We start from the raw sequence: 47,082 nt of genomic DNA on the forward strand, positions 1-47,082 counted from the left end.
AAGAGAGCGGGCAAAATAAAATAAGCAAGGAGGGATCAAGATGGGGAAAGATCGTCAAGAAAAGAAGTTGAAACAGTCGCGTCGCGTCGAATCTGATCGCGATCCAGCGAAAAATTTTAAAGGAAGCACAAAAACAGAAAAATAACGATCTACACAACAAAAGGTGCCCCGCTTTTTTCGGGACACCTTTTTTCATGGGCGCTGGCTGTAACGCGTCGTGTCGATGCCGCGTTCGTGCAACCAATGATGCGTTTTTCCTGTAATGACGACAGGAACTTTTTGTAAGTCAAAAATCGTTCGAGTACCTAGTGCGGTCATAATAACCGTTAAATCTTCGTGCAACTGATTGATGTCTGCCATAAGCGCGTCCACTCCTTTTTCAATCAAGAGACGCAACATATAGCCCGCCATGCCTACCGCAGAAGCACCAAGAGCAATACATTTGGCCACATCGAGTGCATGTTGTACTCCTCCGCTTCCGATAATGCTTATACGCTGGACTTCGGACGCCACTTCCGCAATCGATGCTGTTGTTGTTATTCCCCATTCGTTAAAGTAATCAAGTTGGTTTTCACGTCGCTTATTCTCAATTTGCGCAAAATTTGTGCCCCCAAAGCCTCCGACATCAACAGCACATACACCTACACTTTCCAACTTCCGTGCCGTCTCTTTGCTCATTCCAAATCCGACTTCTTTTACGATCACAGGCACATCAACAGCAGAGACAATTTGTTCAATGCGTGAAAGCGCCCCGCAAAAATTGCGATCTCCTTCAGGCATCACTAACTCTTGAACGACATTTAAATGAATTTGAAGCGCATTCGCCTCGATCATATCGATTGCACGTTTCGCCTCGTCAACCGTTGCCTCGCTACCTAAATTGGCGAATACAATACCATGCTTATTGACTTGACGAATAATGGTAAACGACTGTTGCTCTCGCTCATCTTTTAAAGCGGCCATCTGCGAACCAACGGCCATGGCTAAGCCATATTCATTTGCGACATAAGCAAGCTGTTCATTAATTTTTGTCGTCTCCGCACCTCCACCGCCCGTCATCGCATTAATAAAAATCGGCGAACGTAAAGAAAGTTCGCCGATTTTTGTTTGCAAATCGATATGAGCAGTGGATATATTCGGCAAGCTATTGTGCACAAATGTCACATCTTCAAATCCGTGCAAGCGACGTTGTCCTGTTGCGAGCGCGTATTCAATATGTTGTAATTTTCGTTTTGCACGTTCCACTGCGATCACCATGTTATTTTAATTTTTTTAACTGCTCTCCAATCACTTCGCCAATTTGAAATCCTGTCGTTTCTGTTGAAGTTGTATATTCACGATAGTCTTCTTGTACGTCATCTTCTAGCAACTCACGAATGCTTAACGACAAACGTTTCTCTTGTTCGTTTACGGCAAGCACTTTTACTTTTACGACGTCGCCTTCTTTCAACACTTCATGCGGCGTACCAATATGTTTCGTTGCAATGTGAGAAATATGAACAAGACCTTCGACGCCTGGGAACACTTCGACAAACGCTCCAAATGGAGCTAAACGTTTGACTGTGCCTTCGAGTACGTCACCTTCTTTTATTTTTTGTTCAATGCCGTCCCAAGGCGCTGGAAGCGCAGCTTTCATTGATAAAGAAACGCGTCCGCTTTCTTCATCAATTGCAAGCACTTTCACTTTTACAATATCGCCTTCTTTTACGACGTCTGACGGATGATCTACACGTGTATGAGCAAGTTGAGAAATATGTACAAGACCATCAATGTCGCCAATATTGACGAACACACCGAAGTTGGCCATGCGTACTACCGTTCCTTCAAGCACTTGACCGACTTGAAGCGACTGTAATGCAGCTTTCTTTTTGGACGACTCCTCTTCTTCTACAACTGCGCGATGTGATAAGACAACGCGATTTTTTTCGCGGTCAAGCTCAACGACTTTTACCGTTAATGTACGTCCTTTGTAGTCTGTAAAATCTTCAACAAAATCTTTTTCAACAAGGGACGCTGGAATAAATGCACGGACACCAACATCCGCCACAAGCCCACCTTTTACAATATCTTTCACTACTACATCAAACGTGTCACCGTTTGCGAGTTTTCTCTCTAACTCTTCCCACGCTTTTTCTGCATCTGCAGCTTTTTTCGATAAAATAAGCGCTTCATCTTCTACTTTTTTTACTTTTGCGATGACCGTATCCCCAATTGATAGTACATCGCTCGCTTTCTCGATATGAAGGCTTGATAGCTCACTAATTGGGATAATACCAACTAGCTTGCTTCCTTCGACATCGACAAGCACTTGCTTGTCTTCTACTTTTGTTACTTGACCTTTCACTGTGTCACCTACTTCATAGACACGCACATCGACTTGATTCATCTCTTCCATAGTGAATACCTCCTTACACTCCACACCTGCTCAACGACAGAAATATATGTTCAATGGGCGAACATCAGTATGCTCGTCCATTCGACACGAAGAAAAAACTTCCTTTTTTACTAATCTGTATTAAAACAGTCGTTTTGTCAAGTCATAACTATTGATGTTCATTTAAAAGTTGTTGAATATGCTCCATAATAACTGCCGTTACTTCATCGGCGCTCGCTCTTCTTTCCCGCCATGACGTAAAATCAATGGGCGCACCGTATACGACCTTTAACTTTTTCCCAACACGATAAGGACCGATAATAGCGCATGGTACAACAACCGCTTCGCTACGCAACGCAAAAAAACCTGCTCCTGCTAACCCTTTTTTTAATTTCCCGTCTTTGCTTCGTGTTCCCTCAGGAAATAATCCAAGTACTTTTTTCTCCTTCAGTAAAGCTAAGCCTGTTCTAAGCGCTTCACGATCCCCCATTCCACGACGAACAGGAAACGCATGAAGGCGTGAAACGAGTTGTTTTACAACCGGTGTGCGAAACAGTTCCTCTTTTGCCATAAAATGAACAGGGCGCGGACATGTAATACCGACGATCGGTGGATCTAGGTTGCTAATGTGATTGGCGCAAATAATGACAGCACCTTCTTTTGGAATATGTTCCACTCCGCTTACTTCAATTCGGTAAAGCGGAGTCAGCACTTGTTTCACAATTGTACGGGCAAACGTGTAAAAACTCACTACCCTTCCACCCTTTCTCGAACAATGCGCATAATGCGATCAACCACTTCATCGATCGATAACGATGTCGTATCAATTTCAATCGCGTCTTCTGCTTTTTTTAGCGGAGCAACTGCACGCTCAGAATCGATTTGATCACGCCGAGCAATTTCTTCTTTCAGCTGCTCGAAGTCAGACGGAATGCCTCTTAAGACGTTTTCTTCATGCCGACGTTTCGCGCGTTCTTCAACAGAGGCAAGTAAAAAAATTTTCACTTCAGCATGTGGCAACACGTGCGTACCGATATCGCGGCCGTCCATGACGACACCGCCATGTTGCCCTAACTCCCGCTGGCGTTTTACCATTTCTTCGCGGACAGATGGGTGTTTGGCCACATACGATACGTTGTTTGTGACGTCATTTGTCCGAATGGCTTCGGTTACATTTTCACCATTTGCAAATACGAGTTGTCCACTCGGTGACGGCTTTAATTCAATATATGTATCATGAAGTACATTCATTAATTGTTTTTCGTTATGAACATCTACACCGCGCTGAAGCGCGCAATATGTTAAGGCGCGATACATCGCTCCTGTATCAATATAGACATAAGATAAAGCTTCTGCTAATCGTTTCGCGACCGTGCTTTTTCCAGCAGCCGCCGGTCCGTCAATCGCGATCGAAATTTTCTTTTCCATAATGCCTCCTGTAAAACATTTTGTTTTCAATATAAAAAGCAGGAACGCTCCTGCCTTTTATATTGTACCATACCACTTATCTTTGGTCGAATGTTTCAATCGTTTTTGTTTCAGAATTTTTTATGACACCTTCGTAATGAACGACTTTTACAATATAAGGAGCCAGCGATGAATGAGAAACAATAAATTGAGCAAGGAGTAAAAAAATAAATTGAATGATCGCTAATTTCCATAACATACGTTCAACGCGCTTCACTTCTTTCCCTCCGCACCATTTTATTCTTATTATGGGAGAAGGAGTGCGCGTTTATGCGTCAAGTTGCTCCTTTTTTCTTAGTTCAAGTTGTTTTTCAAAACTGTAACGAATTAATGTGAGACGATCAACATCGTTCACTTCCAAAAACTGCAAGGATGCTTTTACGACGTTTTCCTCAAATATACGCACAACACGGGCAGGAAAATGTAAATAATGATAATCTCCTGAACGCATATGTAGCACAAGCCAAATTTCAATGGTCATCCCATGTTTTATCCCTGTTTCGTGATGGGGTAATACAATTGCTGCCCCACCTGCACTTATGTCGCTTGTGACGGTCGTAAATGGGACAAACTCATCTTGTAACGGATGAATCGCTACATCAACAATCGCATCGACACGCACGAACTGACGACGTTGAATACGAAGAAGTTGATTGTCTCCAGGATATGATAAAATGAGCAACGGAATGTTTCGTTTTGTGCGACCTAGCACTTCCGCTTCAAACGCATACACTGCTTCATCTTCTCCGACAAAACTGACCTTTAGCTGCGTTCCGTCTAACAAAAATGCTGTACGATTTGTGCTCATATCAATTGGATAATCAATGTAAATTTTCCCGTCTTCTATTTCAGCCACTTTACACTTATACTTTTCCATATGTTCGCTATATTTTAGTTCAAGCGTTAACGGCACCCCAATTTTAATCAATGTGTAAATCCCCCTCACTAAAACATTTCCGTTATATGAAAAATACACCTCATAGCATTTTCAATTTGACAATAACATGATACCATCAAAATGAAAAGAAAAGAATTGGGAACGAGGAAGAAATTATGTGGGCTATTATTTCTGCGGGGATTGCCCCCGGATTAGCGTTGCTCAGTTATTTTTATTTGAAGGACGAATACGAAACCGAACCGTTATCACTTGTTTTACGCATGTTTTTATACGGTGCATTTTTAGTTTTTCCACTTATGTTTATTCAACACGTTTTAAAAGTTGAGCATATGTTGCCCAACCATTTTGTTGAAGCGTTTTTATCAACGGGTTTATTGGAAGAATTTTTTAAATGGTTTGTGTTTTACTATGCCATTTATGACCATCGGGAATTTAATGAACCGTATGATGGCATTGTGTATGGAGTAAGTGTATCGCTCGGGTTTGCTACGCTTGAAAACATTTTATATTTATTTGCCAACGGCGTTGAATTTGCAGTAACCCGCGCGCTTTTACCTGTATCGAGCCATGCGCTATTCGGCGTCATTATGGGTTTTTATTTAGGAAGAGCAAAATTTAGTTTGCCGAAGAAAGAAAAAAATTATATATGGTTGTCTTTCCTTCTCCCATTTTTATTTCACGGCATATACGACTACATTTTATTGACACAAGAACGCTGGATCTATTACATGCTTCCATTTATGATTTTTTTATGGTGGCTCGCTTTACGAAAAGTAAAACTTGCAAGAGGAATGTCGATAGAGATCCCTCAATCATCAAGCCAGGCGTAACGCTTGGCTTTTTATTATGTTTTATTATGTATAAAAACGTCATTGTGACAAAAAATATCGTCAAAAGGTATTGTTTACACATCAAGGGAGGAGTCACAATGCGCAAATGGTTCATTTGTTTGTTTTTAATCTTTTCGTTCAGTTATACATCGCAAGTGCACGCGTTTTCTAAACAAGTTATCCAGCGCGGAGCTGTCGGTGACGATGTCATCGAACTACAAGCGAGATTGCAATATCTCGGCTTTTATCGAGGGAAAATTGATGGAGTATTTGGTTGGCGGACGTATTGGGCGTTACGAAACTTTCAATACAAATTTAAATTGCCCGTAGATGGTTTAGCCGGAGAAACGACAAAGAAAAAATTAGTGCGAGCTTCAAAATATTACAAATCATTTGTTCATAACAATTTGCGAAAAGGAAATACATTTACTCATTACGGTGGCGTTCCGCTAAGCAAACAAGTAAAAGTACGGCAAACGAAAGCCAAAAATCAAACAACTGCGAAAAAAACGACAAATACACGTAGCAACTCTAAACAAACAGCCGTAAAACGTGTCAAAGCAGCTGCGGTAAATGTGCCAAACGGGTTTTCTCAAAATGATATACAATTGATGGCCAATGCTGTACACGGAGAAGCACGCGGTGAACCATATATCGGCCAAGTGGCTGTTGCAGCAGTCATTTTAAATCGTATCAATAGCCCTTCGTTTCCGAATACAGTCGCCGGTGTCATTTTTGAACCGGGGGCGTTTACAGCTGTTGCAGACGGGCAAATTTGGCTCACCCCAAACGAAACGTCTCGCAAGGCGGTACTTGATGCGTTAAACGGCTGGGATCCGTCAAGCGGAGCGTTATATTATTTTAATCCAAATACGGCGACAAACGGTTGGATTTGGAGTAGGCCACAAATTAAACGAATTGGAAAACATATTTTTTGTAAATAGGAGGGGAGCCTTTTGCTACGAATTTTACTCATTGGAGCACTATCGATCGGCGTTGTAGGGACAGCCTATTGGGGATATCGGGAGCATCAACAAAAAAATGCTATTTTGATTCATGCTGAAAACAATTATCAACGTGCCTTTCATGATTTAACGTATCAAATCGACTTACTTCACGATCAAATTGGGACAACGCTTGCAATGAACTCCCGTCAATCGCTGTCGCCAGCGCTTGCAGAAGTGTGGCGCCTTGCTTCTGAAGCACACGCAACCGTTGGACAGCTCCCACTTTCTCTTTTGCCGTTCAATAAAACAGAAGAATTTTTATCGAATATTGGTTCATTCAGCTATCGTGCAGCCATTCGCGATTTAGATAAACAGCCGTTAAACGCAGAGGAATATAAAACATTGCAACAACTATACAAAAAATCTGCTGATATTCAACAAGAGTTACGAAACGTCCAGCATCTTGTATTAGAAAACAACTTGCGCTGGATGGATGTCGAGTTGGCACTTGCGACAAACAATCGTCCAAACGACAACACCATTATAGACGGATTTAAAACGGTAGAGAAAAATGTTCAATCTTATAATGAAACTGATTTCGGTCCTTCGTTCACAAGCGTAGAAAAAAGAGAAAAAGGATTTGAACATATTTCTGGAAAAAAGATTACGGAAGAAGAAGCAAAACAAATCGCAAAAACGTTTCTCGGTTTAAAAGGGAATGAAAAAATTGAAGTCGTTCATAGCGGAAAAGGTGCAAGTGATGCATTTTATAGTGTGACGATTAAAAATCCGAAAACGAAGAGTGAAACGTATATGGATATTACCGAAAGAGGAGGATATCCAATTTGGGTCATTGAAAATCGTCCTGTTAATAAACAAAACATTAGTTTAAACGAAGCGACGATGCGCGGGCTTCAGTTTTTAAAGCAACATAAATTTAACAACTTTGAATTGTACGAAAGCACTCAATACGATCACGTTGCTATGCTCACGTTCGTCACAGCAAAGGATGGCGTTCGTATTTACCCTGAATCGATTAAAATGAAAATCGCACTAGACGATGGAAACATTATCGGCTTTTCCGCTCGCGATTACTTATCGTCAAAACGTGAACGAACGATTCCAAAACCAGCAATTTCAATTGAGCAAGCGCGCAAAAAAATGAATCCGAATGTTACCATTATGGAAGAAAGAAAGGCGATTATTATGAACAACATGAATGAAGAAGTGCTTTGCTATGAATTTTTAGGAACGCTCGGAGATGACACATATCGCATTTTTATTAATGCGCAAAATGGAATTGAAGAAAAGGTAGAAAAACTTCAAAATCCTGAACCGATATACGGTGAAATATAAGGGGCTGACAATTAGCCCCTTTTTTCTGTTGTTTCAATAATCGCCTCTTTCATGATAGCGATCATCGCCTCTAGTTGCTCAAACGTACTAGCTAACGGTGGCATAAAAACGATCACATCGCCGAGCGGGCGTGTTAACATCCCTTTTTCTCTCATCGTTAATGTCGTTCTATACCCCATCCGTTCCGTCCACGGATACGGTTCGTGTGTACGGCGATCACGCACAAGTTCGATGCCACACATGAGCCCAAGCTGACGTACATCACCGACATGATTAAGTTCATTAAACGATGCAAGCTGTTCAGCGACAAATGTGGCTTTTTGTTCTATTTGTTCTATCAGTCGCTCACGTTCAAAAATTTGTATATTTGCTAAAGCAGCGGCACAACCGAGCTGGTTTCCTGTGTAAGAATGTCCATGGAAAAACGTTTTAAACTCTGCATAGTCGCCATAAAATGCTTCATAAATCGCTTCGGTCGTCAATGTAGCAGCAATCGGCAAATAACCGCCCGTAATGCCTTTTGCCACCGTCATGATGTCAGGTTGCACATCTTCATGCTCGATCGCAAATCGTTTTCCTGTTCGGCCAAAACCGGTAGCTACTTCATCGACAATGAATAAAATGTTATATTGCCGACATAATTGTTCCACCCCTTTTAAATATCCTTTTGGCATGACATGCATACCACCTGCCCCTTGAATCATTCCTTCAACAATCATGGCGGCAATTTCTTCATGATGTTCAGCAAATAACGCTTCTAATGCACCTAACGCCTCATCGCGCACAACGTTCGGATCGTTGCTTGGGTGGCGATAGACGAGCGGAAACGGTGCTTTATAGCTCGTAAACATAAGCGGTTCATATACGGTATGAAAAAGATCAATCGCTCCGACGCTAATGGCGCCGACTGTATCTCCGTGGTACCCATTTGTTAATGTGACAAATTTTTGTTTTTTATGTTCTCCGATGTTTCGCCAATATTGAAAGGCAATTTTGAGCGCAATTTCTACAGCTTCTGCTCCACTGTCTGAATAAAATACGCGCGTTAAATGACTTGGCGTCCATTCGATTAGCTTTTCGGCTAATGCAATGGCAGGAATATTCGCTGCCCCTAACAGCGTTGAATGAGCAATACGTTCAAGCTGAGCACGAATAGCATCATCAATTTCTTTTTTTCGATGTCCATGAACGTTTAACCAAAGAGATGAATATCCGTCATAATATGTTTTTCCGTTTACATCCGTCAAAAAAATGCCTTCCCCGCTTTCGATAACGAGCGGATGTTGTTCATAATCTTTCATTTGTGTAAACGGCAACCATAAATATGTTTTACTTTTTTCAATCCACTCGTTCATTGCCACCATTCCTTTCTCCATACAATTTGTTGATGTGAAAAGTTTGTCATATGCGGAATTTCGCCGATCACCGGAACATGTGTCATCGCTTCAATCATTCGTATGTTTTCTTGTTCAATTTCATTTTTTGGTGTAGAAAAGCCGTTCATAATAATGCCAGCTATTTGTAAACCAAATGCTTTCGCATATTCCACTGTCAGCACCGTATGATTGATCGTTCCAACGCTTGCTCGCGCGACGATGATCAACGGAAAATGTAGCAGTTGAGCTAAATGAGCAATGAGAAACGACTTATCAACGAGTGGAACCGCAATTCCTCCTGCTCCTTCAACAAGCACGAAATCATAAGTTTGTTGCAGTTGATGGACGTGTGCCACAATGTGATCGGGCTCGATTGTCACTCCGTCGATTTTTGCAGCAAGATGCGGCGAACAAGGAGTTTGTAGTAAGTATGTACATCCATCTTCATCAGTCACATCAATCACTTTTCGGTACACGTCGACATCAGGCGCGATCCATTTCCCGTCTTGCCATTGCGCTCCACTCTGCACAGGCTTATAAGCTATCACACGTATACGCTTGTCAACAAGCGTGCGCAACATACAAGCAGTGACAAATGTTTTTCCTACGTCTGTATCTGTCCCTGTAATAAAAAAACCTTTCATTATGCTCCTCTCCCTCTTATTTGTTAACCTATATTTTATTACAGTTAACAATATAAAACAATAAAAAAAGCGCCCGAATTTTATTCGGACACTTTCTTCTCTCTTTTAGCAATGCATGCAGCAATCAAGTCACCGTGAAAACGACCGTTTTCAATAAAAATTTCATTTGCGTTATTTCCAGCCGCAATGACGCCTGCAATAAAAATACCTTCCACATTTGTTTCCATCGTTTCTAGATCGTATGCTGGTCGCCCTGTTTCAGCGTCAATATAAACGCCCATTTTCTTTAAAAAATCATGGTCAGGATGATATCCTGTCATCGCAAACACGAAATCGTTTTTTATTTTCTTTTCTTCGCCATTTACTGTATAAATGACGGCGTCTTCTGTAATTTCTTTCACATGTGCATTGAATTCCATCGTGATGACCCCTTGGCGCACAAGGGAGTCAAATTCAGGCAAAATCCACGGTTTGATGCTCGAAGAATATTGTGAGCCGCGATATAATACGGTGACGCGCGCCCCTGCTTTCACGAGTTCTAATGCTGCATCGACGCTTGAGTTTTTTCCACCAATGACGACGCAATCTGTATTGTAATAAGGATGGGCTTCTTTAAAATAATGCGTCACTTTCGGCAAATGTTCGCCAGGCACGTTCATATAATTGGGGTTGTCGTAATATCCCGTCGCAATAATGACGTATGTTGCTTCATACGTACCTTTGCTCGTTTCAACAATAAACGAGCCATTCGCTTGCTTCGTTACGCGTTCGACTTTTTCAAATGCATGAACGCGAATGTTTTTTCGAGTGACAACTTCTCGGTAATAAGCGAGCGCTTGATTGCGCTTCGGCTTTCGGTTTTCAGTAATAAACGGTACCCCGCCAATTTCTAAACGGTCACTCGAACTGAAAAATGTTTGATGTGTCGGATAATGATATAGTGAATTGACGATGTTCCCTTTTTCAATGACAAGCGGTGAAAAGTTTGCGTTTTGTAAGGCAATCGCAGCTGCTAACCCACACGGTCCTCCACCGACAATAATAATTTGTTCTTTTTTCACTTGACGCTCACTCCAATTAAAAAATCTCCTATCATACAATGATAGGAGATTTTTTGTATTCATGCAAATATTAAATCCAACCACGGAAACGGCATGCTTCCGCCATTTTACGCACACCGACCATATATGCAGCTAAGCGCATATCGACGCGACGCGTTCGTGAAGTTTCATATACGTTATTAAACGCTTTCACCATCACTTTTTCTAGCTTTTCTTCCACTTCTTCTTCCGTCCAGTAATATCCTTGATTGTTTTGTACCCACTCGAAGTAAGAAACTGTTACCCCACCAGCGCTCGCTAGGACGTCAGGAACGATTAAAATGCCGCGCTCCGTTAAAATTTCTGTCGCTTCTAACGTCGTCGGACCGTTTGCCGCTTCGACGACGATTTTCGCTTTAATGTTGTGGGCATTTTCTTCTGTAATTTGGTTCTCGATCGCAGCTGGCACTAAAATGTCGCACTCTAGTTCAAGCAATTCTTTGTTTGTAATTGTATTTTTAAACAACTTTGTTACCGTACCAAAGCTGTCGCGACGATCTAATAAGTAATCAATGTCAAGACCGTTCGGATCGTACAAACCGCCGTATGCATCAGAAATGCCGATCACTTTCGCTCCCGCATCGTGCATAAATTTTGCTAAATAGCTTCCTGCGTTACCGAATCCTTGCACAACAACACGCGCGCCTTTTAAGTCGATGCCGCGCTTTTTCGCCGCTTCACGAATGCAAATGGTAACCCCTTTCGCTGTTGCCGTTTCACGACCGTGTGAACCACCGAGTACAAGCGGTTTTCCTGTAATGAATCCCGGCGAGTTAAATTCGTCAATTCGGCTATATTCATCCATCATCCACGCCATAATTTGTGAATTTGTAAACACATCAGGCGCAGGAATATCTTTCGTTGGACCGACGATTTGGCTAATGGCGCGAACGTAACCGCGACTTAATCGCTCTAATTCACGGAATGACATGGTACGCGGATCGCATACAATTCCACCTTTTCCACCGCCATACGGTAAATCAACAATCCCACATTTTAAACTCATCCAAATGGAAAGTGCTTTCACTTCTCGTTCTGTCACGTTCGGGTGAAAGCGAATACCCCCTTTAGTTGGACCGACCGCATCGTTATGCTGTGCACGGTAGCCAGTAAACACTTTTACTGAGCCATCATCCATGCGCACCGGAATTTTCACCGTTAACATGCGCAACGGCTCTTTTAATAGCTCATACACCTCTTCAGGATATCCGAGCTTTTCGAGCGCTCTATGTATGACGATTTGTGTTGCTCGTAGGACATCATGTTTTTCTTCGTTGGTATGCTTTTCGGCTACCATTTGTAAACCTCCCATGACCTTTTGTAAAATATTGTCCGCCTTTCATGTCATAGTATACACCTTCTATGCGCATATGCAAAGAAGTTTTTATTGATTTTTTGTAATCGTTTTCAAAAAAAACGATCATTCACATCACGATACGAAAGCGATATAATGAACGTACGATAGAAAGGGGCGAAAAAGATGAAAAAGCGAATTTTATTTTGTTTTGCACATCCTGATGATGAGACGTTTACGGTTGGAGGATTGCTTGCCACATTAGCGAAGCGTGAGGATGTCGAAACGATCGTATATAGCGCAACGCTTGGCGATGCCGGAAAGTGTGGAAATCCGCCAGTTTGTACGAAAGAAGAGCTCCCACACGTACGTAAAAAGGAATTGGAACAAGCAGCGGCTATTTTAGGTGTTGATCATGTCATTACTGGTACATATCCTGATGGAAAATTACCCGAATATGAAGAACAGCTCGTCGATTCCATTCGTCATATTATTGAACAATATAAGCCGACCGTTGTCGTGACGTTCCCACCGCATGGTATTTCGGGACATCGAGACCATCAAGCGATTCAACGAGCCACGTATCAAGCAGTAACGTTGATGGATCATATTGTAGAGCAGTTGTATTATGTAACTGTCGTTGGTCGCCCGGATCGTTACGGTGACCCAATTGAAAACATCGATATCGTCTTCACATTCACAGATGAAGAAGCAAAAAAAGTGCGCAAAGCTTTACTTGCCCATCGTACACAACATTTATCCGTTGAACGTGTGTTTCCAGCTGTCCATCATGACTCATTTCATAAATTTCAAAATAAGGAATACTTTATACGTGCATGGGCAAAAGAAGATGAACCACCTTATCCATTTTAAGAAAATAACCTTCGCGTATGGGCGAAGGTTATTTTTTCACAAAGTATTTATATAGTTGGGCAATCGCTTCGTTGGCGATCAATTTTTTGCCGTACTCTTCGACACGATAAATCGTTAATGTGGAGGGGCTTCCGTATTCAGCTAAAATAGCAACAAAGTCATCTGTTGGAATGACAGATTCTGCAAAATGTAAATAAAAGCGTCCTTCATAACTGTAAAGCGAGCCGCCATGACAACCGAGCGAATAAAGACGCGTCGCTAATTGAATGACATCTTCAAACGTTTGAAATTCGAAAAATATATCATCGCTTTCATCTAGCGTGACTTGCATTTCAATATAATCGTCGCTAAACTCGTCTTCCTCATCTGCCATCTCACCTTCGCTCGTTACGATCACGACCATGCCCTGTGCTGGTAAAGAGTACACTTCAACAGCGACCGACCCATTAATTTCAAAGCCGAGCTCCTCACTTGCTTCCTCAATCATATCGCGAAATAGTTCATGCACTTTAAACGTATCTTTCCATAAATCTTCTTTCGTTAACCCGCGCTCAACTAGATCGTCAAATGTGAGGAATATTTTAATTTTATTGTAGTTTAAGCGTTCAAGCCGCATAAACATCCCTCCTTACCTACACAGACTTTACTGTTAGCATATGACGAACGTGTAAAAATGTTCGTCATATTACTAATGAGTTTACATCGTTTTCTCCCTTTTAGACAAGTATTTTTCATTCGATTTTAACCACTCGTCCCATTGCTCTTTTGATTGTCCGAGAAAATAATCGCCGTACTTGCCTTTTACTTGTTCATCAACTTTATCGAACGCCCGTCCCCCAATTCCAATACGAATATGTGGATATGTTTGTTTCAATTGATCGACGAGTTTTAGCGTCGCTTGTACATTTTGTTGTAACGTGCAAGATAAAAAGACGTATGATGGCTTTACTTCCTGAATGACAATTGATAAATCTTGTTGCTGGATGCTTGCCCCTAAATAAATCGTTTCGTAACCCCTTCTGCGCAAATATAAAGTAAAAATAAGTAACCCAAGTTCATGCCATTCATTTGGTCCGCAAACGGAAATCGTTTTTGGAAGCAAGCGATTTACAGGAATCATAGAAAACGCCATGCCAAGTCGTGACCGTAAAAAGGCAGAAGCGAAATGTTCATGCGCGCTCGTAATTTTTTCATTTTCCCATAAGTCCCCGATTTTTACGAGTAATGGGCTTAAAATATCGAGTGCAACTTTCTCAACTGTATATAAACTGAACGCCTCATTTAGCAATTCATGTGCTGTCCACTCTTCAAATGATAAAAGAGCTCGCAACAATCGTTCTCGAAGCGTAGTGACATGATCTTCTGCTTGTATACGCACCTCTGACGGTCGCTGTTCTAACAGTGAAATAGCTTGACTAATCGTGAATCCTTGATTCACTTTATCAACAAGCCATTTCAATATTTGCACTTGTTCCTCTGTATATAGACGATGTCCCGCTTCATTGCGCGGTGGGGCGATAATTTGATAACGGCGCTCCCACGCTCGCAACGTCCCAGGCTGAATACCTAACATGTTTGACACTGCTTTCACATTATATTTTCCTTCTTGCGTTGACATATAAAATCCTCCATCTTTCGCATCATTCTGTCAACATTATAGCGAACATGACGGAGGTGTGTAAATTTTGTATAAGTTTTGCTTAACTTCTCTTATGTTTTAACTCGATCAGATGCGTTTCCGCACGTGCACCGAAACGAAATGGAAGCGTCGTTGTCCCGTATCCGTTGCTCACAAGTAGCATCGTCCCATTTATATTTCGCAAACATCCTTTTTCATATAGCCCAAACGGTCCGAGACGAATTTGTCCGCCATGCGTATGTCCGCTTAAAACGAGCGCAATTTCATGTTGTGGCTTAATTTTTTCAATGATGCGCGGATCGTGGCTAACAAGGATGCGAAACGTTGTCTGTTCGGCATCGCTTAACGCAAGCTCGAGCCGATCTCGCCTTTTGTTCATATCATCGACACCGAGCAAAGCGATGCGATCACCTTGCTCACTTTCAAATGTAACTGCCGTATTGTCTAATATTTTCACGCCATTTTCAAGCAATAGTGCATCTAACTCATGGTAATCTACTTCGTAATCGTTATTTCCCCAAACAAAATAAACGGGACCGAGCTGTTTCAACAACTCAATATTTCGTTTAACACGCGAAAACGGAACCCCTTTTTCTGTTAAATCGCCGCCGATAATAACAAGATCGACTTTTCCTTTTAATGAGCCAATTAACGTTTTCGATACACGTCGACGATGGATATCTGAAATAAAAAAAATACGAAAGCGAGAAAAGCTTTCTGGAAACGTTGAAAATGGCAATGAATGAAAAATGACGCGATTCCGATGTGCTTCGATCCACATGTATAACATAAGTGCTACAAATATTGTTACAATATACACCATTTCAATTTTCCCTCTCTTTGTATACACTCATTGACATCATACCATATATGAGAGAAAAGAGAAAAAAAATCGTCGTCTTTTTTACATCAATCATCGCCAATATAAAAAACGTCAGTAATACGCTATACGAAAGAAATTGCTCTTTTCGATTCGTCGGTTCCTTTCGCCATGCTTGTAACGTATGCCAAGTCGCTGCGCGAATGAGGATCGCATTGGAAATGAAACCGATAAAGAAACTAACAAGCGCAAAAAATGTTTTCACTGGGTCAAAAATGATGTCGGTCAAAAACACTTCAAACACGAACGGCTCGACCGCTGGCGTCCAAGCGATCATAAAATAGCCACATAAAAATCCAACAATAAAAAGAAACCACATGTTGCTCCCTCCCTTTTTCAACATATGCACTAAAAAATAAAATGACACAGCGTATACAGACATGCCATTTTTTCATACATATGAATGATACTTCAAGAAAGGAGGGAACGTGATGTTTACAACTCGAAAAACATACCATCCATATATAAGCTCATTCGATCCTTGTCCGCCAATTACCGAAAAGACGTACGTTACTGCACCAAATTTATATGTCGGGTTTCAGCCGCCAAACTTGCCGCAATTTTCACCAAGCGAGGCACTAAAAAAAGGAACTTTGTGGAAATTGTTTTATGACCCTTACTATAACGCACGTGAAAAAGGAGTGAGAACAGATGAGCCGCATGCCTAAGGAATATTATGACCTTCTGCACCAACTCCAAGCAATCGATTTTGCGCTCGTTGATTTAACGCTCTATTTAGACACACATCCGAACGATTATGAAGCAATCCGGCAATTCAACGAGCTATCTTTAGAGCGGAGAAAGCTAAAAAAACAGTATGAAACCCAATTTGGACCTTTACAGCAATACGGCAACAGCTACTCTCAATATCCATGGGATTGGTCCAAAACACCTTGGCCTTGGCAAGTATAAAGAAAGGAGGAAACATGATGTGGATTTATGAAAAAAAATTACAATACCCTGTACGAGTTAGTACGTGTAATCCGAAGCTTGCCAAATATTTAATCGAACAATATGGTGGAGCGGATGGAGAGCTCGCTGCCGCGTTAAGATATTTGAATCAACGATATACAATACCAGACAAAGTGGTCGGCCTATTAACCGATATCGGAACAGAAGAATTTGCCCATTTAGAAATGATCGCAACAATGATTTATAAATTAACAAAAGATGCTACACCCGAACAGTTAAAAGAAGCAGGTTTGGGTGAGCATTACGTCAATCATGGTCACGCGTTATTTTATCATAACGCAGGAGGATCGCCATGGACAGCAACATACATTCAAGCAAAAAGCGATCCTATCGCCGATTTGTATGAAGATATCGCTGCAGAAGAGAAAGCACGTGCAACGTATCAATGGATTATTGATATGAGCGATGATCCAGATTTAAATGACAGTTTACGCTTTTTGCGCGAGCGTGAAATCATTCATGCGCAACGCTTTCGCGAGGCCGTCGAAATCTTGAAAGAAGAGAGGGATCGAAAAAAATTTTTCTAGCTATTTATTTTCATGATAAAGCGTGATATCATGTGTTTCTTTCATCCATTCGTAAAGAACGTGCCTTTTTTCCCACGTTCGTTTTTCAAGTAATTCGCTACTTTTTTGAATGAACTCACAGCGGAGTGCATGGAAATCTTGCTCCGCTTTATCACTTTTCTTTTTACAAAATGAAACAAACCAACCAAGCGATCCAACGAATGCAGTAAACCAAAAAATGCGTTCATCATCAATCGCTGCTACAATCATTCGTTCTGTAGACGAATGATTTGGAATAACAACCGTTTGGTATATATACAATCCAAATAAAGCGAGTGAAAACAAAAACAAAATGAACGACCACTTCATTCTTTTTTTCATGTCTTCCCATTCTCTTTTATGCGTTATCATTCGTTGTAAAATCGCCTTTGTCACTTCATCTAATTCAATTGGGAAAATCATAGCCACCCCTGCCGATCGTGTTTTACTACGATTGTATGTCCATCGACAAAGTGGTATACCTTATTTTCCATTCATATTTGGAATTTTTAACACTTGTCCTTTTTGTAGTTTCATGCTCGTTAAATGATTCCATTCTTTAATGAGGTCCATTCCTTTTTCATTTCCGTAATATTTCATCGCAATGCTATATAACGTTTCATTTTCTTGTACGGTATGATAAATAAAAGATGATTCTGTTTCATTCGATTCTTGTTCCTCTTCTTTTGCTTCGTTTTCAAGCGGTTTTTGTTGTGGCTTATGCCCTTTTTGTTGATCGACATCAACAGTCTCATAGCTTTCATCATCAATCGTCACGACTTGGACGGGACGCTTCTCAACTAAGTGATATATGCTGTAAATGGAAATCGGCAATAAAACGAAAAAGAGTGCAAGAATGCGAACGAGTGGATGTTTAACTTTCCATTTCGTTTTTTTCTTTTTATGCACTTCGCTGCGCGGTGGCAACTGAAGCTCATCGTCTTCTTGTTGCTTACTAATATTCTCCATTTTTTTACGCAAATTTTCCGCTTGGTCTTTACGCATCGTTTGTCACCTCTTTTGTACGATACCGGATGTGTAACGCTAAAATAAAATCAATGAGAAAGTGGGCAAAAATCGTGACCCATAAATTGCTTGTCCATTCATAGATAAGTCCAATCCAAAAGCTTAAACTAATGACAGCCAAAAGAAGGAGCCATTTTCGCCAATAACGAATATGCAATAAAGCGAAAATGATGCTTGCGAAAAATAGGCCGACATGCGTCTGAATGACACCACGAAACAATAGCTCTTCACAAAATGCAATGACCATAGTCATGATAAAAATGTGCGATATCGAACGTGAACGAAATAATTTTTCATTGATTCCACCATCATCATACCATTGTTCAGGTGCATACTGAATAAGTAAAAAATCGACAAAAAGAACAAGCGCCGCACAACCGCTACCGTACAATAGTATTTCCCGTATATCCCACTGCCACATCGAAAAGAAGGTCGCAGGCGTAAATAAAAATACACTTAAAATGAGCGCAATAAGAAAAATAAGCGCTTGTGTTACGTATAGATGATAAACGATTTCTTCATCGTTCATTTGACTAGCTATCTCCATTTGTTTTTTAATCATTTGTCCTCACCTTTATTGCAAACATGGAACAGAGCTCTTCCTGCCACGGGCGCAAATGTATTTGTTGAATATGTTTTACAGGAGCGTTTACATATATATCAGCGCCACACCGGTCACAGCAACGCTCATTCGGAAGTGGTTGTTGTTCAAAATATGAAAGCATCGTACGCCGACGACAAGTTTGTTCGTTTATCCATCGTTGCATAAATACCCATTTTTTTATTTTTTCTTGTTTTCTTTGTTCTATATGGGCGTATAGTCGATTAGCTAAAGTGTGTATATCTTCTTGCATATTCATTTGTTCTAGCCAATACAATAAAAGACGTTGTTGCACGTCTGTTAACCCCATTTCCTTCCGCCCATGGCGTAGAGCGTCCAATGCATAGACAATTTGTTCTTTTGTCGGAAATTCCATATCGATCATCAATTGTCCCATTTGTTCATCGCCTGAGGCATACAATAATATGGCAATACTTTCGTTTCCATCGCGCCCAGCGCGCCCAACTTCTTGCCAATATGCTTCTGGTTGTGTCGGCAAGTGAAAATGGATAACAAAGCGAACGTTCGGTTTATCAACACCCATCCCAAACGCATTTGTACAACAAATGACGTCTAACTGATCATAAACGAACTGTTGTTGAATAAGAAGTCGCTGTTCACCATCCATACCTCCATGATAATAGCTTACGCGATGATCCTCACGAAGCACTTCTGCTAATGTTTCTGCCCATTGTCGACTAGCTACATACACAATTCCCGGTTTAGGTAACGTGGCGACAAGCTGTTTTAACGCCTTGATTTTTTCTTCTACCGTTTGAACATATTGCACGTATAAACAAATATTTGGGCGATCGAGCGGGTATATATGTTGTTTAACGTCGTCGAGTTTAAGCGTCGTTACAATATCAGCGATAACTTGACGTGTAGCTGTAGCCGTTAACGCTAAACATGGCGGATTGCCGAGCGTTTGGCGAAGAAGACCGAGCTTTAAAAAGTCAGGGCGAAAATCATGTCCCCATTGTGAAATACAATGTGCTTCATCTACGACAAACAACGAAATGTTTATGCGTGTTAACGCTTCGATAAGTAAAGGGGATTGTAAAATTTCAGGCGAAGCATAAATAAAACGATACGATGCTAACTCACGCAACACATCTCGTTTTTCGCGATAAGACAGAAAACGATTGAGCGCTACAACACGTTTTTCACCACGATTTCTAAGCTGCTGTACTTGATCTTCCATAAGCGAAACGAGTGGGGAAATAATTAACACACTGCCGTTTAATATATAACCCGGGAGCTGATAACAAAGCGACTTTCCGCCACCGGTCGGAAGCATAGCAACACAATTTCGTCCATTCAGCACATCTTCAATAATTTCTCTTTGCCCCATGCGAAACGAATCGTAACCAAATCGTTCCTTTAATATGTTAAACATCTTCCCTCTCCCACCTTGCCAACGCAAGCCGAATTTCAAAATAAGAAACGTCTTGTAACACTTCTTTTATCGCCCGTAATTTTTTCGTTTGTAATTTTTGTGCTTGCTGAATAATGCGCTTGCGTTTATTCTCCTCTAAAAATGGCGTCGTCACAAACGTTGGAATATATGTGGCGATTTCGACAATATGATCTTCAATCGTTCCTTTTTTCAATCCACGCAACTCGGCAATTTGTTCGAGTGAATACCCTTCCTTTAGCAATTCCCATGTTTTTTGAGCGGAACTCGTTAATAGGAAACGTTTTTGTTCCCGCAGTGAAAAAAGAAGCGGAAATTTTTCCTCTTCTTTTTCCGTCATTTCAAGCATAAAATGAAGAACATTTTGAAACGATAACAAAACCGCTACATCTTCCTCCTTTATGGCATAGGCAACTTGTTCGTTCGTCCATCCGATACGCTCATGGCTTGTCAACCGCCAAACGAAAATGTTAGCATCTTTTTCCTCTACATAACGAAGTAGCGCGTACATTTCTTCATATAATAAACGGGCGAGCGCTTGTATATGCTTATGTTGAAACAGCCACCGCTTCACGAACGATTGAATGTGTTCATCGCGATGTACAGGCTCAAATGATGTGCGATGAATGATGTTTGCGAGCGTTTGGATAAGTAAGGACAGCCTTTTCCAAAACAAAGAAGCCTCATTCATATATTTCCATCCATCAATGTAAGGGGGAAGTATAAAATGTCGGATTTTCTCTTTTCCACTTGCGGTTGTGCAATATATGTATTCGTCCACTTGGGAAATCAGTCCATCCATCTCTAATGCTCGTGTGACGTCAAATAAACGAGTACGGTCAATTGGTACCGTCCCAAATAGACGACTAACATCATACCATTTACTATCTTGTAACGTTTGTGCTGTTTTTTTGCCATTCAGTAAATGATCGATCGCAGCGAGCGACCGTTCTCCCCGAAATCGGTCGATACAAAATAAAACGATGTGTTGTAACATGCGACATTCACTCCATTTTCCCTTTCATTTTACCAGATTAAGCGAAGCAATGTGAGGGAAAACTGTGTACTGATAAGCATTTTCATTGGAGTTTTTTATTGAAAAGTTACCGCAACACATTTATTATAAAAGTGTGAGGAATACGTTTCCAACGTTTCATATGAAACGATTGGTTCCATATAATTAAGGAGGGTCATTGTATGCCAAAGTACACGATTGTTGACAAAGAAACATGTATTGCCTGTGGTGCATGTGGAGCAGCTGCACCTGATATTTACGATTACGATGATGAAGGTATCGCTTACGTGACATTGGACGACAACCAAGGTATTGTCGAAATACCAGACGTATTGATTGACGATATGATGGATGCGTTTGAAGGCTGTCCAACAGACTCGATCAAAGTCGCGGACGAGCCATTTGATGGCGATCCAAACAAATTTGAATAAGAACAACTAAGGGCAAACTTCACGTGAAGCTTGCCCTTTTCTTTCGTTCAGTCATTGTCACCACTTGTCCAATCGACTATAATAAAAAAGTATACATAACAAAAAGGAGGAATTTGGCATGGCGTTTGAAAACAAGGTTGTTGAAGCGTTTATTGAAATTCCAACAGGTAGCCAAAACAAATATGAATATGACAAAGAGCGGGGCGTATTTAAACTCGATCGCGTCTTATATTCATCAATGTTTTATCCTGCGGAATACGGCTACTTAGAAAATACACTTGCATTAGATGGCGATCCGCTCGATATTTTAGTTATCGTGACAAATCCGACATTCCCTGGCTGCGTTATTGAAACACGTGTCCTTGGCTACTTAAACATGGTAGACGGTGGCGAAGAAGATGCAAAATTAATTGGTGTGCCTGTTGACGATCCTCGCTTTGCTGATGTGCGTAGCCTTGAAGATCTTCCACAACATAAATTAAAAGAAATCGCTCATTTCTTTGAGCGTTATAAAGATCTAGAAGGAAAGAAAACAGAAATCGGTACATGGGAAGGCCCAGAAGCGGCTGCAAAACTCATTGACGAATGCATCGCTCGTTACAACGAACAAAAATAAATACACTTCATGCGTTAAGCTGGCTTTTGGCCAGCTTTTTGTCTTTTTTCCGAACATTCATATATAAAAACGCTTTCATTTGTATGACCTTTCCGAAAGTTATTGACACGTGCATACGGGCATGTTAAATTATCAGAAATTTAAAAACTTATTAATTGAAAGGAGCGAATGTTTGTGATTCGCATTTTAGTAGCTGATGCAATGAGCGAAGAAGGACTTGCCCCACTCCTTGCTGATCCAACGATCGAAGTCGTGCAAAAAAAGGTAAGCGAGGTGGAGGACGAACTTGATCAGTTCGACGCGCTGCTCGTTCGTAGCGCGACAAAAGTGACTGAACAATTACTGCAAAAAATGACAAATCTAAAAATTGTAGGACGCGCTGGCGTCGGGGTGGACAATATTGATGTCGATGCAGCTACACGATACGGTGTCGTCGTCATTAACGCTCCAAACGGCAATACAATTTCGACAGCGGAACATACATTTGCGATGATGGCTTCATTAGTGCGCCGTATTCCACAAGCGCACATTTCAGTCAAATCACGTGAATGGAATCGTTCCGCTTTCGTCGGTGTCGAGTTATTCGGAAAACATTTAGGTATTATTGGATTTGGTCGCATCGGTTCTGAAGTAGCGAAGCGGGCGCGCGCATTCGGTATGCACGTTCACGTATACGATCCATTTTTAACGAAAGTACGAGCAGAAAAAATTGGTGTCGATGTTTGCACGCTTGATGAATTGCTTGCACAAGCAGATATCATTACTGTACATACACCGCTAACAAAAGAAACGAAAGGGCTTCTCGGTCCAAAAAACTTAGCAAAAACGAAAAAAGGTGTATATTTAATTAACTGCGCGCGCGGTGGCATCATCGACGAACAAGCGCTCATTCCGTTTTTAGAAAACGGACATGTGTCAGGCGTTGCGCTCGATGTATTTGAACAAGAGCCACCGGGAGACCATCCGCTTCTCTCTTTTGATAACGTCGTTGTCACTCCACATCTTGGGGCATCGACAGTCGAAGCGCAAGTGAACGTAGCGACACAAGTCGCTGAAGAAGTATTAACATTTTTACAAGGAAAACCGGTCACATCGTCGATTAACTTGCCGACACTTTCAAAAGATGTATACGAAAAAATTCAAGCTTTTTATACATTAGCTCGAAAAATGGGTATTTTAGCTTCGCAATATATGAGCGAGCCGGTTCAAGAAATTGCGATTACGTATTCAGGATCTGTTGCTGATTTAGAAACGACATTCATTACGCGTAGTTTGCTTGCTGGATTTTTAAAACCTCGCGTTGCTTCAACTGTCAACGAAGTAAACGCAGCAATGATCGCCAAAGAACGCGGCATCGCCTTTAGTGAAAAATTTTCAGCAAACGGAAACGACTACAACAACAGCATTACGTTAACTGTATATGGCGAAAACAAAACATTTACGTTGAAAGGTACCCATATTGCCCACTACGGTGACCGGATCGTTCATTTTAATGGCTTTGCGATCGATTTTGCTCCAGAAGGGCATTTGTTGTACATTCAACATCATGATAAACCGGGAATGATCGGAAAAGTCGGTAACATTTTAGGTGACCATCAAGTCAACATCGCAACGATGCAAGTTGGTCGCCAAGAAGCGGGTGGAAAAGCGATTATGATGCTTTCACTCGATAAACCACTTGATGACGCACTCGTTGAAACGCTCGAACAAATTAGCGATATTGATGTTGTCAAGAGATTAGAAGTATAAAAGGTTCAGCCGCGCAGCTGAACCTTTTTTTATCCAAGTGGAACCGCTTTTCGTTCCCCTTTACAAAACGTCATAACTTCCTTGTAACCGACTGTTGTAGCGAGAGCGATCGCTCGATCATAATCCGCCCCAACATCTTGCGGCACGTGTGCATCAGACGATAACACAATTGGAATGCCTTTGTCGTAGCACATTTGTAATAGACGAGGATCAGGATATAGTTCCCCAACAGGTTTACGCAAACCTGCTGTACTAATTTCAACGCACGTTTTCGAGTTGGCTAGTGCCGTCGTGGCACGATCGTACTGTTCTAACAAAAATTCCTCATCTTCTGGCACGTATTTAAAAATTTTCACTAAATCTAAATGACCGATAATGTCAAATAAGTTCGACTCAGCTAGCGTCACCACTTGATCGAAATATTTTCGATATGTATCGTATAGATCGCGACGATCCCACTCTTTCCGAAACTCAGCTAAATCGATACCAAAATCATCAACCCAATGAATCGAGCCAATGACATAATCAAAATCGTAAGCGCGAATAAACTGCGCCATTTCTTCATGTTTGCCTGGCGTGTAATCCATTTCGATCGACATTTTCACATCAATTCCGGCATCCCACGCTTCATGAAATAAACGAACGTAATCAGCCATATCATAGTAGCGACGTTCTTCAATCCATGGATTCGATAAAATATTTTTCGTCTGATAAAAATGATACGCATGCTCGGAAATACCGAAATGTTCAATGCCTTTCCGCGCAGCTTCGTCCGTAAATTGCTTTAAATAATCAAGCGTTAACGTCCCACGCTCTAAATGATTATGGTAATCTGTTAACATCGTTCTCTCCCCCTCTCTCGTATTGTTTTACATTATATAGCACAACATTCTCTTTTTCTAGTTGTTTAATCCAACAAGAAACAGTAAATGAATGCATGCAGCCATCCCAACAACAACGAGCACTCGTTTCATCATATCTTCCATCGTTTATTCCCTCCCGTTCGCGATAACCATATATGTTGTATGCAAAAATACGAACGGTTAGAACGATAAAACATGACATTTTACAATTCATTTACAATCGGATAAAAAAGCGTTCCAGCAAGTGACTGCAATAACGACTCTTGCTTTTGATGATAACTTACAAGCACACATGTCGCTGGGCCAGCAGAAGCATGTGGCGGAAGGGAACAACGAAATGGTCGTTCCCCATGCATAAGCTTCCACTCATGCGATATCCCTTTTGAACCAACTGGGATTATTTCATACACTCCATCTACCTGCAGCAACATGCGAAATAAAGAAAGCGGAATGATTCGATCTTTCTTACGTATGACCGCTTCACCAACGAGCGGTTCTCCGATGACAGCCCAACGTGCATCCATTGGTGTAATATTTATTCTCTTTTCCTCTTTCCGTACCGTTCCGACAGCAACAACCCCAACAGCTGATTGCATAAGCGGCATATTTGATTCGCTACTTCCTGTTATAGGAAGCGACAACTGTAACTCCGCCATCGTTTGTTGGACGCCTGTAACAAGTGCATCCCATGAACGATCATCGACAAAGTTTTGTAGTACAAAGGCTTTTGGCGTTGCTCCAATGCTCATCAGTTCCATAAGCGAAACGCGAGCTCCATAGTAACTAACAACATCATATGGCGCTTGAACAACATCATATTGCTTTAAGCCAATTCCACCTGAACAGTCAGCGGCAAAAACGAGCTCATGTTGTTCATCAAATGGCACGCATAATACGTCACGCATGCTGCTTCCCCCACGCGCGTTGCAACGCTTTCGACACGACAACAGCAATCGCTAAATTGACGCCCGTAGCTAATGCAAGAGACGGAATGATAGAAAGTACAAACGCCGGGCTCATGATCCATACAAAAGGTAAAGGTGCAAGTAGTGCATTACCGATAAAAAAACATACATAACTAAAAATGAACCATCCTCGTCTTATCAACAAGCCGACAATGTATAAAAGAGCGGCCATTTCAATAGCCACAAGTATATGAAATGGACCAAGCGGAAATCCGCCAAATAAAGCAGATACAACATGTCCAACACTTACCACAACCGCAGCAGCTGTTGGCCCGAGCAAAACAGCTGCTACAACCGCAGGTGCGCTATCGAGCGCAATACTTCCGATTGTAAATGGGATTTTGATAAGCGAACCGATGACAGATAGACTAATAAACATAACAAGCAACGTGAAACGCCTCATTCCGATTCACCTTTTTTTTCATTTTTATCACGAAACACAATCGCGCTTCGTTCATATTCTACATCTTTTACTTGCAAGCGAGCGTTGACGACGCGCGCAACGGCAAATAAATAGTCTGATAAACGATTCATATATTGTAAAACGACTTCATTCGTTTGTTGTTGCTTCATTAACGCTACAACACAACGTTCTGCTCTTCGTGTCACCGTCCGTGCCATATGTAACGCAGCAGCTTGTGGAGACCCCCCTGGCAAAATAAACCGTTCAAGCGGCGGCGCTTGTTGAATATATGCATCAATGCGTTCTTCTAAAAACGTCACCATTTCTGCTTTTACTTTATATGGTATTTTTTCACCGACAATGGCTAAATCACCACCGCAATCAAAAAGTTCATGTTGAATACGTTGCAGTTCTTGATAAATATCACGAAACTTTTCGTCTTGCAATAACGTCATTGCCCAGCCGATCATCGAATTTGCTTCATCAATCGTTCCGTACGCTTCTACGCGCACATCGTTTTTATCAACTCGTCCTCCAACTAAACTCGTTTGTCCTTTGTCACCTGTTTTTGTGTACAACTTCATCCGAATCACCCCTATTTTATTTGTTCATTTATGCCGCACCATACATAATCTACACGACTACATATGTGCGCAAGTTGTTGATACGTCCAACCAACTGCATCTCGCCACGCTCGTTCATGTGCATCGATTGGTACGATCCCTTGATTCATATCGCAGCCAATCCAAACGACCGTCCGTTCTTTCTCTTTTTCCCATCGCTCCCATGCATTCATATACGACAGGATTTTTTCTTTTTCACGTGTTGTATAAGGAAGAAAATATTCGCGAATCCATTGTTCAATTCCTTCAAGGACGACGACAGGTACAGTTTTATATTCGTTTGGAAGTGGGAGTGCCTTTTCATACGCACAATGCCAAACATGTGGTGTATGCGTTAATGCATAATATGCGTTTACCCATTTTCGCTTTCCTTGAAAAGCACCGCCGCTAACGAAATGCATCGCTTTCTCTCCCTCCAACGTTCTCTCGTATTATAAAGCGTCACTCCTTCACCAAATGGGACATGCCATTTCCAAAACGGGCGTACGTCTGGCGCGTACTTTGATAATATATAACGAATCACTCCACCGTGCGTCACAACAACAACATGCGATACCGACCGATAAACAACATCATCAATCGCTTGTTCCACACGTGTCTCAAACTCGGTCAACGTCTCTCCGTTCGGAGGTGCATAACGAACCGGATCATCGAGCCAATGGCGATACGCTTCAACTGCTTGCAATTGCTCATACGTTTTTCCTTCAAAATCGCCAAAATGGAGTTCACGCCAACGATAGGAACATTCAATGACGTGATTCGGAAACAAAACATACGCTGTTTGCCGACAACGGAGCAAGTCGCTTGTCATGACAATATCCGCTTCAAGCTGATGCGACACACGCGGTTGCTTTACAATAGGTACATTCGTCCAACCGATATATTGTTTCTCCTCGTTTTCTTTCGTTACAAAATGGCGAATATATGTAATAGCCAAATGACGAGCCACAAACATGTTTCACTCCCTTCAATAAACGCACCTAGCACATCTCCTGTCATCCCACCAAACTGCTTTATCGCAAACACGCGCGCGACAACATAATACAACATTAATGATAAGAATAATACGATCGTTTCAAACGATAACAAAGCAATCAGGCCGTATACAACGAGAAATGGCGCATACCGATGATCGACATGTTGGCGGAAGGCTACCGCCATCCCGGTTTGTTTCGCAAGTGGTGTTGTCAATAAAAGCAACGTCATTCCAAAGCGAGAAAATAACGGAATACAAAAAAGGGAAAACAACGACATGTGAGAAACCGTTTCAAACATAAAAATGAAACGAAAACCGAGCAAAAATAAAATGGATAACACCGCAAATGCTCCGACACGAGAGTCGCTCATAATATCGAGACGTCGCTGTCGATCACGATACGAAAAATATGCATCGCTACAATCCATCCATCCGTCCGCGTGCAATCCTCCTGAAAGAAAGATAGAGGAAAATAATAATAAAAACGACAAAACAAGCGAAGAAATGTGATCGGACAGTACCACATGTATGGCAACAAGAAAAAGTCCGATGATTGCACCGACGAAAGGAAACGAAAGGACAGCCACACGCGCTGTTCGTTCATTCCAATCCACTTGCATACGAATGGGGATGATCGTTAAAAACTGTATCGCTAAGACCACTCCGTGCCACATGGCCATCTTCCTTTCTTCACAATCGGCAAACCGTAACGCATCAAAATGGCTACATCACTACACGCAACAATCTGTTGATGCAATAAACCAAGACCGTGCATATACGTATACGTTCCTCGTTCGTTTGGTATACCGTCATAAAATATTTCGTTACTTACAATCACAAGCCCTTTTGCTTTGTTCCCTAATTGCTTAATTTGTTGCACGATGCGTGGTACTTTTTCCTTCACATCCCATATATAATCGCGAAACAGCTCATTAGCCCATAAGTTTGTTAAACAATCAAGTAAAACAACATCACGCCCCCCAAACATCGGCATGATACAATCGAGATCATACGGTTGTTCCCACGTTTGCCAGCCGTCATGTTTCCGTTGTGCTTGGTGGTGAGCAATGCGCGCTTCCATTTCTTCATCTGTCCGCAGCGCTGTGGCAATATAATGAAGGGAATCAGTCGGTTCGGCGATCATTTTCGCGCATCGTTCTGCGAATGAAGACTTTCCGCTACGCACCCCTCCGCTAATAAATACAATCATTGCTTCCACCTTCTTAAATAAAAGAGGAGGTGATCGTTTTCCTCTTTCGTTCGAACCGCAAAACGGACATATTTTCCGTCCAGTCCTCGAAAATTAAACGTATGCCGTGCGACAATACCATGTTGTAAAAGAAAAGGAAAAAGCGTGATCGTTTCATCGTATAACATATAAAAATTGACGACAGACGGTGAATATTTGTAGCCAAGTTCATTCAATTGTTCAAATACTCGTTTTCGCTCCGATGCAATGTACACTTTCGTTCGCTCCACAAATGCATCGTCTTTTAATAATTGTTTCGCTATTTGTTGAGCAATCGTATTGACGCTCCACGGTGGCTGTTTTTTCATTAACTTTTTTACGACGTGTTCGTGTGCGAGCACATAGCCGAGCCGTACACCTGCCAGTCGATACATTTTCGTTAACGACCGCAACACAATTAAGCGGTCAAACGTGCGTAAAAAAGAAGAAACGGAATAACCGTCAATCCAGAAGTCATAAAATGCTTCGTCAACGACAACATATACTCCTTCATCATGCGCCGCATTTAACAACGTATGCATCGTTTCTTCTGACCATACGGTACCGGTCGGATTGTTCGGATGACAAACAAATAGCGCGTGTAAAGACGGCAAGTTCGCAACCATTTGGTCTAGCGGTGGTTGCCAATGTTCATCTAACATAAACGAATGAACGGTACAACCGTAAGCTTCACATGCCTGACGATATTCTGAAAACGTTGGCTCAATGATACCAATATGTTTTCCTGCAAATTGTTCAGCAAGCAAATAAATGCACTCAGCAGCACCATTTCCAACAAAGACGTTTGACGGCATGACATGTTCTCGTTCAGCAATAATCGTACGAAGCGTCTCACTTCGCTCTTCTGGATATTCACTCATCCAACGCAACCACTGTTGTTCTATTGTCACATGTTCGTGCTGAAGCGGATTTACATTGACGCTAAAATCAATATATGAACGCGGGGCTTCCATCTGCATCGCTTCGTATAACCGTTGCGGATTAGCCCCATGTGCAGGTAAGCGCAAGCAAACTCCCCCCTATCGTAAATGCAATGGTCGTTCGTTTCATCACCGCCACAGCTTGTTTGATATGCATAGACGTGAGCGGAACGGACGCATCGCCAATTGTCGGACGAACAGATACAACTCCTTGATATGTATTCACTCCCCCGAGCTGAACATCTAATAACGCCGCCATCGCCGCTTCGCACCATCCGCTATTTGGGCTCGGATGATTGCGTGCATCACGAAATAATAGTTTCCATGCTCGTCTGTTGGCACGATGGACAAAGAGCATAGCAAGCGCTGTCATTCGGGCAGGAACGTAATTAAGCACATCATCGAAACGAGCGGACGCCCAGCCAAATTGAGCATATCGTTCGTTCTTATAGCCGAGCATCGAATCGCACGTATTCACGGCGCGATACAACATGGCTAACGCTCCCCCACCAAGAAAAGCATAAAAAAGGGGCGCCGTTACTCCATCGCTCGTATTTTCCGCTACCGTTTCCACACATGCACGCACAATTCCATCTTCTTGTAACTTCTCTGTGTCACGTCCAACGATCATCGCCACGTTTTTTCTCGCTTCATCGATGTTGCCTCTTTTTAGCGGATCAAGTACATCGTATGCGGCTTTTGCTAATGATGTTGGCGCAATCGAAGTAAAAATGATAATCGCTTCAACGAAAACCCCCACTATAAGAGAAAGTCGATATGCGCTTGCAATCAATGCGTAACTTATTACAAATGTGAACGTACAGACGACAAAAAGGGTGAACACTCCTTTTCCTTTTCGCCATCTTCCTTTATTGAAACGACGATCCATATACGCAATCATTTGTCCAATCCAACAAACCGGATGGAAGCGGCGGGGATCGGCGAGTAGACGATCGAGCAAAAGTGCCAACCATACCGCCCATATATGCGTCATCAACTTTCACCCTTTCGTTTTCGATAACGATCAATGGCTGTTTGCGTCGCTTCATATACGAGACGAGCTAGCTGTTTACCAATCGTTGTAATTGTTCCTGCGTATTCATAATATGTTCCTTGTTGGGACGCAGCGATGGCCGTACAATCAGTTGACGTGCCTGTAGCGATTGTATTCGTTTGTGGATCGACGACTTGTTTATCATACAACGCCTTTGCTTTTGCTTCTGTTACAGTCATTAGCGCTTGCACAAATGCAGCTTCTGACAAATGGCCATCAATGAAAACAAACGTATTAATCGTTCCAGGAGAAATAACCGTATCTGTACGACGCCACGCATTTGCACTATCAACGGCATTCCCCACCCCAGCAGTTACTGCAACAAAAAGACGAACATCTTCATGAACAGATGCAAATGCGACATCGTTTACATCGACCGCTGTCATCATTCCTACGGTCCATTGCTCATCAAATCCTCTTTGGCGCAAAAATTGAATCATCTCTCGTTCAGCATCATCACAATAATAATCAAGCGAAACGTGCCGATTCACAAACGTTGTTGCCCAACGCATACCGCCGCCAACAAGAGCCGATGAAATCACTTTAAAAGGTTTTATCGTTTCAACGACAAGCAGCTTTTCGTCCTGCCTCACGTTCCATAACACGTCATCAATTTGTTGTTCTGAAAATGGAACAAACGTCACAAGCGGTTTTGGCAATACCGGGTGTTCGTAACGCTTCATCTTCGTCTCAAACACAGATGCAATCATCGATTCATTCAACAACTCTTTCGGTGTGCCACACGCCACTACCTTTCCATCTCGCAAAAAAAGAAGACGATCGCAATAGAGCGATGCGATGTTTATATCATGAAAAATAGCAATGACCGTCAGTTTCGACTGTTTTAATAAATTCAACAACTTAAACTGCTGAGCCACATCCATATGGTTCGTCGGTTCATCTAACAACAACACGCGCGGTTGTTGCGCAAGCGCGCGTGCAAGCGCTGCTCGCTGACGTTCTCCCCCGCTTAATTGTTCTAATAAGACATGCTGTTTATGTGCTAACGTCACACAATGAAGTGCCTCGTTGACCACTTGTTCGTCTTCCTCTGTCCATTGCGGAAAGAGAGATGACTGATAAGGATATCGTCCAAGTTCCACCATCTCTTTCACTGTATATCCAAATGAAACATCTGTATGTTGTGGCAACGCCGCAACAAGTTTGGCATATTGTTTCGGTTTATACGTTTCAATATGCTGCCCACAAATAAAAATGGCTCCCTTTTGTAAAGAAAGATCTCGGCTTAACAGTTTCATTAACGTTGTTTTTCCTGACCCGTTCGGACCTAAAATACCGAAAAACTCTCCTTCATAAACAGTAAACGAAACGTTTTGTAATACTTGTTTTTCTCCATATTGATAGGAAATGTGTTTGACATCAATCATACTGATCCCGTCTTCCGTTTTAAACTTTTAAATAACAATATGGCAAATAACGGAGCCCCGATGAACGATGTAATGACTCCGATCGGCAATTCCCTCGGTGAAACAATCGTTCGTGCCACAACATCTGCTAACACTAAAAACGTGCCACCGTACAAAAAAGAAAGTGGCAATAATTTCCGGTGATTTGCCCCACAAATCAAACGCGTCATATGCGGAATGACAAGCCCAACAAAGCCGATCGTGCCCGATACAGCTACCGCTGCGCCTGTAAGCAAGGAAGCGCTAAGTAAAATCCATAACTTTTTTCGCAACACATGTACGCCAATGTTTGCTGCTGTTCGCTCGCCAAATGAAAAAGCGTTTAACTCGCGAATATGTGTAAATAAGCCGAGAGAACCGATGATAAAAAACGGTACAAATAAAGAAACATATGACCAACCGCGCATCGCGACGCTTCCCATGAGCCAGCTAATGACTTGACGCAATTCCTCACCACTAAGGGCAACCATAAGTGAAATAACCGAGCCGAAAAACGCATTCATGATAATGCCGATTAAAACGATCGTTTCAATTCCCATATTGCGTTCTGCAAGTCGAGCAAATAATAAAACAAACAATAATGTCACGAGCGCACACATAATGCTCACGATAGGTAACGTAAAGCGTCCGAGAAACGACAAATGAAGTTGAAAAAAGAAGACGAGTACCGCTCCGACAGCAGCGCCAGATGATACTCCAATCGTATACGGATCAGCTAAAACGTTTTTTAAAAGCCCTTGGAACGCTACACCAGCAAGTGCTAAAGACGCCCCAATCAAAAAGGCGAGCACCACTCTCGGCATACGAATCGCAATAATAATTTGCGAAATGGTGGCGGGAACGTCCATCGGTGTATGAAACAAATGATGCGACAACGTGTCCCATATAGAAGAAAAGGGAATCGATTGTGATCCAATCGATATCCCTAATAATAGTGCAACGATCGCAATGATGGATGCAGTCATATAGTTATTTAAAAATGTCTGGATAAACGACTTTGGCAATTTCTTCGACCCCTTCAGCTAAACGTGGTCCTGGACGAGAAACTAAATCGGAATTAACATCGTATACGCGTTTATTTTTAATTGCAGGAACTTCTTTCCAAGCTGGGCGAGCGAGCACTTGCTCGACAGCGTTCGGTGTATAGTAACCGTACGTCGTAATAATGACGTCTGGATTTAACGCCACCGCATCTTCTTCAGTAAACATCGGCCATCCTTCTTGGTCGCCGGCTGCGTTTTTCGCATGAATGATCGTTAACATCTCATCCATAAAAGTTCCTTTTCCAGCTGTATAAATTTCTGGAGCAGGAGAAACTTCTACCCAAACGGTCGCTTCTTCTTTCACTTCTTTCGCCTTTTCAGCGATGGCATCAATTTTTTGTTTCATTTGTTGTACAACATCTGTCGCTTCTTTCACTTTTCCTGTCGCTTTTCCGATGAGTTCAATCGATGCATATACGTCGTTGAGCGACGTTGCGTTTGGTACAACAACAACTGTAATGCCTGCATCTTTTAATTGCTTTAATCCTTCTTCAGAGTTATGAGCACTCGATGCATGCGCAAGCACAACGTCTGGTTGAAGCGAAATAATTTTTTCTACATTAAACTCCATACCACCAATTTTTTCTTTGTTTTTCACATCTTCTGGATAGTTATCAAAGTCGCTGACACCAACAATTTTGTCACCAAGTCCTAATGCGTACGCAATTTCTGTATTACTCGGAATAAGCGAAACAATTTTTTTCGGTTCTTTTTCAATCGTGACATCACCAACCGCATCTTTTATGGTGACTGGAAATGCGGCTTGTTCCGTTTTCGCTTCTTGCTTCGTCTCTTTTGCTGGCTCTGCGTTATTGTTGCATGCCGCTAATCCGAGCGTCAACAAAAGCGCAAGAAGCCATACGTAATGTTTCCATTTCATCATTTTTCCCCCTTTTTTATGTATAAAAATAAAAAGCTCACCCCAAACGGAATGAGCTGGAAACAACAAAAGATAATTACTCCTCTTGTCGTTTCGTCGTCTCACTCCCCGAAGACGCGAATGACGAAGCAAAAAGGCAGGTCTACTGACTTATGCGTCATCCTACTTTGAAGCCTTCCCGTACAAATTGTACAGTGGCACGTTTCATTTCGTCAGCATTTACAGTTGCGGGGACAGTTCTGGACTTGCACCAGATTCCCTATTAAGTCTACTAGGTTGCCCGTTCGACACCTTTTTGCAACGGACATATGTAATTGTCGAACAATTTTTACGTTTCTATCATAGCGAAAAATATCGTTAATAGCAACAAGTTTTTTCTATTTTAATGGCAATGTAAATGTAAATGTCGTCCCTTCTCCGAGTTTGCTATGAACAGTAATTGTTCCTTTATGCGCTTCGACGATGTTTTTCGCAATCGCAAGACCTAATCCTGTACCCGATCGGCCGCGCGTACGTGCTTTATCCGCTTTATAAAAACGTTCAAACACAAACGGTAAGTCTTCTTCTGGAATGCCCGAACCAGAATCTTGTACAGAAATGCGTACTCTTTCTTCATCCCCATCGACAATGACGCGCACTTCTCCGCCTTCACCTGTGTGACGAAGAGCGTTATCAATTAAGTTCGTCAACACTTGTTCAATGCGATCAGGATCAAACGAAACGATACGTTCATCGTTCATATCTACAAATAAACGAACGCCTTTTTCTTTCGCTAACGCTTGAAACTTATGAATAATGCGCTCTATATATGGTTTGAGCGGTACTTGTTCGTGATGAAGCGTTAAATGACCCGCTTCCATGCGCGCTAAATCAAGCAAATCATTAACGAGACGACCCATGCGCAACGATTCATCATAAATGACTTTTGCTAGCTCTTTTTTCTCTTCATCTGTTGCCGCAATATCATCGACGATCGCTTCACTATATCCTTGTAACATGGCAATCGGCGTACGTAATTCATGAGAAACATTGGCGATAAAATCTTTGCGTAACTTATCGAGCCGTCGTTCTTCCGTCATGTCACGAAGCACCGCAACAGCTCCACGAATAACTTTACCATTGTATAGCGGCGTCATGACAATGACCCAATTGCGACCTTGTAAAGCGATTTCGGCAGCTTGTTCCTTTTCTTCCGTTACCGCTTTTTTGAACAATTCATTTACTTGCGGAGGAAGGGGTAATAAATCGTCGCGCTGCCCTTGTTCGTAGTACCATGCTTGTAAAAATCGGTCGGCAGGTGGGTTTGTAATAAGCACTTCGCCATTTCGATTGAGCGTAATGACGCCATCCGCCATGCTGCTTAAAATGCTTGCCAATTGCTCTTTTTCTTGGTTTAACGCATTAATGTGAAATTGCAGTTGCCGTCCCATTTGATTAAATGCCATTGCCAGTTCCCCGATTTCATCATGAGTAACAATCGGCACTTTTGAGTCAAACTTTCCACGGGCAATTTCAAATGCCACTTGTCTCATTTTTCGGAGCGGAGCTGTAATGCGTGTGGACAAGAAAAAGGCGAATACCGTCGTTAAAACAATCGCAATAAATGCTGCAAGAAAAATAAATTTCGTCGTTTGTTTTGTCGTTTCTTCCACCGCTTTCAACGATTGATACACGAATACAGCACCGTTTCCATCAGATATATGAAGCGGGACACCGACAATAAACAGCTCGTTATATTCATTGTTTCGCATCGTTTGATTTGGCATTAATGTTCGTTTCACTACCTTTTTTCCATCAAAAACGCGCGATAACTGTTGATCTTGTTGTACAAATGAAAGCGGCAAGTCGGCAAGCTTCTCATTCGGCGAATACCAATAATGGCGATCGTCGATAATAATCATGAGCTTCGATACGTCATCAACCATCGTCCACGCAATCGAGCGTGCAAATTGTTCATCATGTTCTGCCACGACACGCGCCACTTTCATTGCTTGTTGGGTCAGCTGATCTCCTGTCTTTTCTAAATAATATTTTTCAAAAAAACCGAGTAACAAAACCGTTAAAATAAAAAGAACAAAAGCAACGAGCAACAAAATCGTCAGCCATAGCTTACCAACGACACTACGCCATAGCGCCATCATTCATTCACGACCTCAAATTTATACCCGACACCCCAAACGGTGACGATCATTTTCGCTGCAGCTGGCGACACTTTATTTAGTTTTTCACGCAACCGCTTCACGTGCGTATCAACCGTGCGCAAGTCGCCAAAAAATTCATAATGCCACACTTCTTTTAACAACTGCTCGCGATCAAACACTTTATCTGGCGATTTCGCTAAAAAGTGAAGCAGCTCATACTCTTTCGGAGTTAAACTGACTTCATGTCCATCCGCTGTCACACGATGTGCATCATGATCAATCGTTAAGTGTGGAAAAACAAGCACATCCCTCGCAGTCGTATCCGTCGGTACATATGGAGAGTTGGCTGTGCGACGAAGCAACGCTTTCACACGAAGCACGACTTCACGTGGACTGAACGGCTTGACGATATAATCGTCCGTTCCTGCTTCAAATCCTTGCACGCGGTTCGCTTCTTCTCCTTTGGCCGTCAACATAATGACTGGCGTCGCTTTTTTCTCACGCAATTGTTTACATACTTCAATGCCATCTTTTCCTGGTAACATCAAGTCAAGCAAAATCAAGTCATAATCATTTTCAAGCGCTAACGCTAGCGCCTCCTCACCATTTTCCGCCTCATCAATGACGTATTGCTCACGTTCTAAATACATGCGAAGCAAACGGCGAATTCGTTCTTCATCATCAACAACTAAAATTTTAACTTCCTTCTCCATGATGTCATACCTCCTCAATCACTATTGTACAAAACCGCCAAACTTTTTTCTACTTCTCATAAGAAAAGCGCCTTCGCAATGAAGGCGTTTTTAAGATCCAGCATATGAATGTAAGCCAGCAATGACTAAGTTAACAGCTACTAAGTTAAACATAATGATCGCAAAACCGATGACCGCAAGCCATGCGGAACGTTCACCATGCCATCCTTTCGATAAACGCAAATGTAAAAACGCCGCATAAAACAACCATGTAATAAGTGCCCATACTTCTTTCGGATCCCATCCCCAAAAACGCGTCCATGCAATTTGCGCCCAAATCATTGCAAAAATAAGCGCACCGAGCGTAAACACTGGGAAACCGATCGCTACGGAACGATAGCCGATTTCATCAACTAAATCTAAATTGACGTTTTTCACAAGTGGTTGTAATGCGGCTGCGATACGCTTGCGTAAAACAAGACGAAGCAAGCCATATAACGCAAGACCAGAAAATAAAGACCAAATGACCGTATTTAACTTGCGCGCATTAATGATAGCCGGTGTGTCAACAAGCGGTGTCATGCGCCCATCCGTTTTTAACACACCTTCATGCGGACCGACAAGCGCAGGCATATGGTATACCATTTCATCTTGCTTTCCGTTTTTATCGATCCATTCAAACGTTGCTTCATAGCCCGCCACGCGAAACGATGTGGTCACGATAACAAAACCAAGCGTACTAATTAAGAAAAATAATACGAATTCAAGCCAAAATGTCCGCTTGCTCGGCTTTGATTGATCAACAACGCGAATTAAATAAATGAGTCCCGCGGCAAAGCTAATCGCTAAAATGGCTTCCCCAGCTGCTGCTGTCGTCACATGAATATGCAACCAATCGCTTTGTAAAGCTGGAATGAGCGGAGAAATTTCCCGTGGAAACATGCTTGCGTAAGCGATGACTAAAATAGCAATCGGTAAAGTAAATAAACCGAGTAAGCTTGTTCTGTAAATAAAATAAATGACGATAAACGCACCGACAAGCATCATGCCGAAAAATGTTGTAAATTCAAACAAATTGCTGACAGGCGCATGACCAGCGGCGATCCAGCGCGTAATAAAATAACCGAGCTGGGCAACAAATCCGATGATCGTCACAACGATACCAAGCGTTGCCCAACGATCAAGTCCCTCTTTCTTTTTGACACGAATCGCGCCACCAAAGAAAAGTGTCGCAATTAAATAAAGAACAAATGCTATATATAGTAACGTACTACTTAGTTGAACCACGATGTTTCCCCCTTATGACCGCTTGTCCGTTTGATCGATCGGCATGACAAACGGTGTATCATGAAATATGCTTTCAAGCTCTTTTTTCAGTCCAAACCAGTTTTTATTCGTATGCGCAGCAATAAGCACTTCTTCATTCATTCGGCGAATCCATACGCGACGGTGGTTCCAATACATTCCTTGAATAAGGCCGATCATAAAAATCGCGCCACCAACGCCTAAAATCCAAAGTGTAAAATCGCGCCGCACCGTTAATGCTGATACGTTTCGTGTTTCAATTCCTGCAAACGCCATTTTATACTTGTTGTCGCCGAGCGGTTCAATCGTTTGACGAATGGCAGTAAAGCTCACTTCCCCTTTTGGACGATCTGGGGCAAACATTTTAAATACGAACGCTGGATTGTTCGGTACTTTCGAACGCGTATTTGGATTGCCGTTTTCATCAAAATAAAAATCTGGAAAATAGCTTAATAGTTGAACTTTATACCCATTACCAAGATCATATTCTTTTTCAGGTTGAATTAAATCAATCGTAATCGTGCCAAACGATTTGTTCGTTTGTTTATCTGTCAAATGAAACGACATGCTTTTTAATTCATCTAGCTTAAAATCAACTTGATATAACGCGTAATGATCATGTTTTAACGGTTCGTTGACACGAATCGAAAAACTTTTTATTTTTTTAAGCTTCGGCTCTTCGCCCGAAATGACAGGACCGATACGCTCGTACAATACGACGTCCGTTTGATAGTTTTTCGCCATCATTCCGTTACCGACGCGATCAATCGCCGCTTGAAACGCTTCTTTCTCTTTTCCTTTCTCATACACTTCAAAAATAAACTTTTTATTTTCTAAAAAATATTTTCCGTTCGTTCCCGGAATTTCTTTTATTTCTCCTTCGCGAATCCACATATTTTCATCGACATACATGCCCGGAACGAAGCGAAGCATCGCACCGATGAGAAAAATGATAAGTCCTATGTGATTCACATACGGTCCCCAACGGGAAAAACGCCCTTTTTCTGCTAAAATGTTTCCGTTTTCTTCACGAATACGATACCCTCGTTTTGTTAGCTTGTCCATGACGCTTGGCAATGCCTCTTCATAATTCGTTACTTGTGAGCGACTAAATAGCCGTTGGCGTTGCAAAAATTGTTCATTGCGCGTCACCCGTTGATTGTTTAACGCACGATACAGTGGCACGACACGGTCTAAACTACAAATGACAAGCGATACACCAATGAGTGCAATAAGCAGCATATACCACCATGAACTATACAAGTCATGGAAGCCGAGCGCATAATACCATTTTCCGAGCCAACCGTATTGTTGTTCATAATATTCAGCTGGAGATACCGTTGGCGGAATATACATTTGTTGCGGATAAATCGTGCCAATCGCGGAGGCAATTAGCGTAATTACAATGAGCCAAACCCCAACTTTGACAGATGAAAAAAAGTTCCAAATTTTATCGATGATCGTTTTGTTGTACGTTTGCGAACGGCGTGCGCTCCCTTCATAGCGCATATCTAATAACGTTGGCACTTCTTCAAGCGGCTTGCCACACGCTTCACAAAGCACCGTTCCGATCGGATTAACATGTCCGCATTCACATTTTACTTGTTCCATGTTGAAAACCCCTTACGGCTTAATTCGCTCCATATGTTTTTTTACATCTTCTTCCGTCATCGTTCCTGTGATGATATCTACAATTTTTCCATCTTTGTCGATTAAAAATGTCGTTGGCAATGGATTAATATCGTATGCATTCATCACTTGATCTTGTTGATCAATCACAATTGGGAACGTAAGCTGAAAGCGATCAACGAATGTTTGTACCGTCACTTTCGCCTCACCAACATTGACCGCAATCACTTCTACTCCCTCATTTTTATATACGTCGTATTGTCTATTAATGTATGGCATTTCTTTTTCACACGGTTTACACCAAGTTCCCCAAAAATTTAAAAACACACCTTTTCCTCGGTAATCAGATAGTTGAACTTTGTTGCCGTTTAAATCCGTTAGTACGAAATCCGGCGCTGAATCACCAACTTGGATCGCCTTTTTGTCAACAAATACATTGGAATAAATCGTATAGCCAATAGCTACAAGCATCATGACTAAAATGATCGTTCGAAGCCAAAATCGCTTTTCTTTCATCGCCAACTCTCCTATAAACCGTTTTCATCAACCTCATTATACAAGTTACTACTATACAAATAATGAAAATGATTTGAACAAATTGTGACAAAATTATGATGGAAAAGGCGAACCAGCTAGCGCTAACGTGCGCAATTGTTTCACTTCATGCGGTGATAGCTCGCGATAGTCTCCAGGATTGAGCCCTTTTAAATCTAAAAAAGCGTAGCGTTCTCGTTTTAATTTCAATACAGGATGACCGATGGCTTCAAACATGCGACGCACTTGACGATTGCGTCCTTCATGAATGTGCAGTTCAACAATCGCTGTTTGTTTTCGTTTATCGATCGATAACACTTTCGCTTTCGCTGGCGCCGTCATACCGTCTTCTAACGCTACTCCTTTTTCCAGCTGTTTTATTTTTTCGCGTGCAGGTATTCCTTTTACTTTTGCGATATACACTTTTTCAATTTCATAACGCGGATGCATTAATAAATTTGCAAACTCACCATCGTTTGTTAACAACAATAACCCCGACGTATCGTAATCTAGCCGTCCGATCGGATAAATGCGTTTGTTGACATGTTTGAAAAAGTCGGTCACTACTTTTCTGCCCTTTTCATCTTTTACGCTCGAAATGACGCCACGTGGCTTGTACAACAAATAATATACCGGCTCTTCGCGCTCAAGGGGAATGCCGTCTACTTCAATGCGATCTTGTGGGCTTACTTTTACCCCAAGTTCTGTTACGACTTTTCCATTTACTTTCACTTTTCCTTCGACGATTAATTGCTCTGCCTTTCTTCGCGATGCCACACCGGCATGAGCAATTACTTTTTGTAATCGTTCCATTTCATTCACCTCACTATATAGTTTTACCACATTCAGTACAGGAGTTCAAAAATAAGAAAAAGCGATCATATCGACCGCTTCATTTTCCAAACATCCATAACACAATAAGAAATGATACGATAAAGCTAACGAGATCGGCAAGCAAGCCAACTTTTAGAGCATCACCCATTTTGCGAATGCCGACCGCACCGAAGTAGACAGTAAGTACATATAACGTCGTTTCTGTACTTCCTTGGATCGTGGAGGCTAACCGCCCGATAAATGAATCTGGTCCGTATGTTGCGATTAAGTCCGTCACAATGCCGAGCGATGCCGTTCCTGAAATCGGACGGATGATCGCAAGCGGAACGACTTCAGACGGCAGTCCGAGCGGGACGATGAACGGTTTTATATATGAAATAAAAAAATCAAGCGCACCGGAAGCGCGAAAAACGGAGACAGCAACGAGCATACCAACTAAATACGGAATGAGAGAAAAAGCGATTTGAATTCCCTCTTTTCCCCCTTCAACAAACGCCTCATACGTCGGCACACGCTTGTACGTTCCATGCAACAAGATACAAGCGATTAAAATAGGAATAAGCCAAAGCGATAAAAATTGAATAACGTGCATCACAGTCCTCCTTTTTTCCGCCTCCGTATGTAAAACGCGCGGTCAATCATAATCGCTGATATCGTGGCAATAAGGGAAGCGACAAATGTCGTGCCAATAATTTCTCCAGGTGAAGCTGATTGATATGTCATGCGAATTGATATGACCGTTGTGGGAATAAGCGTAACGCTTGCGGTATTTAAAGCGACAAACGTAATCATCGAACGGCTCGGTTCATCTGTTTGACCGTTTAGTTGCTTTAATTGCTCCATCGCTTTAATGCCAAGTGGGGTCGCAGCATTCCCTAACCCGAACATGTTTGCCACCATATTTGATAATATATACCCAAGCGCAGGATGGTCAGGCGGCACTTCCGGGAAAATTTTTTTTGCAATTGGGCGGAACAAATGGGCAAAAAACGAAAGTAGCCCAGACCGTTCAGCAATTTTCATTAAACCGAGCCAAAAAACGAGGACGCTAATTAAACCAATGCTAATTGTCACCGCCTCTTTCGCCCCTTGAAACATCGCTTCGTTCACATCTTTCATCGTTCCGTTTATTCCCGCAAACAGAAGTCCGATAAGCAAAAGCGCCACCCAAATGACATTAACCATCTCACCACACCCCTAACAACCAGTCAAAAAAAGAACGTCTTTTCTTTTGCTGTTTATAAAAAATAGGCGTTTCATCGACCTTTTTGTTTCCGATATACAGTTCAGCCTTTCCAACAATCGCTGGCACCCCTGTTTCTTTCCATCGTTCTTGCGGGCGAAGTAATTTTCGTTCTAAACGAATAAGCACCTCTTCTTTTTTTGTAACTGGATATATAAAATCACGTGCAACAAATAGGTGGTTATTATAAAATGGGTTTTCGATCTGTCCTACGATTTCATCGGCTTTTACGGTCACTAGTTCGTAGTGCGCAAATCCATATTCATACATCGTAATATGGTCGTTCCAATCATCGCCTGCATTAATCGTCACTGCAATGAGGTCAAGACCACCTTTTGATGCGGTTGTCACTAATGTTCGCTTTGCTCTCTTCGTATATCCTGTTTTCCCCCCTGTACAATATTCATACAAATGCGTCAACAGTTTATTTTTATTACGCCAAACGCGGTCCCAATCTTCTGTCGGATTTGGCGCACGATACAATTTCGTTCCCGATACTTCACGAAATTGTTCATTTTGCATCGCATATCGCATCAGTAGCGCCATGTCATATGCGGTGGAATAATGATTTTCTGCATCATCTAACCCGTGAGGATTCGCAAATTCCGTATTTGTCATGCCGATTTCTGCAGCCTTTTTGTTCATTAAAAAAACGAAGCCTTCGACGCTACCGCCAACATGCTCAGCGATCGCCACCGCCGCATCGTTTCCAGAACGAAGCATCAATCCATATACTAAATGTTTGAGCGCAATTTTTTCGCCTGGTTTTAAATAAATCGAAGATCCTTCTGTCCGAACCGCCCGTTCACTTACTGTCACAATCTCTTCCCATTTTCCTGATTCAATCGCTAAAATGGCGGTCATAATTTTTGTAATGCTCGCAATGCGCCGCTTTGTATGCGCATCTTTTTCAAATAGTACCCGTCCTGTCGTCTGTTCCATTAAAATCGCGCTTTTGGCACTCACCGACATCGCCTTCGCTTCATTCGGAAAAAGCGAACAAAAAAAACAAAGCACGATCACCCATACAAACCATTGCCGTCGCATACACCCTCATCCCTTTGTCCGTTTTGTACAAGTGTATGCATAAGTACATGATGTATGACAAAAAGACCGCTACATGACGCGGTCTTTTGCTTTTACAAATCGTCGCGCGACATCATCCCAATTGACAACGTTCCACCATTGTTGAACGTACGTTGCGCGATCGTTTTTATATTGCAAATAATATGCATGCTCCCACACATCTAACACAAGGATCGGAACAGTCGTCCATTGTGTGCCGTTTTGATGTTTTTCCGCCTGTAAAATTTCTAACCTCCCTGCAAACGGTGACCAAACGAGAAGCGCCCATCCGCTTCCTTCCACTTGCTTCGCCGCTTCCGTAAAATGTCGTTGAAACGCTTCGAAGCTGCCAAAATCGCGCTCGATTTGTCGAAGTAACTCCCCAGCCGGACGCCCACCGCCACGCGGTTTCATATTGTTCCAAAACATTGTGTGTAAATAATGCCCCGATCCATGAAACGCAGCTTCGCGCTCCCAATGTTTTAATAACGCATAATCATTCTTCTCACGCGCTTGTTGCATCATTTTCTCCGCGCGGTTCAATCCGTCGACGTAGCTTTGATGATGTTTTTCATGATGCAAACGCATAATTTCTTCAGCGATATACGGCTCTAATGCATTGTACGCATACGGTAGTTTAGGTAACATATGTCCTCCGATCGGTACGCGCTTCCGTTGTATTTGTTCATATATGTTTGTCACTTGTTTATGAATGCGCGCGACATCTCCACGTTCAAGCTCCATGTTTAATCGCTCAAGCGCCTCTTCCTCTACAAATGGCTTTACACGCTCAAGCCACGCTTGCACGTTATGAATATATTGTTGCATACTCCACCTCCTTCGGCATCATATGCAACAAAAAAAGAAGCTGACACACGCAGCTTCTTATTGCGATTGAATCATTTTTGTTCGGTAGTCTGTTTCATAAAATTCGAGTTCTTCCCGCATCGTTTGAAAATCAGCCTCAATCGCATGAAGCAATTGTTGTAACGATGGAGGAGCAGGTTGACGCAATTTAATCGAATGTCTCCCTGTATACGCTGAGCGGCTATCTTCATACCATAAATCGCGCTTTGGCGTAAAAAATTCCGCCACACATGAATGATAAATTTTATATAACGCCTGTTCTGCTGCGGCTTTCCGAAACGGTTCTTCTTGAAGGACAATGCGACATGCGTCAATCCCTTCTTCACCATATACAGCTAAACGGCGTAAGTCCGCAAGCACCCCTTCATAATAATGGCGGTCTCCTGCGCATTCTTCTTGCATTTGCTCAATCGTCGTTTCGTTTAAATAACGAGTAATTTGTTCTACGATGCCACTTAGCAGCTGCTCGACTTGCTTTGTTTGGTTAAGAACAACAGTGTTACCCATAGTATCCTCCTTTACGGTTGCGCAATAAATAAAAGCGGTGATTTCACATCGTACGCTTGTTGTTTTGCAAGCGACTCAAATACTTCGGGCAATTTCGCAAAGTCGATCGATGAAAAATAGCGACGAAGCTCTTCTTCCTCACTTATATATACACGTTTTCGCGTCCGAAGTGATGGATCGACGAGCAAACAAACGAGCGCGACAATATCTTTAAAATATACGTCTTTCCCACTTGCTTGAAATACAGGATCTTGTTCATACGGCGTCCATTGTGAAAAACGCTCATCGAAATATCGAACATATAACACATGCAACGTCCGCTCCGTTCCATCATCGTCAACAAACGTTACTTCCGAACGGTTAAAAAAATCCTCCGACGTATTCGGCTGTGCTTTTTGCAATTCATATCCATGACAAGAAATAATTCTCACAAACGATACACCCCTTTTTCAACAACGAAGCTACATTTATTTTACCATAAATTACGAATCGTGCGAAAAATTTTATCATTACTATAAAAAGAAAAAACAGGCGCATAAAGGCACCTGTTTACTTTCCTAGCAATATGCCGATTTCGTATAAAAAGACCGCTAAACATAATGCACCGATCAGACTTGGGAGCCATATTTTCATTTTTATCTTTTTCTTAGAAAAGCCGTAGCGTTTTTCTATTTTATGCAAAAAAACAAATCCAAAGACAACGATAAAAATTCTAATGGCACTTTGTACAATTGTTATATCCACATACGTTTCGATAAAGTAATCTATCATTCTTCCAAAGATGAGAGCGAAAATAAGAAAAATGAAAAAGCTAAAGCTCATTGACAATTCACCTTTTTAATAGTTTATGCTTTAGTGAGAGTCGCTTCGTATAATCTAAAACAGAATTTGAATGATCGATAGTAATTTTTTGTTTGTAATACTCATTCCCACTATAGTCAATAACACTAATAACGACAAAATCTAATTTACGCAAGCAATCAATCTCTTTAAAGAAGTCTAAATATACTTTATACGCATACGGAAACTGTATTAAGCTATATTTATGATGTTGGAAAAATACAGCGATAATCAAGTCTTTTGTTATTTCAAGCTCGTACTCTTCATTCAATATAATTACAGCATATGGTGAAATTAACGACATTTTCACTTTATCAATGTGTAACATAGAGCAACACTTACCTTTTTATTTTATCTGCGCTGACCATTCATCATGGATGTCGCCTTCTTTCCGGCTTCGCTAATTCGTTGTATTTCATTTTTGACGTACTGAATAACCGCATTCGTGCCTTTTTTTACCCCTCCAATAACTTTATCATCTACTGAATACATATTGTTCGCTATTTCTGTCACGATCACAGCCGCAGCTCCACACTTATGAGATGTCGCTTCACTCATTCCTGACTTTTTACATACTTTATAACCAGCCCCGTAAGCAACACCATCCGTCATTATTTTACCGACTAGCAACTTTGTTGTTGCATCCACTACATTCAAAAAAATCATCCCCCTCACCATCTTTTATATTACATAATACGTATATATTGTAAAAAAAAAAAGACAGTCAATACATTTCACATTTTTTTCACTTTAAATCGAGCAGGAGGAGGTGATTAACCATACCCCTCAAGTTTAGTGGTTAAGCATCGATGTATCCATACACCATGTTTGTGATCATTAGCCGAAGAAAAACCACATGTTTTTAAGCATGCCAAATAACCCTCTTTGAGAGGGTTATTTCCAGACTGTTGAAAAACGATTTTGTCAAGGACAAAATCGTTTTTCTTTTGTTAATATGTTAAAGGAAAACTA

General features: G+C 41.8%; 58 protein-coding genes and 1 riboswitch. Of the genes, 11 read left to right on the forward strand and 47 right to left on the reverse strand.

The annotated features are described in order from the left end of the window. Nucleotides 1–40 precede the first annotated feature (40 nt). The gene (locus LD028_RS03120; RefSeq protein ID WP_091700416.1) at nt 41–145 is read left to right on the forward strand and encodes a YpzI family protein; all 105 of its coding nucleotides are present in this window, start codon (nt 41–43) and stop codon (nt 143–145) included. A gap of 47 nt (nt 146–192) precedes the next feature. On the opposite strand, the gene fni is transcribed toward LD028_RS03120, so the two are convergent. The 6 genes from fni to LD028_RS03150 form a co-directional block, all read right to left on the reverse strand. Then, nucleotides 193–1,245 (reverse strand): type 2 isopentenyl-diphosphate Delta-isomerase, encoded by a 1,053-nt coding sequence (gene fni / locus LD028_RS03125; RefSeq protein ID WP_237810949.1) that lies wholly within the window; start codon nt 1,243–1,245, stop codon nt 193–195. Nucleotides 1,246–1,258: 13 nt separating this feature from the next. Beyond that, a complete protein-coding gene (gene rpsA, locus LD028_RS03130) occupies nt 1,259–2,395 on the reverse strand; it encodes a 30S ribosomal protein S1 (RefSeq protein ID WP_237810909.1) in 1,137 nt (378 codons plus the stop codon). A gap of 148 nt (nt 2,396–2,543) precedes the next feature. Next, nucleotides 2,544–3,125: a lysophospholipid acyltransferase family protein gene (locus LD028_RS03135; RefSeq protein ID WP_237810910.1), complete on the reverse strand. Its 582-nt coding sequence runs from the start codon at nt 3,123–3,125 to the stop codon at nt 2,544–2,546. Next, nucleotides 3,125–3,802: a (d)CMP kinase gene (cmk, locus tag LD028_RS03140; RefSeq protein ID WP_077428624.1), complete on the reverse strand. Its 678-nt coding sequence runs from the start codon at nt 3,800–3,802 to the stop codon at nt 3,125–3,127. The genes LD028_RS03135 and cmk overlap by 1 nt, the downstream gene beginning before the upstream one ends. 76 nt (nt 3,803–3,878) lie before the next feature. Then, nucleotides 3,879–4,058, reverse strand: coding sequence for a YpfB family protein (locus tag LD028_RS03145; protein WP_006319402.1), 180 nt, complete (start codon nt 4,056–4,058; stop codon nt 3,879–3,881). A gap of 51 nt (nt 4,059–4,109) precedes the next feature. Continuing rightward, nucleotides 4,110–4,769, reverse strand: a complete 660-nt coding sequence (locus LD028_RS03150; RefSeq protein ID WP_237810911.1) for a flagellar brake protein — start codon at nt 4,767–4,769, stop codon at nt 4,110–4,112. A 125-nt stretch (nt 4,770–4,894) separates the two neighbouring features. On the opposite strand from LD028_RS03150, the gene prsW reads away from it, so the two are divergent. The 3 genes from prsW to ypeB all read left to right on the forward strand — a co-directional run bounded on the left by prsW (nt 4,895) and on the right by ypeB (nt 7,872). Continuing rightward, on the forward strand, nt 4,895–5,569 hold the full coding sequence (gene prsW / locus LD028_RS03155) for a glutamic-type intramembrane protease PrsW (RefSeq protein WP_004889807.1): 675 nt from the start codon (nt 4,895–4,897) through the stop codon (nt 5,567–5,569). Between the two features lie 98 nt (nt 5,570–5,667). Beyond that, on the forward strand, nt 5,668–6,513 hold the full coding sequence (gene sleB / locus LD028_RS03160) for a spore cortex-lytic enzyme (protein WP_237810912.1): 846 nt from the start codon (nt 5,668–5,670) through the stop codon (nt 6,511–6,513). Nucleotides 6,514–6,525: 12 nt separating this feature from the next. Then, nucleotides 6,526–7,872, forward strand: a complete 1,347-nt coding sequence (gene ypeB, locus LD028_RS03165) for a germination protein YpeB (RefSeq protein WP_237810913.1) — start codon at nt 6,526–6,528, stop codon at nt 7,870–7,872. Nucleotides 7,873–7,883: 11 nt separating this feature from the next. On the opposite strand, the gene bioA is transcribed toward ypeB, so the two are convergent. From bioA to LD028_RS03185, 4 genes are all read right to left on the reverse strand, one after another. Next, entirely contained in the window at nt 7,884–9,248 is a 1,365-nt protein-coding gene (gene bioA / locus LD028_RS03170) for an adenosylmethionine--8-amino-7-oxononanoate transaminase (protein WP_237810914.1), read from the reverse strand. Beyond that, on the reverse strand, nt 9,224–9,892 hold the full coding sequence (gene bioD / locus LD028_RS03175; RefSeq protein WP_237810915.1) for a dethiobiotin synthase: 669 nt from the start codon (nt 9,890–9,892) through the stop codon (nt 9,224–9,226). The genes bioA and bioD overlap by 25 nt, the downstream gene beginning before the upstream one ends. Nucleotides 9,893–9,972: 80 nt before the next feature. Then, complete coding sequence (locus tag LD028_RS03180) at nt 9,973–10,953, reverse strand: YpdA family putative bacillithiol disulfide reductase (RefSeq protein ID WP_237810917.1); 981 nt, start codon at nt 10,951–10,953, stop codon at nt 9,973–9,975. 70 nt (nt 10,954–11,023) lie between these two features. Next, complete coding sequence (locus LD028_RS03185; RefSeq protein WP_237810918.1) at nt 11,024–12,289, reverse strand: Glu/Leu/Phe/Val family dehydrogenase; 1,266 nt, start codon at nt 12,287–12,289, stop codon at nt 11,024–11,026. A gap of 183 nt (nt 12,290–12,472) precedes the next feature. Here LD028_RS03185 and LD028_RS03190 point away from each other — a divergent pair, with 183 nt between their 5' ends. Beyond that, nucleotides 12,473–13,159 (forward strand): PIG-L deacetylase family protein, encoded by a 687-nt coding sequence (locus tag LD028_RS03190; protein WP_237810919.1) that lies wholly within the window; start codon nt 12,473–12,475, stop codon nt 13,157–13,159. Nucleotides 13,160–13,187: 28 nt separating this feature from the next. On the opposite strand, the gene LD028_RS03195 is transcribed toward LD028_RS03190, so the two are convergent. The 4 genes from LD028_RS03195 to LD028_RS03210 form a co-directional block, all read right to left on the reverse strand. Then, nucleotides 13,188–13,775: a genetic competence negative regulator gene (locus LD028_RS03195; protein ID WP_237810920.1), complete on the reverse strand. Its 588-nt coding sequence runs from the start codon at nt 13,773–13,775 to the stop codon at nt 13,188–13,190. An 81-nt stretch (nt 13,776–13,856) separates the two neighbouring features. Beyond that, nucleotides 13,857–14,777, reverse strand: coding sequence for a MerR family transcriptional regulator (locus LD028_RS03200; protein ID WP_237810921.1), 921 nt, complete (start codon nt 14,775–14,777; stop codon nt 13,857–13,859). Nucleotides 14,778–14,859: 82 nt separating this feature from the next. Beyond that, nucleotides 14,860–15,621, reverse strand: a complete 762-nt coding sequence (locus tag LD028_RS03205) for a metallophosphoesterase (protein ID WP_237810922.1) — start codon at nt 15,619–15,621, stop codon at nt 14,860–14,862. A 1-nt stretch (nt 15,622) separates the two neighbouring features. Then, nucleotides 15,623–15,997 carry a hypothetical protein gene (locus LD028_RS03210; RefSeq protein ID WP_237810923.1) on the reverse strand — a complete coding sequence of 125 codons (375 nt, stop codon included), beginning with the start codon at nt 15,995–15,997 and terminating at the stop codon, nt 15,623–15,625. A 112-nt stretch (nt 15,998–16,109) separates the two neighbouring features. On the opposite strand from LD028_RS03210, the gene LD028_RS03215 reads away from it, so the two are divergent. From LD028_RS03215 to LD028_RS03225, 3 genes are read left to right on the forward strand one after another with little or no spacing between them, the layout of a single operon-like run. Further along, nucleotides 16,110–16,346: a spore coat associated protein CotJA gene (locus LD028_RS03215; RefSeq protein ID WP_094240833.1), complete on the forward strand. Its 237-nt coding sequence runs from the start codon at nt 16,110–16,112 to the stop codon at nt 16,344–16,346. After that, a complete protein-coding gene (locus tag LD028_RS03220; RefSeq protein ID WP_094240832.1) occupies nt 16,330–16,590 on the forward strand; it encodes a spore coat protein CotJB in 261 nt (86 codons plus the stop codon). Before LD028_RS03215 ends, LD028_RS03220 begins: the two co-directional genes overlap by 17 nt. A 17-nt stretch (nt 16,591–16,607) precedes the next feature. After that, nucleotides 16,608–17,177, forward strand: coding sequence for a manganese catalase family protein (locus LD028_RS03225; protein WP_094240831.1), 570 nt, complete (start codon nt 16,608–16,610; stop codon nt 17,175–17,177). Here the strand turns inward: LD028_RS03225 and LD028_RS03230 are convergent, their stop codons facing one another. The 5 genes from LD028_RS03230 to LD028_RS03250 are packed head-to-tail and all read right to left on the reverse strand — an operon-like array spanning nt 17,178 to nt 21,236. Beyond that, on the reverse strand, nt 17,178–17,618 hold the full coding sequence (locus LD028_RS03230; protein ID WP_237810924.1) for a YpbF family protein: 441 nt from the start codon (nt 17,616–17,618) through the stop codon (nt 17,178–17,180). Between the two features lie 60 nt (nt 17,619–17,678). Further along, nucleotides 17,679–18,200 (reverse strand): LysM peptidoglycan-binding domain-containing protein, encoded by a 522-nt coding sequence (locus LD028_RS03235; protein ID WP_006319362.1) that lies wholly within the window; start codon nt 18,198–18,200, stop codon nt 17,679–17,681. Further along, nucleotides 18,193–18,783, reverse strand: a complete 591-nt coding sequence (locus LD028_RS03240; RefSeq protein WP_237810925.1) for a CPBP family intramembrane glutamic endopeptidase — start codon at nt 18,781–18,783, stop codon at nt 18,193–18,195. Before LD028_RS03240 ends, LD028_RS03235 begins: the two co-directional genes overlap by 8 nt. Beyond that, the gene (locus tag LD028_RS03245; protein WP_237810926.1) at nt 18,776–20,221 is read right to left on the reverse strand and encodes a RecQ family ATP-dependent DNA helicase; all 1,446 of its coding nucleotides are present in this window, start codon (nt 20,219–20,221) and stop codon (nt 18,776–18,778) included. The genes LD028_RS03240 and LD028_RS03245 overlap by 8 nt, the downstream gene beginning before the upstream one ends. Then, nucleotides 20,214–21,236 carry a YpbB family protein gene (locus LD028_RS03250; RefSeq protein ID WP_237810927.1) on the reverse strand — a complete coding sequence of 341 codons (1,023 nt, stop codon included), beginning with the start codon at nt 21,234–21,236 and terminating at the stop codon, nt 20,214–20,216. The genes LD028_RS03245 and LD028_RS03250 overlap by 8 nt, the downstream gene beginning before the upstream one ends. 200 nt (nt 21,237–21,436) lie before the next feature. On the opposite strand from LD028_RS03250, the gene LD028_RS03255 reads away from it, so the two are divergent. The 3 genes from LD028_RS03255 to serA all read left to right on the forward strand — a co-directional run bounded on the left by LD028_RS03255 (nt 21,437) and on the right by serA (nt 24,050). Further along, nucleotides 21,437–21,685 carry a ferredoxin gene (locus LD028_RS03255; protein ID WP_066325905.1) on the forward strand — a complete coding sequence of 83 codons (249 nt, stop codon included), beginning with the start codon at nt 21,437–21,439 and terminating at the stop codon, nt 21,683–21,685. Nucleotides 21,686–21,803: 118 nt separating this feature from the next. Then, complete coding sequence (locus tag LD028_RS03260) at nt 21,804–22,301, forward strand: inorganic diphosphatase (RefSeq protein ID WP_237810928.1); 498 nt, start codon at nt 21,804–21,806, stop codon at nt 22,299–22,301. Between the two features lie 174 nt (nt 22,302–22,475). Further along, the gene (gene serA / locus LD028_RS03265; protein WP_237810929.1) at nt 22,476–24,050 is read left to right on the forward strand and encodes a phosphoglycerate dehydrogenase; all 1,575 of its coding nucleotides are present in this window, start codon (nt 22,476–22,478) and stop codon (nt 24,048–24,050) included. Between the two features lie 29 nt (nt 24,051–24,079). On the opposite strand, the gene LD028_RS03270 is transcribed toward serA, so the two are convergent. From LD028_RS03270 to LD028_RS03405, 28 genes are all read right to left on the reverse strand, one after another. Further along, on the reverse strand, nt 24,080–24,892 hold the full coding sequence (locus LD028_RS03270; protein WP_006319349.1) for a histidinol-phosphatase: 813 nt from the start codon (nt 24,890–24,892) through the stop codon (nt 24,080–24,082). Nucleotides 24,893–25,116: 224 nt separating this feature from the next. After that, nucleotides 25,117–25,818: an ATPase gene (locus LD028_RS03275; RefSeq protein WP_237810930.1), complete on the reverse strand. Its 702-nt coding sequence runs from the start codon at nt 25,816–25,818 to the stop codon at nt 25,117–25,119. Further along, entirely contained in the window at nt 25,811–26,281 is a 471-nt protein-coding gene (locus LD028_RS03280; protein WP_237810931.1) for an ECF transporter S component, read from the reverse strand. The genes LD028_RS03275 and LD028_RS03280 overlap by 8 nt, the downstream gene beginning before the upstream one ends. Further along, a complete protein-coding gene (locus tag LD028_RS03285; protein ID WP_041638200.1) occupies nt 26,278–26,865 on the reverse strand; it encodes a cob(I)yrinic acid a,c-diamide adenosyltransferase in 588 nt (195 codons plus the stop codon). Before LD028_RS03285 ends, LD028_RS03280 begins: the two co-directional genes overlap by 4 nt. A gap of 11 nt (nt 26,866–26,876) precedes the next feature. Next, complete coding sequence (locus LD028_RS03290) at nt 26,877–27,305, reverse strand: bifunctional adenosylcobinamide kinase/adenosylcobinamide-phosphate guanylyltransferase (protein WP_237810932.1); 429 nt, start codon at nt 27,303–27,305, stop codon at nt 26,877–26,879. Continuing rightward, nucleotides 27,257–27,853, reverse strand: a complete 597-nt coding sequence (locus LD028_RS03295; RefSeq protein ID WP_237810950.1) for a histidine phosphatase family protein — start codon at nt 27,851–27,853, stop codon at nt 27,257–27,259. The genes LD028_RS03290 and LD028_RS03295 overlap by 49 nt, the downstream gene beginning before the upstream one ends. Beyond that, nucleotides 27,811–28,560 carry an adenosylcobinamide-GDP ribazoletransferase gene (locus LD028_RS03300; protein ID WP_237810933.1) on the reverse strand — a complete coding sequence of 250 codons (750 nt, stop codon included), beginning with the start codon at nt 28,558–28,560 and terminating at the stop codon, nt 27,811–27,813. Before LD028_RS03300 ends, LD028_RS03295 begins: the two co-directional genes overlap by 43 nt. Next, nucleotides 28,533–29,090: a bifunctional adenosylcobinamide kinase/adenosylcobinamide-phosphate guanylyltransferase gene (locus LD028_RS03305; RefSeq protein ID WP_237810934.1), complete on the reverse strand. Its 558-nt coding sequence runs from the start codon at nt 29,088–29,090 to the stop codon at nt 28,533–28,535. Before LD028_RS03305 ends, LD028_RS03300 begins: the two co-directional genes overlap by 28 nt. Next, nucleotides 29,087–30,136 carry a threonine-phosphate decarboxylase CobD gene (cobD, locus tag LD028_RS03310; RefSeq protein WP_077428649.1) on the reverse strand — a complete coding sequence of 350 codons (1,050 nt, stop codon included), beginning with the start codon at nt 30,134–30,136 and terminating at the stop codon, nt 29,087–29,089. The genes LD028_RS03305 and cobD overlap by 4 nt, the downstream gene beginning before the upstream one ends. Then, nucleotides 30,111–31,043 carry an adenosylcobinamide-phosphate synthase CbiB gene (gene cbiB / locus LD028_RS03315; protein WP_171700300.1) on the reverse strand — a complete coding sequence of 311 codons (933 nt, stop codon included), beginning with the start codon at nt 31,041–31,043 and terminating at the stop codon, nt 30,111–30,113. The genes cobD and cbiB overlap by 26 nt, the downstream gene beginning before the upstream one ends. Then, the gene (locus tag LD028_RS03320) at nt 31,043–32,491 is read right to left on the reverse strand and encodes an adenosylcobinamide amidohydrolase (RefSeq protein ID WP_237810935.1); all 1,449 of its coding nucleotides are present in this window, start codon (nt 32,489–32,491) and stop codon (nt 31,043–31,045) included. The genes cbiB and LD028_RS03320 overlap by 1 nt, the downstream gene beginning before the upstream one ends. Next, nucleotides 32,488–33,534: a FecCD family ABC transporter permease gene (locus LD028_RS03325; protein ID WP_237810936.1), complete on the reverse strand. Its 1,047-nt coding sequence runs from the start codon at nt 33,532–33,534 to the stop codon at nt 32,488–32,490. Before LD028_RS03325 ends, LD028_RS03320 begins: the two co-directional genes overlap by 4 nt. Beyond that, nucleotides 33,500–34,456, reverse strand: a complete 957-nt coding sequence (locus LD028_RS03330; protein ID WP_077428938.1) for an ABC transporter substrate-binding protein — start codon at nt 34,454–34,456, stop codon at nt 33,500–33,502. Before LD028_RS03330 ends, LD028_RS03325 begins: the two co-directional genes overlap by 35 nt. Nucleotides 34,457–34,571: 115 nt before the next feature. Further along, nucleotides 34,572–34,763, reverse strand: a riboswitch (cobalamin riboswitch). A 67-nt stretch (nt 34,764–34,830) separates the two neighbouring features. Continuing rightward, entirely contained in the window at nt 34,831–36,594 is a 1,764-nt protein-coding gene (locus tag LD028_RS03335; protein WP_275125030.1) for an ATP-binding protein, read from the reverse strand. Continuing rightward, nucleotides 36,591–37,307, reverse strand: coding sequence for a response regulator transcription factor (locus LD028_RS03340; protein WP_041638194.1), 717 nt, complete (start codon nt 37,305–37,307; stop codon nt 36,591–36,593). The genes LD028_RS03335 and LD028_RS03340 overlap by 4 nt, the downstream gene beginning before the upstream one ends. Nucleotides 37,308–37,397: 90 nt before the next feature. Beyond that, nucleotides 37,398–38,573, reverse strand: coding sequence for a c-type cytochrome biogenesis protein CcsB (ccsB, locus tag LD028_RS03345; protein ID WP_237810937.1), 1,176 nt, complete (start codon nt 38,571–38,573; stop codon nt 37,398–37,400). 12 nt (nt 38,574–38,585) lie between these two features. Then, on the reverse strand, nt 38,586–40,202 hold the full coding sequence (gene resB, locus LD028_RS03350; RefSeq protein ID WP_237810938.1) for a cytochrome c biogenesis protein ResB: 1,617 nt from the start codon (nt 40,200–40,202) through the stop codon (nt 38,586–38,588). Nucleotides 40,203–40,214: 12 nt separating this feature from the next. Beyond that, a complete protein-coding gene (gene resA, locus LD028_RS03355; RefSeq protein ID WP_237810939.1) occupies nt 40,215–40,736 on the reverse strand; it encodes a thiol-disulfide oxidoreductase ResA in 522 nt (173 codons plus the stop codon). 93 nt (nt 40,737–40,829) lie between these two features. Beyond that, a complete protein-coding gene (gene rluB / locus LD028_RS03360; protein ID WP_237810940.1) occupies nt 40,830–41,567 on the reverse strand; it encodes a 23S rRNA pseudouridine(2605) synthase RluB in 738 nt (245 codons plus the stop codon). A 79-nt stretch (nt 41,568–41,646) separates the two neighbouring features. Next, entirely contained in the window at nt 41,647–42,180 is a 534-nt protein-coding gene (locus LD028_RS03365; RefSeq protein ID WP_006318252.1) for a spore maturation protein, read from the reverse strand. Further along, the gene (locus LD028_RS03370) at nt 42,180–42,773 is read right to left on the reverse strand and encodes a nucleoside recognition domain-containing protein (RefSeq protein ID WP_237810941.1); all 594 of its coding nucleotides are present in this window, start codon (nt 42,771–42,773) and stop codon (nt 42,180–42,182) included. Before LD028_RS03370 ends, LD028_RS03365 begins: the two co-directional genes overlap by 1 nt. A gap of 1 nt (nt 42,774) precedes the next feature. Continuing rightward, nucleotides 42,775–43,878 (reverse strand): D-alanyl-D-alanine carboxypeptidase family protein, encoded by a 1,104-nt coding sequence (locus tag LD028_RS03375; RefSeq protein ID WP_237810942.1) that lies wholly within the window; start codon nt 43,876–43,878, stop codon nt 42,775–42,777. A gap of 69 nt (nt 43,879–43,947) precedes the next feature. Beyond that, nucleotides 43,948–44,724 (reverse strand): superoxide dismutase, encoded by a 777-nt coding sequence (locus LD028_RS03380; RefSeq protein ID WP_237810944.1) that lies wholly within the window; start codon nt 44,722–44,724, stop codon nt 43,948–43,950. A 57-nt stretch (nt 44,725–44,781) separates the two neighbouring features. Continuing rightward, entirely contained in the window at nt 44,782–45,270 is a 489-nt protein-coding gene (locus LD028_RS03385; RefSeq protein ID WP_237810945.1) for a YpuI family protein, read from the reverse strand. Nucleotides 45,271–45,281: 11 nt separating this feature from the next. Then, nucleotides 45,282–45,701, reverse strand: coding sequence for a hypothetical protein (locus LD028_RS03390; protein WP_237810946.1), 420 nt, complete (start codon nt 45,699–45,701; stop codon nt 45,282–45,284). A gap of 118 nt (nt 45,702–45,819) precedes the next feature. After that, the gene (locus tag LD028_RS03395) at nt 45,820–46,092 is read right to left on the reverse strand and encodes a hypothetical protein (protein WP_006318245.1); all 273 of its coding nucleotides are present in this window, start codon (nt 46,090–46,092) and stop codon (nt 45,820–45,822) included. Between the two features lie 7 nt (nt 46,093–46,099). Beyond that, entirely contained in the window at nt 46,100–46,438 is a 339-nt protein-coding gene (locus LD028_RS03400) for a hypothetical protein (protein ID WP_006318244.1), read from the reverse strand. Nucleotides 46,439–46,461: 23 nt separating this feature from the next. Then, nucleotides 46,462–46,767, reverse strand: coding sequence for a hypothetical protein (locus LD028_RS03405; protein WP_141653489.1), 306 nt, complete (start codon nt 46,765–46,767; stop codon nt 46,462–46,464). Between the last annotated feature and the right edge of the window lie 315 nt (nt 46,768–47,082).

The sequence above is a fragment of the Anoxybacillus sp. LAT27 genome (genome assembly GCF_022030075.1).
GTDB lineage: Bacteria > Bacillota > Bacilli > Bacillales > Anoxybacillaceae > Anoxybacillus > Anoxybacillus kestanbolensis.

Excerpts from the sequence above, each read along its gene's own strand:
- LD028_RS03120 (WP_091700416.1), top strand. The coding sequence starts at position 41 with ATGGGGAAAGATCGTCAAGAAAAGAAGTTGAAACAGTCGCGTCGCGTC.
- rpsA (WP_237810909.1), bottom strand. The coding sequence starts at position 2,395 with ATGGAAGAGATGAATCAAGTCGATGTGCGTGTCTATGAAGTAGGTGAC.
- cmk (WP_077428624.1), bottom strand. The coding sequence starts at position 3,802 with ATGGAAAAGAAAATTTCGATCGCGATTGACGGACCGGCGGCTGCTGGA.
- prsW (WP_004889807.1), top strand. The coding sequence starts at position 4,895 with ATGTGGGCTATTATTTCTGCGGGGATTGCCCCCGGATTAGCGTTGCTC.
- sleB (WP_237810912.1), top strand. The coding sequence starts at position 5,668 with ATGCGCAAATGGTTCATTTGTTTGTTTTTAATCTTTTCGTTCAGTTAT.
- bioA (WP_237810914.1), bottom strand. The coding sequence starts at position 9,248 with ATGGAGAAAGGAATGGTGGCAATGAACGAGTGGATTGAAAAAAGTAAA.
- bioD (WP_237810915.1), bottom strand. The coding sequence starts at position 9,892 with ATGAAAGGTTTTTTTATTACAGGGACAGATACAGACGTAGGAAAAACA.
- LD028_RS03185 (WP_237810918.1), bottom strand. The coding sequence starts at position 12,289 with ATGGTAGCCGAAAAGCATACCAACGAAGAAAAACATGATGTCCTACGA.
- LD028_RS03190 (WP_237810919.1), top strand. The coding sequence starts at position 12,473 with ATGAAAAAGCGAATTTTATTTTGTTTTGCACATCCTGATGATGAGACG.
- LD028_RS03195 (WP_237810920.1), bottom strand. The coding sequence starts at position 13,775 with ATGCGGCTTGAACGCTTAAACTACAATAAAATTAAAATATTCCTCACA.
- LD028_RS03200 (WP_237810921.1), bottom strand. The coding sequence starts at position 14,777 with ATGTCAACGCAAGAAGGAAAATATAATGTGAAAGCAGTGTCAAACATG.
- LD028_RS03205 (WP_237810922.1), bottom strand. The coding sequence starts at position 15,621 with ATGGTGTATATTGTAACAATATTTGTAGCACTTATGTTATACATGTGG.
- LD028_RS03210 (WP_237810923.1), bottom strand. The coding sequence starts at position 15,997 with ATGTGGTTTCTTTTTATTGTTGGATTTTTATGTGGCTATTTTATGATC.
- LD028_RS03215 (WP_094240833.1), top strand. The coding sequence starts at position 16,110 with ATGTTTACAACTCGAAAAACATACCATCCATATATAAGCTCATTCGAT.
- LD028_RS03220 (WP_094240832.1), top strand. The coding sequence starts at position 16,330 with ATGAGCCGCATGCCTAAGGAATATTATGACCTTCTGCACCAACTCCAA.
- LD028_RS03225 (WP_094240831.1), top strand. The coding sequence starts at position 16,608 with ATGTGGATTTATGAAAAAAAATTACAATACCCTGTACGAGTTAGTACG.
- LD028_RS03230 (WP_237810924.1), bottom strand. The coding sequence starts at position 17,618 with ATGATTTTCCCAATTGAATTAGATGAAGTGACAAAGGCGATTTTACAA.
- LD028_RS03235 (WP_006319362.1), bottom strand. The coding sequence starts at position 18,200 with ATGCGTAAAGACCAAGCGGAAAATTTGCGTAAAAAAATGGAGAATATT.
- LD028_RS03240 (WP_237810925.1), bottom strand. The coding sequence starts at position 18,783 with ATGATTAAAAAACAAATGGAGATAGCTAGTCAAATGAACGATGAAGAA.
- LD028_RS03245 (WP_237810926.1), bottom strand. The coding sequence starts at position 20,221 with ATGTTTAACATATTAAAGGAACGATTTGGTTACGATTCGTTTCGCATG.
- LD028_RS03250 (WP_237810927.1), bottom strand. The coding sequence starts at position 21,236 with ATGTTACAACACATCGTTTTATTTTGTATCGACCGATTTCGGGGAGAA.
- LD028_RS03255 (WP_066325905.1), top strand. The coding sequence starts at position 21,437 with ATGCCAAAGTACACGATTGTTGACAAAGAAACATGTATTGCCTGTGGT.
- LD028_RS03260 (WP_237810928.1), top strand. The coding sequence starts at position 21,804 with ATGGCGTTTGAAAACAAGGTTGTTGAAGCGTTTATTGAAATTCCAACA.
- LD028_RS03270 (WP_006319349.1), bottom strand. The coding sequence starts at position 24,892 with ATGTTAACAGATTACCATAATCATTTAGAGCGTGGGACGTTAACGCTT.
- LD028_RS03275 (WP_237810930.1), bottom strand. The coding sequence starts at position 25,818 with ATGCGTGACGTATTATGCGTGCCATTTGATGAACAACATGAGCTCGTT.
- LD028_RS03280 (WP_237810931.1), bottom strand. The coding sequence starts at position 26,281 with ATGAGGCGTTTCACGTTGCTTGTTATGTTTATTAGTCTATCTGTCATC.
- LD028_RS03285 (WP_041638200.1), bottom strand. The coding sequence starts at position 26,865 with ATGAAGTTGTACACAAAAACAGGTGACAAAGGACAAACGAGTTTAGTT.
- LD028_RS03290 (WP_237810932.1), bottom strand. The coding sequence starts at position 27,305 with ATGCATTTCGTTAGCGGCGGTGCTTTTCAAGGAAAGCGAAAATGGGTA.
- LD028_RS03300 (WP_237810933.1), bottom strand. The coding sequence starts at position 28,560 with ATGGCCATGTGGCACGGAGTGGTCTTAGCGATACAGTTTTTAACGATC.
- LD028_RS03305 (WP_237810934.1), bottom strand. The coding sequence starts at position 29,090 with ATGATTGTATTTATTAGCGGAGGGGTGCGTAGCGGAAAGTCTTCATTC.
- cbiB (WP_171700300.1), bottom strand. The coding sequence starts at position 31,043 with ATGACGCATATATGGGCGGTATGGTTGGCACTTTTGCTCGATCGTCTA.
- LD028_RS03320 (WP_237810935.1), bottom strand. The coding sequence starts at position 32,491 with ATGATTGATGTCAAACACATTTCCTATCAATATGGAGAAAAACAAGTA.
- LD028_RS03330 (WP_077428938.1), bottom strand. The coding sequence starts at position 34,456 with ATGATGAAATGGAAACATTACGTATGGCTTCTTGCGCTTTTGTTGACG.
- LD028_RS03335 (WP_275125030.1), bottom strand. The coding sequence starts at position 36,594 with ATGATGGCGCTATGGCGTAGTGTCGTTGGTAAGCTATGGCTGACGATT.
- LD028_RS03340 (WP_041638194.1), bottom strand. The coding sequence starts at position 37,307 with ATGGAGAAGGAAGTTAAAATTTTAGTTGTTGATGATGAAGAACGAATT.
- resB (WP_237810938.1), bottom strand. The coding sequence starts at position 40,202 with ATGGAACAAGTAAAATGTGAATGCGGACATGTTAATCCGATCGGAACG.
- resA (WP_237810939.1), bottom strand. The coding sequence starts at position 40,736 with ATGAAAGAAAAGCGATTTTGGCTTCGAACGATCATTTTAGTCATGATG.
- rluB (WP_237810940.1), bottom strand. The coding sequence starts at position 41,567 with ATGGAACGATTACAAAAAGTAATTGCTCATGCCGGTGTGGCATCGCGA.
- LD028_RS03365 (WP_006318252.1), bottom strand. The coding sequence starts at position 42,180 with ATGCACGTTATTCAATTTTTATCGCTTTGGCTTATTCCTATTTTAATC.
- LD028_RS03370 (WP_237810941.1), bottom strand. The coding sequence starts at position 42,773 with ATGGTTAATGTCATTTGGGTGGCGCTTTTGCTTATCGGACTTCTGTTT.
- LD028_RS03375 (WP_237810942.1), bottom strand. The coding sequence starts at position 43,878 with ATGCGACGGCAATGGTTTGTATGGGTGATCGTGCTTTGTTTTTTTTGT.
- LD028_RS03380 (WP_237810944.1), bottom strand. The coding sequence starts at position 44,724 with ATGCAACAATATATTCATAACGTGCAAGCGTGGCTTGAGCGTGTAAAG.
- LD028_RS03385 (WP_237810945.1), bottom strand. The coding sequence starts at position 45,270 with ATGGGTAACACTGTTGTTCTTAACCAAACAAAGCAAGTCGAGCAGCTG.
- LD028_RS03395 (WP_006318245.1), bottom strand. The coding sequence starts at position 46,092 with ATGAGCTTTAGCTTTTTCATTTTTCTTATTTTCGCTCTCATCTTTGGA.
- LD028_RS03400 (WP_006318244.1), bottom strand. The coding sequence starts at position 46,438 with ATGTTACACATTGATAAAGTGAAAATGTCGTTAATTTCACCATATGCT.